Here is a 56,814-nt window from a genome sequence, read left to right on the forward strand (position 1 = left end):
TCCGCGGCGCTGCCGGCCAGCTGGTTGGCCTGACGCGCGGTGTCGGCGGACTGGCCGACGGCTCCGGTCAGCTGTTCCATGCTGGAGGCAGTCTCCTCCAGGTTCGACGCGGTCTGCTCGGTACGGGACGACAGGTCGGCATTGCCCACCGCGATCTGCGAGGACGCGCTGGACACCGACTCGACGCCGTCACGCACCTGGGACACCACGGTCTGCAGCTGGCCGACCATGCGCAGCAGCGCGGTCTGGAGCTGGGCCACCTCGTCGCGGCCGAACACGGTCAGCGTGCGCGTCAGGTCGCCCTCGGCCACGGCCTCGGCCAGCACCACCGACGCCTCCAGCGGACGCACGATCTTGCGGGTGATGACGAAGGCCAGCACCGCGCCGATCACCACCGCCGCCAGCGTCATGCCGGCCACGATCCAGCGGCTGCTGGCATAGATCTGGTCGCCCAGGTCATTGGCCGCAGCGGCGCCCTGGGTGTTGAGGTCGACCAGGTCGTTGAGCGCCTTGCCCACGTTCTCGTAGGCGGCCAGGTTGTCCACGGTCAGCATGCGCTTGGCGCCGGCATCGTCGCCGTCGCGGGCGGCGGCCATCATGCGGGCGCTTCTGGCGGCGTAATCCGCCCACAGCGCGCGGGTGTGCTTGAGCTTCTCGCCCTCGGCCGGAGAGGCCACCAGCTTTTCGTAGGCGTCCAGGCGCTTGTCGACGGCCTGGCGCAGCTCGTCGGTCTTGGCGACCTCGGCGGCGCGCTCGGCCGGCTCTGCCAGCAGCAGGCGGTACTCGCGGGTGCGGTAGCGGGTGACGTCCTGATTGGCGGCCTGCGCGGCGCGCGAGGACGGCATCCAGTTGTCGGCCATGTCGCTGGCGGTGTCGTTGACACGGCTCAACTGGATGGTGGCCATCACGCCCAGCAGCGCGGTGATGACGAGGACGGAACAGAAGGCCAAGGCGAGCTTGGCGCCGACGGACAGGCGATCGAGCATGACGGACTCTCGGGAGGTTGAGGACCCTGCGGAAAGGGGCCGGATAAGGGGCGGGAGTCGACATGCGACCGCCAAGCATGTTGCGGTGCATCAGAGCGGGCGGTAACCCGCGGGCATGCCGTTTGCTCAAATTGTCGTACTTGTACGGGAAATCCAGAGTCCGTCAGCGGCGAGGGTTCGTGAGTATTTAACGTGGTCCCCCGCATGAGTTAACGTACACAAACGGTAACTTCTAACATCATGAAACAAGTGCGAGATGACGATCTGGGTGGCGCACGTGGGGCGCCACGGCTTCGACGCGGTCCGACCGAGATGGCGGCGCTCAAACGCGAAATGCTGGAGCGCGCCCGCCGCATCTACCGCGAGGAGGGCGTCGAAGCCCTGAGCATGCGGCGCCTGGCGCAAGAGCTGGGCATCTCGACGATGGCCATCTACAGCTACTTCGAGAGCAAGAAGGCGTTGCTGGACGGGCTGTGGATCGAGGTGTTCGAGTCCCTGACGGATGAGTTGCTCGATGCATCCAAAGGCCAGCGCGGCGCGAGGCGCGTGCTGGAAGCGCATGTGCGCTGCTTCATGGACTTCTGGGAGCGGCATCCGGAGCAGTTCCGGATGATCTATATGTCTTCGACGCAGACGGCCTCGCTGGACGAGATCGGCCAATCGCAGATGCCGGTCTACAACCGGCTGTTGGGTCTGGTGCGCGAGCGCCTGGCCGCCTGCGCCCCCGCCGGTGTGGAGCCGGACGAGCGGCGCATCCGCTTGCTGTGCGACCTGATGTCGGTGCGGCAGATGGGCTATCTGATGATGGTCGTGGGTCTGCCGCGCTACCCGGTGCTGGACCGGGAGCTGCTGCGCGAACGCACCGTGCAGGGCGTGCTGCGCGACGTGGCCGAGGAATATGCCGGCGAGTCCGGCCCTGCTGCGCCCGAGGCCGCCCCCGGCTCGCCCGGCGCCGCGGTCGGCGGCTGAGCCCCTAGTCCGTCCGGACGCCCGGCCGCACGCTTTCAGCGAGATCGGGCGATTCGCGGAGCACCGCTCTGGTGCGCGCGCGACCAATCGGAGCAGAACCTCGGGCGCGCAGGGGCAGCCACGCACAGGCAAAAAAAAGCCCAGCTGAGAAGCTGGGCTTGAAGGGCACTTGGGAAGCCTGGCTTCCTTGGGTACCGAGGAGACAACCGGTCAGGGCAACCGAGACACCTCAGGCGGCGCGCTTGGCGGCGCGCGAGGCGGTCTGGGTCGCCTTCACCGCCGTGGTCGTCACGGCGTTGAAGTTCGATTCAGCGATTTCGGAGGCTTGCTTGGCAGCCTTGTGCAGGCTTTCGTACGCGTTGTTGGCCGCGGCCACCGCCGACTTCACCAAAGCAACAGCATTTTCCGTGCCAGCCGGGGCGTTCTTGGTCACGTTCTCGACCACCGAGCCCAGCTTGGACTGCGCGTCGGCGACTTGCGCCTCGGCCAGCTTGGTGAATTCCGAGGACGTCGACGCGGCGATGTCGTACAGGTGGCGGCTGTAAGCCACGGCCTTCTCGGCCGACGGTTGCAGCAGCGAGGCCTGCAGGGCCAGCAGCTCCTGGGCGTCCTTGACGGCCAGGGCGGACTGCGCGGTTTCGGCGGCTTCGCCCAGCGCGGTCTTGGCGACTTGCAGGTTCAGTTCGACCAGTTTCTCGACGCCTTCGAAGGCCTTGCTGGTCAAGCCGAACAGGGCTTCCAGTTGGCTCTTTTGGGCGGCGATCAGTTGTTCAGCGGTCAGCATGCGGAATCTCCTTGAGAGTTGATATCAGCCAGGAAGCGGCAGGCTGAGAGCCGGGCTGCGAACTTTGTTGCGGTGCAGCATGGATCGAAGTATAGGACCGTCGAATCGGATTGCAAGCGCTTTTTGTTGCGATGCAGCAAAAACGCGAAAGCCCGTGGTGACGGGCTCCAAAGAGGCGGCGCTGTATGGTCGCGACCATGCTCGCGTTCCATTACGACCACCTGAGCCTGGCACTGCCGCCGGGGCATCGGTTCCCGCAATCCAAGTACCAGATGCTGCGCGAGCGCGTCGAGCGCCACCCCGGCCTGCTGCGCCTGCGCGTGGCCGAGCCCGCCGACCCGGCGGCGCTGGCGCTGGTTCACACGCCGGACTACATCGATGCGGTGCTGCATGGAACGCTCAGCCCCGCCGCCCAGCGCGAGATCGGCTTCCCTTGGGCGCCGGGCCTGCCGCGTCGCTCGCTGTGCTCGGTCGGCGCGACCATCGCGGCCGCCCGGGCCGCACTGGAGGAGGGCGTCGCCGCCAGCCTGGCGGGCGGCACGCACCACGCCTATGCGGACAAGGGCAGCGGCTTCTGCGTCTTCAACGACGTCGCGGTGGCCGCGCGGCTGATGCAGGCGCAGTGGCATCGTGCGCATCCGGGGGCGCCCGGGCTGCGGGTGCTGGTCGTCGACCTGGACGTCCATCAGGGCAACGGGACGGCCAGCATCTTCCAGGGCGACGACAGCGTGTTCACGCTCTCCCTCCACGGGGAGAAGAACTTCCCCTTCCGCAAGGAGGCCAGCGATCTGGACGTCGGGCTGCCGGATGCCTGCGGGGACGGGGTCTACCTCGACGCGCTGGGGACGGCCCTCGCCGAGGTCTGGCGCCGCATGGCCGATCGACCGCCGCAACTGGCCTTCTATCTCGCGGGCGCGGATCCGCATGAGGGGGATCGTCTCGGCCGCCTGAAGCTGAGCGCCGACGCCCTGCTGCAGCGCGATCGGCGGGTGCTGGAGGCGCTCTTCGAGCGGCGCATTCCGGTGGCGATCAGCATGGCCGGCGGCTATGGCGAGGACCTGAGCGTCACGGTCGACGTGCAGGAGCGGACCTTGGAGGCGGCGGCGCAGGCCTGGGAGCGTTGGCGACTGCGCACATCCGGCTGAACGGCACTGACGCGCTTTCCATTTCAGGAGGCGCTCATGGCGATGCCCCCCAACGTGTATGGCATGCAGTTCATGCCGATTGACGAGCAGGTCGTGAACACGCACGAATGCTGTGCGCCGCCGGCCATCGATTCTCGGCAATGGAAGGCGCCGCTCGGCGCCTTTCCCGAACCGATCGACATGGGCGACCTCAAATGCACCTGGACCGGTGAACGGGTGGTCATGCCCAAAGACCCGGCGATCCTCCAACTTCGCTTCGCACTGGCGAAGGGGAAGCGACTCGACGTTCATCTGCACCCGTATCCGCGGGTGGCGTTCGTGGTGAGCGGCAAAATACGAGTGGTCCAGTTGGCGACGCAGGATCAACCGGCCAAGACGAGGGAGTTCGAGGCCGGCGACACCATCGTGGAGACCATCAACCGATACCACTACGGGGAAGTGATCGGCAGCGAGGGGGCGGTGCTTCAGGTGTGGGACTACCTGCCGCCGCACCTGCCACGGAACAAGGACACCAACACCGTCTATCGCGACGCGAAGCCCATCTCCAAAGAGGGCGCGCGCGAGCCCGGGCAGTAGCCCGCGCGACAGCCCCCGGCCGGCGGCGATGGAAGAATCGCCGCCATGACCGACGCCCGCCCCGCCTCCAGCCCCGACGCCCGTCCCGCCGCCGAGCCCCGCGACGCCTTTGCCCGTTTCATCCCGGTGCCCACGCGCTGGATGGACAACGACCTCTACGGCCATCTCAACAACGTCGTCTACTACAGCCTCTTCGACACGGCGGTGAACCGCTATCTGATCGAGCAGGGCGCGCTGGACATCCACGCCGGCCAGGTCATTGGGCTGGTGGTCGAGACCCATTGCAACTTCTTCGCCTCGCTGGCCTTCCCGCAACAGGTCGAGGCCGGCCTGCGCGTCAGCAAGCGCGGACGCTCCAGCGTCCGTTACGAGATCGGCCTGTTCGCCGAGGGCGAGCCGCTGTGCGCCGCGCGCGGCCATTTCGTCCACGTCTATGTCGAGCGCGACTCGCGCCGCCCGGTCGATCAATTGCCCGAGGCGTATCTGAAGGCGCTGGCGCCGCTGGAGCGCTGAGGTCGCCTGCGACCGCCTGCGGTCGCCTGCGGTCGCTTGAGGTCGCTTGAGGTCGCCTGCGGTCGCTTGAGGTCGCGTGAAGCGGCGGGCGATCCTCGTCCGCGCCGAGCCGCCGTTGTGGATCCCCACAGCGCCGCGGGCTCGCGACTGCCTACAGTCGACGGTTCCTCAGCACTGCCCTGACCCGAAGGAGAACGAGATGAGCAAAGCGCGCGTCCTGGTGGCCCGCAAGACCTTCGACGACGTCGTCGACCGCTTGCGTCCCCACTTCGAGGTCGAGGCCAACGACAGCGACGACGGCTGGTCGCAGGACGAGCTCATCCGCCGCCTGCAGGGCAAGTCCGGCGTCTACATCGCCGGCGGCGACAAGATCGACGCCAAGCTGCTCGACGCCTGCCCCGATCTGAAGATCGTCAGCACCATGGCCGTGGGCTACAACAACATCGACGTGGCGGCCTGCACCGCGCGCGGCGTGATCGTGACCAACGCGCCCGACGTGCTGACCGAGACCACCGCCGATTTCGGCTTCGCGCTGATGATGGCCACCGCGCGCCGCATCACCGAGAGCGAACACTTCCTGCGCCGCGGCGAGTGGAAGCAGTGGGCGGTGACCATGTTCGCCGGCGCCGACATCCATGGCGCGACGCTGGGCGTGCTGGGCATGGGCCGCATCGGCGCGGCCATCGCCAAGCGCGGCCATCTGGGCTTCGGCATGCCGGTGCTGTATCACAACCGCTCGCGGCTGCCGGCCGACCAGGAAGCGCCGCTGGGCGCGAAATGGGTGGAGAAGGACGAGCTGCTGCGCCGCGCCGATCACCTCATCATCGTCGTCCCCTACAGCGCGTCCTCGCACCACCTGATCGGGCAGCGCGAGCTGCGCCTGATGAAGAAGACCGCGACGCTGACCAACATCGCGCGCGGCGGCGTGGTCGACGACGCGGCGTTGGCCGCCGAGCTCCAGGCCGGCACCATCGCGGCCGCGGGCCTGGACGTGTTCGAGGGCGAACCGACGGTGAACCCGGCGCTGCTCGCGTGCGAGAACGTGGTGCTCACGCCCCACATCGCCAGCGCGACCATCGCCACCCGCCGCGCCATGAGCAACCTGGCCGTGGACAACCTGATCGCCGCGCTGACCGGCGGCGTACCGCCCACCGTGCTCAATCCCGAGGTGCTCAAGCGCTGAGAGAATCGGACGCATGAATCTGCCCTTCTGGATGGTCGCGCTCATCGTCGGCGCGACCCTGATCTCCTTCTTCCTTCTCATAGTCACCGCGGTCTGCGTCATGGCGCTGCGGCGCGCGTCAGGCGGGGATCCCGCCGCGGCGCTCGCCCCGCTGATGCAGCAGTCCAATGAGCGCATCGAGCGCCTGGAGCGCTCGCTGCGCGACGAACTGGGGCGCGTCAACACCGGCCTGCGCGAAGAGGTCGGCCGCGGCAACGCCGGCCTGCGCCAGGAGACGCTGACGACGCTGACGCAGTTCCAGCAAGCGCTGCTGGCGCAGGGCGGCGACACGGCGCGCTCGCAGAACGAGCAGATCGACGCCTTCCGGCTGCAGCTGGCGCAGCTGCAGCAGGCGCTGGGTCAGCAGGCCACCTCGGCGCGCGAGGCGCAGGACGCCGCGGCCGCGCGCACGACCACCGTGCTGACCGAGCAGCTCCAGACCCTGGCCCAGCGCAACGAGGCCGGCCTGGCCGAGACCCGCCGTACGGTTGAAGCACGGCTGCAGTCCATCCAGCAGGACAACGAGAAGAAGCTCGAGCAGATGCGGGCGACCGTTGACGAGAAGCTGCACGCGACGCTGGAGCATCGGCTGGGCGAGAGCTTCAAGCAGGTGGCGGAGCGGCTGGAGCAGGTCTACCGCGGCCTGGGCGAGATGCAGACCCTGGCGCGGGACGTGGGCTCGCTGAACCGCGTGCTGACCAACGTGAAGACGCGCGGCATCTTCGGCGAGGTGCAACTGGCCGGGCTGCTGGAGCAGGTCTTCACGCCGGAGCAATACGCGTCCAACGTCGAGACGCTGCCGGGCAGCGGCGCGCGGGTGGAGTTCGCGCTCAAGCTGCCGGGCCAGCGCGACGATGGCAAGCCGATCTGGCTGCCGATCGACGCCAAGTTCCCGCGCGAGGATTACGAGCGCCTGCTCGAAGCGCAGGAGCGCGCGGACGCGCCGGCCGCCGAGCTGTCGGGCCGGGCGATCGAGACGCGCCTGAGGATGGAGGCCAAGACCATTCGCGAGAAGTACCTGGGCCCGCCGCACACGACCGACTTCGCGCTGCTGTTCCTGCCCACCGAGGGCCTCTATGCCGAGGCGCTGCGCCGTCCAGGGTTGACCGAGGCGCTGCAGCGCGAGCACAAGGTGATGCTGGTCGGACCGACGACGCTGCTGGCGACGCTGTCCAGCCTGCAGATGGGCTTCCGCACGCTGGCGCTGGAGAAGCGCTCGGCCGAGGTGTGGGACATCCTGGGTGCGGTGAAGACCGAGTTCGGCAAGTTCGGCGACGTGCTGGCCAAGACGAAGAAGAAGCTGGACGAAGCCAGCAACAACATCGAGATGGCCGAGCGCCGGACCCGGGTCATGACGCGACAGCTCAAAGCCGTCGAGGCCTTGCCCGAGGACCAGATCACGCGGGTGCTGCAGCTCGGCGCCGAGTCCGACGCGGACACCGATGAGGAGGGCGTCGCCGGATGAACGATCCCGACGCGGACAGGACGGCATCGGCGACCGCGTCTGCGGGCGACGACGCTGGTCGTGTGTCTGCGTTGACCGCCGCCGATGCGGCACCCGTCGCCGCACCCCAGGCCGCTGCGGGCAGCGGGCCGCCGTCCCCCGGTTTTGCGTCTGTCATCGCCACCCTGGTGGCCGTGCATGCCTGCATGGCGACGACGCGTGTGGCGGCGACGTTGTGGGTCCTGCATCAGGGCTACGGCGGCTGGATCGTCGGCGTGCTGCTCAGCCTGTTCGCGGTCGCCCCCTTGGGCCTGTCCCTCTGGGCGGGCCGGCTGGCCGACCGCTTCGGTTTCCATCGGCCGGTGGGCATCGGCGTGGCGATGGCCTTGGGCGGTGCGGTGATCGCGCTGGGTGCGCAATGGCTGGGCAGCATCGCGCTGATGGCTGTCGGCTGCCTGCTTTGCGGCGGTGCCGTGGCGGTGGCCGTGGTGGCCATCCAGCGGGAGGCGGGGTTGATGGCGGCGGATGCCGCCGCGCTCAAACGCGTGTTCAGCTGGGTCGCGCTCGGCCCCGCGCTGTCCAATGCGCTCGCGCCGGTGATCGCCGGCATCGTCATCGATACGGCGGGTTTCAGCGCCGCGCTGGTGCTGGCGACGCTGTTGCCGATCGCGGCTTGGGGCGTCGCGCGGCAGGTGCCGCGCCGGGCGATCGCGTTGACCGAGTCCAAGAGCAAGCCGCGTCCCGCCTGGGACCTGCTGCGCGATCGCGGCCTGCGTCATCTGCTCATCGTCAACGTCGCGATGTCCTCTTGCTGGGACGCCCATAGCTTCGTCGTGCCCGTGGTCGGACATGCGAAAGGGCTGTCGGCGTCGAGCATCGGATTGGTGCTGGGCAGCTTCGCGGCGGCCGCGACACTGGTCCGCCTGGCCATCGTGCGGTGGGCCCATCACATCGACGAGATTCGCGCGCTGCGCATCGCCATCACGGTGGCGACGGCGGTGCTCATCGTCTATGCGTGGCTGCCGGGAACGCTGGGTTTGATGATCGGCTCGGCGGTGCTCGGGACGGCGCTTGGGGCCGTTCAGCCGATGGTGCTCGCCACCCTGCATCAGGTGACGCCGCCCGATCGACACGGTCAAGCGCTGGGACTGCGCATGCTTGCCTCGAATGGCGCCACCGTCGCGATGCCGCTGGGCTTCGGCGCGCTTGCGACGGCGAGCGTGGCGGCGGCACCGCTGTGGCTGATGGCCTCCATCCTCATCGGGGCTCAGTTCGCGGCGAGACAGATTCCGAGACCGAGACCTTAAGACCCTCTCCCCAGCCCTCTCCCGCAAGCGGGCGAGGGGGCTCATGCCGCGACCGAGGGCTGTCGGTCAGGGCGCGCGGTGCTGGATGACTCCCTCTCCCGCTTGCGGGAGAGGGCGGGGGAGAGGGTCTTTCGTAGCAGACCTCGGTCACTCCCCCGCCGCCTGCGCCATCTGCCGCCGCGCCTCCTTGTGCTTCATCGCCACGTACTCCTCCAGCGTCTGCTCATGCAGCTGCCTGGCATACCGCTCCGTCGCCGCGAACCAATCCCTCAGCCGCTTGTCCAGCCGCTGCGCCTCCGGCGCCGGCAGCGTATCCAGATACGACTCGATGGCCAGGAAGTAGCGCATCGTGTTCCGCTCCGCGATCCCCTGAATCCCTCCGACATATCGCGGCGCGCCGTCCTCATCCCTGCCCACCACCGTGAACCCGACCTTGTCCCGCCCGCTGGTCGCCAGATAAGCGCTCGTCGCCACACGCGCCGCGAAGTTGTTGGCATACGCATACCGCAGCCGAATGAAGCTGCGCCGCCCCTCCAACGGGATCGCCTCCAGGGTCATCCTGTAATCGCTCGTCCCCATCGGCCCCTTCGCGGCGCTCATCTCCACGAGCAGATAGTCCTTGCGCTCCGCCAGCACCTGGAACTTGAAGTCCAGCGCATACGCATCCTCGATGGGCTGATCGAACTTGCGCCCCACCGCCATGTGCAGCGTGAGCGGCTTGGCCTCGTCGTCCACCACGCAGCGCTTCACGTTGGCCGGCAAGGTCAGCAGCTCGCACCAGGCATCGGCGTCGCGCAGCGCGCCCGCCAGAGTCGCGAACTCATGATGGACGACCGCATGCATTTCCCCGGTCGGGTGCTGGGTGTCGTCGACCGAGCTCAACAGGATCGGCTTCTGGAACGGACTGCGCGCCAGCTGCGGCGCCATCTGCTCATAGTGGGCCTTGAGGTCGCCCGCCTGCTGATCCGCCGACACCTCGGTGGCCACGAGCAGCAGTCCCAGCAACAGGGCCGCATGGGCGATCCAGAACATCACGCCGTGATGCGGCGCGCGTCCATGAGCATGAGCATGAGGACCGATATGAAACATCGGCGGGCGTTGCGAGAAGTGGCGCATGACGTTCTCCGGCAAACCTGGCTTCCAGCCTACGAGCCCCGGCGGGCACGCCGCGTCGGCTCCGGACGCGCGGGCGTGTCGGACAAGGCCGCATCCTCGCCAGACACCCCACGCCTTGTCGACCGCCATGCCAAGTCCCGACCATCGTCAGGGGCTTGCGTCAGGCGGTCGTGAGTTCAATGTGAACAAGACGGCAAGAAGCCATCCCCGTGCGGCCGTGCGACAGCGCGTGCCCACCAGCCCGCGATCCGCCGGCGACCCGCAGGCGACATAGCCGCGGGGCCCCGCCATGGCAATCACATCGAAGGGTGGACTGGCCGGCGATGTTGCCGAGCCGCTTCACGCCGCCGATGGCATTTCCGCGACGCTCCGGCGCGCTTGCACAATCGCCGCCAAGCCGCGCGTTCGCGGTACAGGAACGATCAATGAGGAACGTGTTCTCGAAGTCGACGCTCTCGATGCTCCCGCTGACGCTGGCGTTGACCACCCTCTGGACCGGCACGCAGGCCGACCCGCGCGACGCGACTGCCAGCCCGCCCGCCAAGTCGACGAAGGCACCCGCGGCCGCCGGCGCCAAGTCCGGCGGCCCGGTCGCGGCACCGATATTTGTGCGCGAGATCGGCGGGATCTCCGAGTACCGGCTGGCCAACGGCCTGCAGCTGCTGCTCTTCCCCGACGAGGCGCAGAGCACCACCACGGTCAACATCACCTACCGCGTCGGCAGCCGTCACGAGTCGCCCGGCGAGTACGGCATGGCCCATCTGCTGGAACACCTGATGTTCAAGGGCACGCCGGCGCACAAGGACATCTCCGACGCCTTCGCGCGGCGCGGCATGCGCTTCAACGGCACGACCACCTCGGACCGCACCAACTACTTCGCCAACTTCAACGCGGACGCGTCCACGCTGGACTTCGCGCTGACGCTGGAGGCGGACCGCATGGTCAACAGCTTCATCGCCAAGTCCGACTTGGACAAGGAGATGACGGTGGTCCGCAACGAGTACGAGCGCGGGGAGAACCAGCCCTTCGCCGTGCTCAACAAGCGCGTCATCGGCGCGGCCTACGACTGGCACAACTACGGCCACGACACCATCGGTCCCAAGAGCGACATCGAGAACGTCCCCATCGAGCGCCTGCAAGCCTTCTACAAGCGCTACTACCGGCCCGACAACGCGACGCTGATGGTGGCCGGCCGCTTCGATCCGAAGGCGGTGCTGGCGCGGGTCAATCAGCTCTTCGGCCCGATCAAGACGCCGTCCGCGCCCATCCCGCGCCCCTACACCGTCGAGCCGCCGCAGGACGGCGAGCGCACCGTGGTGGTCCGCCGCGTCGGCGGCCAGCCGGCGCTGATGGCCTACTACCACGTGCCCGCGATCACGCATCCGGACTCCGCGCCGTTGCTGGTGCTGGGGATGATGCTGTCGCTGCAGCCCAGCGGTCAGCTCTACAAGGAACTGGTCGAACCCAAGCTGGTGCTGGCCGCCGGCCTGCAGGGGCTGGGCGATGCCGACCCGGGCGGCGTGCGCGCCTTCGCGGTGATCCCGCCGGGGGGCGATGCGGCGGCGATCGAGAAGAAGCTGCTCGACATCGTCGAGGGCCGCACCGACGCCAAGTTCGACGAGTCCGAGCTCAAGCGCGTGCGCGATATGGCGCTGGTGTCTTACCGCGAGCAGATGAAGCAGCCCGAGGCGCTGATCCAGCAGATCTCGAACCTGGGCGCGACCGACTGGCGGCTGCTGTTCCAGCTGATGGAGGACATCCCCAAGGTGACGCTGGCGGACGTGGAGCGGGTGCGCAAGGCCTATCTGCGCCCGGCCAACCGGACCCTGGGCCGCTACTTCCCGACCGATCAGGTCGAGCGCGTCGAGATCCCGGCGGCCCCTCCACTTGAGCAGCGGCTGGCCGACCTGAAGGGCCCGCCCAAGGTGGAGGAGGGCGAGCGCTTCGACCCGACGCCTGAACGCCTGGCCGAGCGCACCGCGGTCAAGCGGCTGCCGTCCGGGATCGAACTGCTGACGCTGGCCAAGCGGACGCGCGGCAACACCGTGGATCTGCGCATGCAGCTGCGCTGGGGCGAGCGCAACGAGACCTTCAAACACCACGGTACCGACCTGATCGCGGCGCTGATGGGCGAGGGCAGCCCGTCGGTGTCCAAGCAGGCGCTGCAGGACAAGCTGATCGCGCTGCGCGCCGACCTGAACGTCCAGAGCGAGGACCAGGGCGCGCTGCTGACCATCAGCACCGAGAAGGATCAGCTGATCGAGGTCCTGGCCCTGGCGGCCGATCTGATGCTGCACCCGCTGCTGCCGGAGGACGCGTTCGATCGCATGAAGCGCGCGTCGATCGCGGGGCTGGAGGGCTCGCGCCAGGAACTGGAGGTGCTGCGGCAGGCCGCGACGCGCGATCACTACAACCGCGCTCGCGGCGTGAAGCTGGGCGATCCGGACTTCGTGATGTCGATCGATGAGCAACTCGCGTCGGTGAAGGCGACCACGCTGGACGATCTCAAGCGATTCCACGCGGCTTACTGGTCGGCCAACGACGCGCGGGTGTCGGCGGTCGGCGCGATTCCGGAGGGACTGGACGCGGCGGTGGAGAAGCTTTTCGGCGCCTGGAAGAAGCCGGCGGCGCCGAAGTTCATCCAGCCGGAAGCCAAGGCGGACGTGATCCCGGCGGCGCGCTTCGATGCGATCGCGCGGGACAAGACCAGCGCGGCGATGAAGATGCGCGTCGACTTCGCGCTCAATGACCGCGACCCGGACTACATCCCGCTCAGCCTGGCGGTGCACATCCTGGGCGGAGGCGCGCTGGAGAACCGGCTCTCGGTGCGGATCCGCCAGCAAGCGGGGCTGAGCTACGGCGTGGGCGCGTCCTTGTCGGCGGCGCACTTCGGTGACGAAGCGGGGCTGACCATCGCCGGGACTTTCGCGCCGCAGAACCGCGAGCAGATGTTGACGCTGGTGCGGGAAGAGCTCGAGCGCCTGACCCGCGACGGCGTCACCGCATCCGAGCTCGAGCGTGCCAAGAAAGACGTGCTGGAGGGGCGCCGCCAGGCGCGCGCCTCGGACGGCGTGCTGGCGAGCGCGCTGATCACGCAGGCGGACCAGGGCGAGACCTGGGCGCAGTCGGCGCAACGCGATGCGGCGGTCCAGGCGGCCACGGTCGAGCAGGTCAATCAGGCCTGGCGCAAGCACATCAAGCTCGACGGCTTCGTGGTGTCGACGGTGGGGGACTTCAAGGACAAGCCCTGACCCCGACATTTGGGCCGAGGGGAGCTCGGCCGCGCTCGCTCAACGAAAGGCGGCCGATCCCTCCCGGGAGGGGCCGATGCCTTTGCTCGGCAGGGCGATCTCCCTGCGGTTCCGGGTCTTGATCGCCTGATCGGCCGGCTCGCGACTGGCATACGATGCTCGCGGCCCCGGCATGCGTCGGGCGGGAGCTCGATGTGATGTGGGGAAAGCGCCAGAACCGGACCGACGCGCCGCGAGGCTTGCGTTGGCCCTCGCGCTGGGCCTGGATCCAGCTGCTCGGGCTGCTTCTGGTGACCGCGGCAGTCGTCGGGCTGTGGATGACACGGCTGCAGGCTGGGCCGCTCGGGGCCATTGACGGTCTGGCGGCCGACGCGCAAATGCGTTGGCGCGGTGCGATCGCCCCGGGCTCGACCTATCCCATCGTGGTGGTGGCCTTCGACGACACGAGCGCCCAACGCTTCGGCGCCGCGTCGCCGAGCCGGGAGCAACTCGCCGCACTCGTCGAGCGCCTGCGCGCCGCCGGGCCGCGTCTGATCGCCATCGATCAACCCTTGCTTGAGGCCCAGCCGGGCGATGACGCGCTCGCCGCGGCGATGCGCGGCGGCACGCGCGTGCTGCTGCCGCTCACCGCCACCGCGGCCACAGCGGCCAGCGAGGCGGGCGTAGCGGCCGCCGGTGCTCAAACGCGCTTGGCCGAGGCCTTCACCCACGCCGACGGCGTACCCCGCAGCGCGAAGCGCGTGGACGCGCTGCTCGCGCCGGCCGAGCCTTTGCGCTCGGCGGCCTTCTCGCTGGGCCATTGGATCGAGCTCCGCGATGCCGACGGATCGCCGCGACGGATCGCGCCCGTCGCCATCGCCGGCGGCCATGTCTATCCCTCGCTGGCCCTGCGCATTGCGGGCGACGCGATGCGGCAGCCGTGGTCGGAGGCCACGCTGCGCTGGAGCCGCGACGTGCGCTGGGGCTCGTTGGTCGTGCCGGTGGACCTGCTGACTCAGCAAACGGTCAACGCCTACGGGCCGGCGGGAACCTTCCCGACCATCCCCTTCGCCGACGTCGTCGATGGGCGAGTGCCCGAAGAGTCGCTGCACAACCGCATCGTCATCGTCGGGGCGACGACCACGTTCACGACATCGGGCACGACATCGGACTCGGCCACGAGAGCGGGCATGACAGCGCCCACGATCTCGGCCGCGACTACGCGCTCGGTGGCGAAGTTGCCCGCAATGGCGACGGGCGGGGGCGGCAGTTTTCGTCCGACGCCGTTCGGAGCGCTGTCGTCGCCGGAGCGTCTGGCGACTGTCGCCGACAACATCCTCACCGGCCGCGTCCCGTCGCGCCCGCTCTGGACGGGCACGGCCACGCTGGCCGCGCTGTGCGTGCTGCCGCTGCTGTGCGTGCTGCTGCTCGCGCGAGGACGTCTGTGGCGTGGCGTGCTGGGCGTCGCCGCGCTGACCGTCATCGGCCTGGCCGGCGCGCAATGGGCCTTCGAAGAGGAGCGTCTGCTGCTGCCCATCGCCTGGCCCTTGCTGGCGATCGCGGCATCGAGCGCCATGGCCTTGCTGCTGCGCGCGCTTGCCGCGCTGATGCGACGGCGTGCCGAGTCCCGCCGCCTGCGCGCGAACGAGGAACGGCTCTCCCTCGCCGCGCGCGGCGCCGATGACGGCCTCTGGGACTGGGACGTCGCGCGCGACCGTCTGGATGTCTCGGCCCGCTGGCGCGCGCTGATGGGACTGGAGGACGCGCCCATCGACGGCATCGCCGGCTTCTCGCAAACGCTGGAGGAGGGCGTCGGGTTGGCCTTCCAGGCCGCGCTCGACGCGCACCTCGCGGGGCGGTCGGCGCGTCTGCATCACGTGCTGCGCTTTTCGCAGGACGGCCGGCCGCGGGCGCTGCTGGTGCGCGGGCGTGCCGTCTTCCAGGACGATCGCGCGCTGCGCGTAGCCGGCACGCTGACCGACATCGCCGACGTCGACCGCTTCCACGGTCTCGACGCCCCGCAGGCGCGCGATGCGTTGCATGACCGCGCGACCGGGCTTCCGAATCGCGCGCTCTTTCTTGAGCTGCTGTCGCAGCGCCTCGCGACCCCCGTGCCGGGCGTTCCGGCCGCGGTGGCGATGCTTAGCCTGGACGGCTTCCGGGACTTCCTCGACCGCCACGGTCTCGCGGTCGGCGAGGCGGTGCTCGCCGAATGCGCGCAGCGCCTGGCGCCGCGCAACAGTCGGCCGGGCCGCGTGCTGGCCCGCGTCGATGTGGACCGCTTCGCCCTGCTGTTCGAGCTGCGCGTGGGCCCCGAGGGCACGCTGGTCGAGCGAGTTCCCGAATGGGCGCTCGCCCGCATCGAGGAGCCTGTCCCCTATGACCTCCTGACGGCGGAGGAGGGCGGCGCACCGAGCCGCACCGGCGCGCATCGGCTGACGGCCTGCGCGGGCTGGGCGCACACGGGCCAAGCCAACTTCAGTCCGCTGGATTTGATGAAGGCCGCGGAGAGCGCGCTGGCCCGGGCGCAGCTTGGCGGGCCGGGGCGGGTGCACTTGTTCGACGCGGTTGCCGCGCGCTTCCTGCCCATGCATCGCTGGCTGCAGGAGCGCATCGCGCCGGCGCTGGCGGCCAACGAGTTCGAGCTCCATTACCAGCCGCTGGTCCTTCTGTCCGACCGCACGCTGTTGGGCTTCGAGGCGCTGCTGCGCTGGAACCAGCCGGAACGCGGCGTGCTCATGCCCGACGCCGTGATTCCCGCTGCGGAGGAGAGCGGACACATGCCCGCGCTGGGCCGCTGGACGCTGATCGAGGCGGCGCTGCAGGCGAGGCGCTGGCGCGAGATCGGCTTCCGGGGCGAGGTGGCGATCAACGTCTCGGGCGCGGATTGGTTGGCGAGCGAGGACTTCGTTACCGCGGTGCGCGACGCGGCGCAAGCGCTCGGCGGCGGCGCGGAGGGACCGTCGCTGCGGCTGGAGCTGGCCGAGCGCGGCGTGACGCCACTGTCGCCGCGCGCCGAGTCCTTGCGCACGCTGACGGCGATGGGGGTCCAGGCGACGGTGGATGACTTCGGCGCGGGCGGCGCGTCGTTCACGGCGCTCAACCGTCTGCCGGCGGACTCGCTGAAGATCGATCGGGGTTTGGTCGCGCGCTTGGCCGACGACGAATCGGCCCGGGACGAGCTGCGAGGGATCGTGGCGCTGGCGCGTTCGCTGGGCTGGCGCACGCTGGCCGAGGGCGTCGAGGACGAATCGCAGGCGACGATGCTGGAGGACCTCGGCGTGATCGCGGCGCAGGGCAGCTGGTTCTCCAAGCCGCTGCCCGCCGATGAGGTGAAGCGCCTGATCCAGACCGTACCGTGGAAGAAGCCCTTGGCGAAGCCGAAGGGCTAGCTGGACAAGCGGCGATCAATGATCGCTAGCCACCCGACACCCCGTCCGCATGCCATGCAGCCGATTTGGTACTGGCTCCTATCGGTGGAAACCGCGCCTCACCTGACTCGGGTCAGGTGTTGCCCTCGCATGAACGCGTGGGGCGTCACTTCACCGTGATCGTCCCCACCACCACTTCGCTGCCCGTGCCCGTCAGCCGCAGCACGATGTCCTTGTCCACCTGATGCGAGGTCGCGAAGCCGGTGGACAGGCGCAGCATCAGCGTCGTCGACGGCGCGATGACCTGCTGGCGGTGGCCGAAGAAGTTGCCCCTCACCGTGTAGGTCCCCGGCTTGGCGAAGCGCAGCTCGAACTGCTCCGGCCCGTAGCCGCCGGTGAAGTCCTTCGACATCCGTCCGCCTTGACGCGTGTTCGGGTTGAGGAAGAAGGCGCGCTCGCCGTCGGGGTCGTCGACCCACAAGTCGATGTCGGTGTTGTCCGCGTCCCAGCTCAGCGTGACCCGCAGCGCCACCGGCAAGGGGCGACGCAAGCGCGCGTCGATCGCCGACAGGTCCAGCGGCTTGCCTCGCAGGCGCGATCGCTCGGCGATGGCGTTGAGCTCCTCCAGCGCGATCAGCTCGATGTCGGCGAAGCGGTTCTGCCAAGGCCGGTTCACGACCTCGGCCAGCAGGTCCACCGCGCGTTGCGGCTCACCGGCCTCGGCGAAGGTCAGGCCCAGATCGCGGTGGGACTGCGGCTCGTCCGGCGCCAGACGCAGGACTTCCTGCAACACCGGGATCGCGTCGCGCGGGCGCCCGGCCTGCTTCAGCCGGTAGGCCAGGATGCGCAGCAGCTGGCGATTGCCCAGATCCATCTCCGCCAGGTTGGAGAGCACGCGCACCGCCATCGCGGTCTGCTGGCGCTCGACCATCCGGTCCGCCACGTCCAGGAAGAAGGCCGAGCTGTTGGCGTAGGCCGGACGCTCGTCCAGATAGATCGCGTAGAGGTCCTTGTCGGCGGCGGACTTGAGCCGCTGGGCGTAGGGCTCGTCGGCGCGCCACGGGCGTAGCGCGATGTCGCCCGGGTTCGCGCGGACGGTGCGCTGGGCGTCGGCGCTGGCCGATGAACGGGCCGACCGCTGGCGCGACTCGGCCTCCATCGCTTCGAGGCGCTCTCGCTGCGCGGCGTCAGACACCGGCGCATTCATGATCGGGCGACGCGTCTCCTCCTGTGGCCGAGAGATCGGCGACGGCGCAACCGGCGCAGGCGTTGGCGCAGGTGCGGCTTCAGGCGCCGGAGCCGGCGGCGGGACGAACGGCGCGGGCTCGATGACCTTTGCCGGCGGGGGCGGGGGCTCGGCCGCTTGGCGGTTGTCCATCGCCGGGGCCGATCGCGCCGGGTGCCTGGAGGTCATGGCCTCGGGCGGCGGCGTGAAGGTCGGCTGGCTGCGCATCGAGGCGGCGATCGCCTCTTTCGCGGCTTCCAGATGCGCGCGCTTGGCCGCGGCGGCACGCGTGGTCGGCGTCTCCTTCCACCACGCCACCAGCGCTTCAAAGCGCTGCACCAGATCGGTCCGCGCCTGGGCGCGCTCGAGCTGTCTCAGGTTGTTGCGCCGCGCCATCTGGCGTTCCCATTCAGGACGCAGCTCGGCGGGCGGCTCGATCTCATGGCGGACGTAATCGGCCACCTCGTCCAGCACGATCAGCGAGGTCTCCCGCGTGGCGAGTCCGAACGCCATGCCGAGTCGCCGGACCGCCTGACGATTCGCGCCGCGGTCCGCGTCCAGCCGCGCCAGCCGGAAGCTCGCCCAACGATAGGCGGCCAGGCCCACCGGCTCGGCATCGCTGCGCGCCGCGCTCGCGGGCGCATCCGCGGCGTCCGCCGGCGCGCTCACGCGCAGCGGGACCTCGATCACACGGGGCGAACCGTCGGCGCTGGACAGCGTGAGCTTCATCCGCGCCTGCGCCTGCGTCATTACCCCCGCGATCAGCAATCGGCCGCCTTGGGGATAGACCGAGTTCATCTCCCAGTCGCCGGCGCCGAAGCCGACGACGTCCAGCACACGCGGCTCTTCCTCGGCCAGCAGCCGCAGCGCTGTCGCGGTCGATGTCGACAGCAGGTCCGCGTAGCCGCCGCCCTGGGCTTCCGCCGCGCGACGCAGCGTCGCTTCCGAGGCGCCCGCCGACGCCGAGAACGCGAACAGCGGCTTGTCGCCAGCCGGCAGCGTGCCGGCGCCCCAGGTGCCGACGCCGTCTGAGAACAGCAGCGTCACGTCACAGCCCTGCGGCGCGCCCATCGCGCCCAGCGCGGTCGCGCCGTCATAGGGCAATTGCTCCAGCCGGCGTCGCAGCGGGCGCCAGTCGCCGCCCCGGATGACGAAGCGCTCGACCGCCTCGGCCTCGTTGCGCACGACCTTCAATCGAAGTTCGACCTGGCCCAGCGTGCGCAGCCACTCGTCCAGCAGCGCGAACTCGCGATCGTGGTCACGACCGGCGCCGGAGGCGGAGGCGTCCCACACCAGGCCGACCACGCGCGGCGTCGGGCGCGGCCAAGGGGCGATGTCCACGGGAACTTCCGCCAGCAGATAGGTCTTGTCCTTGAAGCGCTCGGTGCTGATCGCCGGCGCCGACAGACGCGTGGGCAGCTCGATGCGAAGCTCGCCCGCCGCGGCCGCGGCATCGCGTCGCAGGCTCAGACGCGAGCCGTCCGGCGTCGCCGAGGCCGCCAGCGGCTCGGCGCCCCAGGAGGCCGACAGCTGCGACGGCGCCAGCCCGTCGACACGCAGGTCCAGCGCGAGCCGCTCGACTGCGCCGGAGAACTGCAGCGGCAGGCGCCAGACCGGCGCGGTGCCGGTCGCGGCCTCGATGGATTCGCGGATCTCCAGCACCACGCGGCGCGTGCCGCCGGGGAGTAGCGGATAGACCTGCAGCTTGTAGAAGTTGCCCTCGGTCACCTCCAGCAGCGCGGGGTCGACCCGGGCGCGGATGGTGTCCTCGTAGACCTGCCGGCCCTTGGCCTTCTCGACCGGGACGGCGCGGCGCAGCACGCCGTTGATGTCCAGGGAAAAACCGGTCACCGCCTGGCCCGCGTTGAGCGGGAACTGCAGCTCCCCGGACAGCACGCGGGCGTTGGGGTTGAAGACGGTCAGCTCGATGCGCGACACCGCGCTGCTGCCGCTCAGGCGGGTCTGCACGTCGACTTGACGGAGCCGGATGGGGAGGGTCGCCTCGGCGGCGCGGAAGCTGATCCAGCGCGGGGCGGGGTCGACCGGCGGCGGCTTGACCGGCGGCGGCGAGGGTGGGCGGGGGAGGGGATCGACCTTGGGCGGCCGGATGAGGGGCCGGTCCATCGGCACGTCCGACATCGGGCGCTCGGGCGGCGGCGGCGCGACCGGCGAGAGCGCCAGCGTCGTGGCCGCGGCCAGCAGCAGGGGAATCGCGGTCAGCGCGCGGCGCAGCGCGGCGCGGACAGGCGGGCGTTGGAACGGTCGATCACATGGCATCCGATGTCTCCCTCAGGGGGCGACGATCCGATGCCGCCGTTCCCGGGGCGCATGTTGCCAGTGATACGGACGCTTGAGGGCTCGCTGTCGGCGGGGACCCTCTCCCCAGCCCTCTCCCGCAAGCGGGCGAGGGAGTCACTCCTGCAGCGACCGAGACCGAGACTGTCAGCAACGACGCTCGGTGCCGTATTGCTCCCTCGCCCGCTTGCGGGAGAGGGCGGGGGAGAGGGTCTTCGGGAACCGTCGCAACGCTCGACGCGTTATGACTCCCTCGCCCGCTTGCGGGAGAGGGACTGACTCGGGCCGTGGCACCGAGCAGCTTGCCGACTCCCTCAGTCCTGCGCGTTCACTCGAGCTGAGCCGCCTTGTGCAGCGCGCGCAGCACCGCGTGGTTGACCTCGTCGGCGCCCAGCATCAGCGAGTCCAGCGACGCGCGCACGTCGAAGACGGATTCGTTCTCGATTGCCTGGACCAGGTCCAGGTAGCCCTTGTACGGCCCAGTCTTGTCCACCAGCGCCTGGCGCACCCGCTCGGGCACCGGGATGGACTGGAGCAGCTTCTCGAACGGCTGCTTCAGCATGTGGTCCAGCAGCGAGAACAGGCCGCAGATGAACATCTCGTCCCGCACTTCGGAGTCGTCCATGCTCTTGGACAGCTCTTCCATGATCAGCCCGCGGCGCAGCGCGCCGAACATCACCGGCCGCATCGCGTGATCCTTGCTCGCCGTGGCCAGCAGCAGCGCCAGCCAGCGGCGCAGGCGCGCATAGCCCAGCAGCATGATCGCGTGACGGAAGGAGGACACCTCCACCGACAGGCCGAAGGCCGCCGAATTCATGTAGCGCAGCAGCTTGAAGGCCAGGCTGGGATCGCGCTTGAGCGTCTGCTCCAGGCGCTCCACGTCCTCGCCCTGATCGACGCGCGACATCAGCTCGACGATCACCTGCAGGTCGGCCTGCGCATCGTTGCGCGCGGCCGGGGCCGCGGGGGGCTCGAACTCGCCATGCACCGTCCAGCCCAGCACGCCAGCCGCGCCCGCGTCGAAGGATTGCTTGAACTCGTCCGCGTTGCGCGCGCCCGCCACCAGCACCGACTTGCCCGCCGGGAGCGGGCCCGCGCCCAGCTCCTGCAGGTCCAGCACCAGTTGCTTGAAGCCGGCCGCGTCCGTGCGCCCCTTGATCAGCGCGCCGCGGGTCTGCGCCTGCGCGGCGACCTCCGCGTCCGACAGCAGGAACGCGGGCACCTCGATCTTGACGTTGCCCGGGAGCGTCGCCGCCAGCAGACCCTTGAGCAGCCCTTCATGGGCGACGTTCAGGATCACCGCCTTGGCGGGGAAGGCCTCGGCGATCGCCGCGAGCAGCTCGCCCGCGTCGGGCGAAGTCTCGGGGCGAAGCGCGAACGCCGTGACGCGGGTGGCCTCGATGTCGAGGGACTTGGAAACCAGGGGCGCGTACCCCAGGGCCAGTTGGCCCAACACGGCGTGGGTCGAATTCATGCGGAGAGCGGCGTCAGGTGTTGAGGTACTGGAACAGCGACATGCGCTGCACCATCGAGTAGGTCTTCAGCGCCGCATCGTAGCCCGTCTGCTGGTTCTGGAAGTCGGAAATGCCCTGCGTCATGTCCAGGTCCTCTGCGGCAGATTGCTCAGCCTGGTTGTAAACCTTCAGCGTCTGCAGCCGCGACTCCGAACCGTCCAGGTTGTTCATCTGCTCGCCCACCTGGCTGCGCACGTTGCTCAGGTTGCCCATCACCGCATCGATGTCGCGCAGGTTGACCAGGTTGTCCTGAGTCACCTCGGTGCCGGTGCGGCCGGTCTTCTTCAGCGACTCGATGGTCCGGTCCAGCACGTCGAAGACCTTGAGGCTGGCCGTCGCCGGCTTGACGGTGAAGGTGTCCCCGTCCACCGGCGCGCCCGCCACCGTCATCGCCATGCCGGCGAACTTGACCGTGTTGCCCGCCGTGTAGTTGTCGCTGGCCACCGGCACGTGACCTTGCGTCTCGTCGAAGACGGTGTAGGTCTGCGAGGGCGCGTTGCCGCTGATCACGATGCTGTAACTGTTGCCCGTCACCTGGGCCGGGTCGGTCACACGGCCGGAGTCGATGTAGCCCGCCGGCGACTTGCCGGTGATCGCGTTCTGGCCCGCGCCGGTCTCGAAGGTGCCGTTGCCGCTGCGCGCCTGTTCCCAGGCCAGGCGGCCGTCCACGCTCATCGGGTAGTTCTCGATGTTGCCGGTGGTGACCGCGCCGCCCACGCCCTCGAAGCCCACGCCGCCGCCGATGCGGGCACCCGAGGCGTCGCGCTGCACCGGGCTGTCCAGGAAGGGCGTGCCCGTCGTCCCCTGGCCGCCGAACAGATAGCCGCCCGCGCCGTCGGTGCGGTTGGCGATGGCCAGCAGCTGGTTGCGCAGGCCCTCGACCTTGTTGGCCAGGCCCTTGCGCTCGTCGTCGCTGTAGCTGGCGTTGCCGGCGGCGACCAGCGATTCGCGGATCTGCTGCATCAGCTCATTGGCGTCGCCCAACGCGCTTTCCGCCAGCGTCATGCTGTTGCGGCTGGCGTCCAGCGCGCGCTGGCTGGCGTCGACCTGGCCGATGGAGGTACGCGCCCGCTCGGCCCGCGCCGCGGCGGTGGGATCGTCGCTGGCCTTGCTCACGCGCTTGCCGGTGGTCAGGCGCTCCTGCGCGTCCTGCATGGCCTCCTGGCGGCGTTGCAGGGTCGCGATGCTCGCGTCGAACATGTTGGCGGTGGAGAGTCGCATGGCTCGCTCCTGGGAGTCGGGTCGATTCGGGTCGGTTCGGGGTCGGATCAGGTCGGGCGGATCGCGGCGCGTCAGCGGCCGGCGATGCTCAACAGCTGGTCGAAGAGGTTCTGCGCGGTCTGCAGCACCTTGGCCGCGGCCTGGTAGCCCTGCTGGTACTGCATCAGCTTGGCGGCTTCCTCGTCCAGGTTGACGCCGGCCTGGCTGGAGCGCGTGGTCTCGGCGTCGCTGGCCACCGAGGTGGACACGCCGGCCAGGTAGTCCGCGCCCTGCACCCGCGAGCCGATGTCGGCGATCGCCGCGGCATAGGCCTCGGTCACCGTCTGGCCGCGCGACAGCGTGCCGTCGGCCTGCAGCTGCTTGCCGACGAAGGGCGTGGTTTGCAACGCCAGGAAGGCCTTGGCGTTGCCGTTGTTGGTCGAGACCACCTGGTCCGAGACCTGCATGTTGATCTTGTCGCCCTCGCGCGGCGCGCCGTTGATGCGCAGCTCGAAGCCCAGGTCCACGCCATGGGCCGGATCGTTGCCGATCGCGGTGCCGGCCTTCCAGGTGCCGCTGTAGCTGGTGTTGTCCGACAGCGTGATCGTGTAGTTGATGGTGTTGTCGGCATTGACCGCGCCGAACTGCACCGTCGCCGGCTGCTTGGACTTGTCGAACTTGTCGTTGACCGCGTACAGCGTGTCGACCGTGGCCGTGCCCTTGTTGTTGACGTCGGTCGTGCCGATAACGGGCGAGGCGGCGGCGATGCCGTTGGGATCGTCCAGCGCGCGCTTGAAGCTGGCGGCCGCGTTGGCCACCGGCTCCAACAGAAAGCTGTCGCCCTGCTGCATCGTGCCGGTCTGCGTCAGGCTGACACCGTAGGCCGCCTTGATCTGGTCGTTGGTCATCAGCGTGGGCTGCCCGCTGGGGCGCACCGCGATCTGATAACTGTCGGGCGTGCCGGTGGGGTCGGGCGTCACCGTGAAGGACAGCGCCGGCACCTTGCTCCCATCCACCACGGTGGCGGTCAGACGCGCGTCGCCGCGGTTGGTGACGGCCGGCAGCACCGTCGGATCGGCCACGGTGAAGAGCGCGCCCCCCATCTGCGACTTCAGGTCGATGCCCAGCTTCTGCTGCTCGTTGACCTTGGAGGCCATGGCCTGCGCCATCTGGCCCAGCAGGTTGCGCGCGTCCTGCAGATGCGTGTTCTGGTAGCGCAGCAGCGCGGTCAGCGAGCCGCCGGTCAGCGTGCTGTCGTCCAGCACCCGGTTGCCGCCGGCGTCGCTGATAGACAGCTGCGCGCGCGCGCCGTCGTAGGGGTCGGCGGTGACGGCCAGCTGTTGCGCCTCGCCGCCCAGCACCAGGCGCTGGCCGCCGCCGATGAACACGCCGACGGTGCCGTCGCGCGCGTTGTCCACCGTGGTCACCTGCACGTACTGGCTGAGCTGCGAGATCAGCTGATCGCGCTTGTCCAGCAGGTCGTTGGGCGTGTGGCTGGAGCCCGAGGCCCGCGCGATCTGGTCATTGGCCGCGGCGATCTGCTTGGCCAGCTCGTTGACCTGCTTGACGTTGGCGCTCAGGTCGCTGACCACGCCGGCCTGCAGGTCGGCCAGCTGCTGGCCGGCGCTCTGGAAGCGGGAGGCCAGTTCCTGCGCCTTGCCCAGCACCACCTGGCGCGCGGACGGATCGGCGGGGCGGCTGGCCACGTCGACCAGCGCGTTCAGGAAGTCGTTGCTCGCCTGGCCCAGGCCGTCGGCGCCGGTGGGGAAGATCTTCTCCAGCTGGCCCAGCTGCGACTGCATGGTCGTGTCCATGAAGGCCTGCGACTTGGCGGCCGCGGCCTCGCGGGTCAGGAACTCGTTGTGCGAGCGCGTGATGGTCTGGACGTTGACGCCCTTGCCGAAGTAGCCCGCGCCGGTGAACTGGCCGTCGGGCGTCGTCAGCACCACGTCCTGGCGCGAGTAGCCCGGCGTGTTGGCGTTGGCGATGTTCTGGCCGATGGTCTGCAGGGCCGCCTGGTTGGCGAACATGGCACGCATGCCCAGCGACAGCAGCGGAGAGGTCCCCATGACGTGCTCCTCGTTCCTTCCTGATGGACCTCAGCAGGCGGCCGCGATCACGCCAGCGCGCGCTGCACGCGCATCGTGGTGTTGATCGTGCGCGCCAGCTTGGTCGCGTATTCGGGGTCGGTGGCGTAGCCGGCCTTCTGCAGGCCCTTGGCGAAGCCCTCGGCGCTGCCGGTGTTGGCCTTGGCGACGACGTCGCGGTAGCGGTCGTTGTTGCCGATCAGCTTGGCGTAGTCCTTGAAGGCCTCTTCATAGCTGCCGTAGGCCCGGAACTTGGCGGTGACCTTGGTGGCCTTGCCGTCGACGTACTCGGTGGTCTGCACCTCGGCGACCTTGCCGGTCCAGTTCGCGCCGGCCTTGATGCCGAAGACGTTGAAGCTGGACGTGCCGTCCTTGTTCAGGATCTCGCGCTTGCCCCAGCCGGACTCGTGCGCGGCCTGCGCGATCATGAAGCTGGCCGGGATGCCGGTGGACGCCTGCGCCGACTTGGCGGCGGCGTCGTGCTTGAGGATGAAGTCCTGCACATGCGGCTGCACGTTCTTGACCGCCAGCTGCGGCAGCTGCGTCGTGGCGGCGGCGTTCTTGGCGCTGGGCAGCTCGCCGTCCTTCACGCCGAGCTGGCGTTGCAGATGGCGTTCGATGGCCTGCGACAGCCCGCCGGGCAGACCGGTCATCTTGGCGGCGTACTGCTGGTCCAGCATCTCGGAGCCCATCTGCGTCGCCGAGTTGTCCATCATCCCGCTGCTCATGGTGGCCTGGCGCATGCTCTTCATCACTTCCTGCATGAACAGGGCTTCGAACTGCTTGGCCGTTTCCTTGACCGCCAGCTTGGGATCGCGCGAGGCGGTGCCCTTGAGCTGCTCGATCGAGCGGGTGTCGGCGCTCAGGCCGTTGGCGCCCATGCCGAGCGCGGTGCTGAGGGGAGTAGAGAGCGCCATGTCAGATCACCTCGAGCTCGGCGTTCAGCGCGCCGGCGCTCTTCATCGCCTGGAGGATGGCCAGCAGGTCCTGCGGCGTCGCGCCCAGCGTGTTGAGCGCCTTGACGACGTCGTTCAGGCGCGCGCCGGCGGGCAGCTGAATCAGCGAGCCGGGCTCCTGCTTGATCGAGATGTCGGTCTTCTCGGTCACCGTGGTCTGGCCGCCGGACAGCGCATTGGGCTGGCTCACCTGCGGCGTGCTGGAGATGGTCACCGCCAGGTTCCCGTGCGCGACCGCGCAGGGCTGCAGCGTGACCGCCTGGTTCATGACGACCGAGCCGGTGCGCGCATTGATGACGATGCGCGCGGCGGGGATCTCGTTGTCGATGGCCAGGTTCTCCATGTCGGCCAGGAAGCTGACGCGGGCGTCCGGCGACAGCGGCGCGCGCACGCGCACCACGCGGCCGTCGACGGCGGCGGCCGTGCCTTCGCCCTTGGCCTTGTTGATGGCCTTGGCGACCGCGCGGGCCATGCCGAAGTCCGACGAGTTCAGGTCGAGCTGGAGGTATTCGTTCTGCTGCAGCGGCGTGGGGACGCTGCGTTCCACCAGCGCGCCGCCGGGGATGCGGCCGGCGCTCAGGTGGTTGATCTGGACCTTGGAGCCGCCGGCCGAGGCGCCAGCGCCGCCCACGACCATGTTGCCCTGGGCGATGGCGTAGACCTGGCCGTCGGCGCCGCGCAGCGGGGTGGCGATCAGCGTGCCGCCGCGCAGGCTCTTGGCGTTGCCCATGGAGGACACCGTCACGTCCAGCGGCTGGCCGGGTTGGGCGAAGGGGGGGAGGCTGGCGGTGATCATGACCGCCGCGACGTTGCGCGGCTGCATGGTCACGCCGGGCGGGAGCAGCACGCCGAACTGCTGGAGCATGGCGGTCATGCTCTGGCCCGTGAAGGGGGCCTGCGTGGTCTGGTCGCCGGTGCCGTCCAGGCCCACGACCAGGCCGTAGCCGGTCAGCGGGTTGGAACGCACGCCCTGCACGGCCGCGACTTCCTTGATGCGTGTCGCCTGGGCCGGCGTCGCGATCGACAGCAGGGCCATCAGCGCGAGCAGGCCGGAAGCCAGCAGGCGGGGGGAACGATGGAAGAAGCGGGGGAAGGTGGAGGGGTACATCTCGGTCACACGGTTGCCAGACTCGTGTGACCGATTGTGGGGAAACTTAAATGGGCGAAAGGTTCAAGAAGAAGCGGGATAGCCAGCCAATTCCATGCGCATCGGCGACCGCGCCGCGACCGCGCTGTTCCACCCGGACGTTGGCGACCTGGGTCGAGGCGACCGTGTTCCCCTGACGGATGGATTGCGGGTCGACCTGGCCGTAGAAGCGCAGCACGTCGACGTTGTTATTCACCCCGACCTGCTTCTCGCCCGAGATCAGCAGGTGGCCGTTGGGCAGCACGCCGGTGACCACCGCGGTGATCGTGCCGGAGAAGTCGTTGGTGTTCTCGTTCGTGCCCTTGCCGGTGCTCTTGTTGGACGAGGACCCTGCCAAGTCGGCCCGGCCCGCGCCGAAGGAGTTGGCCGCGATGCCGGGGATGGCCGTCACGCCGGCCGCGACCGCGCCGGTCTTGTCCAGCGCGGAGCTGGACTTCTGCGAGGCGCTGACCTTCTCGGTGATCTGCACGGTGACGATGTCGCCGACCAGGCGGGCGCGATGGTCCTCGAACAGCGGGCGGTAGTTGGCGTTCTGGTAAATCGCGCCGTTGTTGGCCGCGGCCGGGATGGGCTCGGGCATCTTGACCACCGGGGCGGGCTGCATGTCCACGCGCGGCTGCGGGTACATGGTGCCGCAGGCGGTCAGGGCGAGCGCGGCGGAGGCCGCCAGGCTCAGGCGGAGAGCGGACAGGAACGAAGGCATGACTACTCCTTTGCCGATCAGATCTGCGAGAGCTTCTGCAGCATCTGGTCGGTGGTCTGGATCGCCTTGGAATTCATTTCGTAGGCGCGCTGGGTCTGGATCATCTGCACCAGTTCCTCGACCACGTTCACGTTCGAGGTTTCGACGAAGCCCTGCTGCACCGAGCCCAGGCTGTTCGTGCCCGGCGCGCCGGTCTGCGGCGTGCCCGAGGCGACCGTCTCGGCGTACAGGTTGCCGCCCAGCGACTCCAGCCCCGGCGGGTTGATGAAGTTGGCCAGTTGCAACTGACCCAGCGTCGTCGGCGTGGCGCTGGCGGCGGTGGTCACGCTGACCGTGCCGTCCGCGCCGATGGTCAGGGACTTGGCGTCGGCCGGCACGATGATGCCGGGCAGCACCGTGTTGCCGTTGTTGGTCACGACCTGGCCGTTGGCATCCAGCTGGAAGCTGCCGTCCCGGGTGTAGGCGGTGGTGCCGTCGGGCATCTGGATCTGGAAGAAGCCGTTGCCCTTGACCGCCACGTCCAGGTAGTTGGACGTCTGCGTCAGGCTGCCCTGCGAGTGGCTGCGCGAGGTGGCCACCGCGCGGGCGCCCAGGCCGACCTGCATGCCGGTGGGCAGCGTGGTCTGCTCGGTGTTGTTGGCGCCGGGCTGACGCAGCGTCTGGTACATCAGGTCCTCGAAGACGGCGTGGGACTTCTTGTAGCCGTTGGTCGAGACGTTGGCCAGGTTGTGCGAGATGACGTCCAGCTGGGTTTGCTGGGCTTCCATGCCGGTCTTGGCGGTCCAGAGCGAGCGAAGCATCGGGGACTCCTGAATGCTGATCTATGCGGGGGCGGATGCGTCCGGAAGCGGACGGATCAGCTGTCGGACAGCAGCTTGGAGGCTGCCTGGCCGTGGGTCTGGGCGATCGAGAGCAGCTTCATCTGCTGCTCGAACTGGCGGGCGGCGGCGATCATGCCGACCATGGTCTCGACCGGGCTGACGTTGGAGCCTTCCAGGGCCCCGGACTGCAGCCGTGCGGCCGGGTCGGCCGGCAGCGGGTCGCCGCCGGCGGCCACGAACAGGCCGTCGTCGCGACGCGTGAAACGGCCGTCCTCGGTCACCAGCTTGATCCTGCCGATGTTCACCGGGCGCTGGCCGTCGGCCTTGGCCACGACGGTGCCGTCGTCTCCGATAGAGATCGTCGAGTTGGGCGGAACGGTGATCGGGCCGCCGTCGCCCAACACCTGCAGGCCGTTGCGCATGCGCAGCACGCCGTCCTGGTCCACGTCCATGGAGCCGGCGCGGGTGTAGGCCTCGGTGCCGTCGATGGCCTGCACGGCCATCCACGACTTGCCCTTCATCGCCACGTCCAGATTGCGGTCCGTCTGCTGGATGGGGCCGGCGGACAGGTCGTGGCCGGTGGTCGTCTCCAGCGCGAAGGCGCGGGTCGTGGCGCCGTCGCCGCGGATGGGCACCGCGCGGAAGGCCTGCAACTCGGCCCGGAAGCCGTTGCTGTTGGCGTTGGCCAGGTTGTTGGACAGCACGTCCTGGCGTGACATCGCCGCCTGGGCGCCGCTCATCGACAGGTAAATCATGCGGTCCATGGAGATTCCTCAGCAGGGGACGGAAGGGATGCGATCGACGGGAATGACGGGTTTCAGGGCTCAGCCGGCGGTGCCGGCGTCAGCGCAGGTTGACCAGCGTCTGCAGGACCTGATCTTGCGTCTTGATGGTCTGGGCATTCGCTTGATAAACACGCTGCGCGGTGACCATATTCACCAGTTCGGAGGTCAGGTCCACGTTGGATTCCTCCAGCGCGCCCGGCGTCAGCGAGCCCAGGTTGCCGTCGCCCGGCACGCCCACCACGGGGGCGCCCGAGGAATTGGTCGCCGCCCACAGGTTGCCGCCCAGCGGCTGCAGGCCTTGCGGATTGCGGAAGGTCGCCAGCTCGACCTGGCCGGCAGGCTTGGATTCGCCGTTGGAGTAACGGGCGGTGACGATGCCGTTGTCCTCGATCTTGATGCCCACCAGCTGGCCCGGCGCGTAGCCGTCCTGCGTCAGGTCGGTCACGGCGAAGTTGGAGCCGTTCTCGGTGGCCGAGCGCAGGTCCAGCTTGATGCCCTGCACTGACGGATCGGACGGGTCGGCCGGCGGCGCGGGGATGGGCAGCGTCGGCGCGCCTTGCGCGTTGGTGCCGGCGGGAATCTTCAGGTTGAGGAACTCGCTGGGGCCGGGCGAGACCGGCTTGCCGCCCGTGGGCAGGAAGGTCATCTGCGTGAACGGGGTCAGCGGGTTGCCGTTGGCCTTGCCGTCGTCGGTGTCGATCGGGTTGCCGTTGGCGTCGAACTGCACCGCCGAGCCGTTGGCCGTCATGTAGACGTTCCAGACGGTGTTGCCGTTGGCGTCGTCGTTGTTGGCGCGCTGGTAGTACATGGTCAGCGCGATGGGCTGGCCCTTGGCGTCGTACACCGTCATCGAGGTCGCGTTGTTGTACGTCGACGGGTCGTTCAGCGTGATGCCGGTCTTGTCGATCTTGGCGGAGTTGGGGTCGGCCGGATCGGTCAAGTCATAGGCGGCGGTGGGCGCGGCGCGGGAGTCCAGGTTGAACTCCATGTTGATGTTGCCGGTGGTCTTGGGGTCGATGCCGCCGGTGGGCAGCTTCAGCGCTTGCGCCAGGCCGGGCTGGATCACGCCGTTGGCGTCCGCGGGGTAGCCCTGCAGCTTGAGTTGGGAGTTGTTGACGATGTAGCCGTCCTTGTCGACCTTGAACTGGCCGTTGCGGGTGTACGTCGTCGGGTTCTTGCCGTCGCTGACCTGGAAGAAGCCGTTGCCGTTGACGGCCAGGTCCATCGGGTTCTCGGTGACGGTGATGTTGCCCTGCGTGAACTGCTGGGCCACGGCCTGCAGCTGCACGCCGATGCCGACCTGGTTCGTGCCGGCCCCGTTGAGCGCCGAGGCGTACATGTCGCCGAACTCGGCACGCGAGGACTTGGCGCCGTAGGTCTGCGCGTTGGCGATGTTGTTGCCGATGACCTCCAGGTTCTTGCTGGAGGCGTTCAGTCCGGAGAGGCCTTGTTGGAAGCTCATGGTCGATCCTTGGGCGTGTCAGGCGGGTTGTCTGGCGTGGGGGCAGGGCGGCTGAACGTCAGCCGAGCGCGCGGACCTTGTCGTAATCGACCAGTCCGGATTTCTTGAGTTCGAGCTGCAGCGTGGAGCCCGAGGTGCTGACGGCCTTGACGGTGTCATGCATCAGCGTGGTCGCGGTGACCGGGTTGCTGTTCTTGGTCGCGGTGACGCGGAAGGTCAGGTTGGCGGTCTCGGCGGCCTTGGAGGCGTCCCAGGTGTAGCTCTGGCTGCCGGCCTTCATCGCGCCCAGGTCCTGGGTCGAGATCACCGCGCCGGCGCCGTTCAGGACTTCCAGCTTCACCGTGTCGGCCGGATCGGACAGATCGAAGTCCATCTGCGCCTTGCCGTCCGCGACGGCGACCTTGTTGCCGGGGATGGTGACCTCGCGGCCCACGAGGCTGACGCTTTGCAGCGCCTGCATCTGCTGGAACTGGCCGGCCAGGCTCTGGATGCTGTTGTTGAGCGTGCCCACGCCGGTCACCGTCTGGATCTGCGCGAGCTGGGTCGTGACCTGCGCGTTGTCCATCGGGTTCATCGGATCCTGGTTCTGCATCTGCGCGACCAGCAGCTTCAGGAAGCGGTCCTGGGTGTCGGCGGCGCCGCTGCTCTGGGCGGCGGTGCTCGTCGTCTTGTTGGTGCTGCTGTTGACGTTCAGCGCGGTGTAGTCCATGACGGGCCTTCCTGTTCCTGTGCGGGTGCCTGATCAGGCGGGCCTCAGCCCTGGCCCATCTGCAGGGTCTTGAGCAGCAGCGACTTGGCGGTGCCCATGACCTCGAGGTTGTTCTGGTACGAGCGGGAGGCGGAGATCATGTTGACCATCTCCTCCACGCTGTTGACATTGCTGTAGGTGACGTAGCCGTCGGCGTCGGCCAGCTGGTGGCTGGGGTCGTGCACGCGGCGGCCGGGGGTCTGGTTCTCCTGCACGCCGACGACCTGCACGCCCACGTCCGTCTGATCCATGCCGTTCTGGGCCATGACGCTCTGGAACACCACCTGGCGCGACTTGTAGGCCTGGCCGTCCGGGCCGGCGACGGTGTCCGCGTTGGCCATGTTGCTGGCCACGGCATTCAGGCGCTGGCTCTGCGCGCTGACCGCGCTGCCGGAGATGTGGAAGATGCTGAACATCGACATGAGGGGCTCCTTCTTTCAGCGCTCGCTCAGGACGCGTTCGGCGACTTCATCGCATCCATCATGGTGCGGATGGAGCCGTTGAGGAATCGCAGCGAGGCCTCGTACTTCACCGTGTTGTCGGCGAAGCTGGCGCGCTCGCGGTCCATGTCCACGGTGTTGCTGTCCATGCTGGTCATGGCGCTGAGGCTGCTCTGCAGCGCGTTTTGCGTGCGCTGCGTCAGGGTCTGGTTGCTGTCGGCCGGGGTGGCCGGGGAGGTCGCCTGGCGCAGGGCCTTGGCGAAATCCATGTCCTTGGATTGATAGCCGGGCGTGTCCGCGTTGGCGATATTGCTGGCGAGCAGACGCTGACGCTCGGCCCGCAGGGTCAGCGCCTGGGCCTGGAAGTTCATCGCGTCGGTCAGTTTGTTCAGCATGTGAATCTCCTTCGGGGACGGCGGCCGTCGTCACGGGACGCCCGGTCGGCGGGTCGCGCTCGGGCCGGGCGGAACACGCTCGGCTTTTCACGTTCGGGCATTGTGGGGACCGGGTCGGAAAACTTGAGCGCGATAAGACGGGTGATCCCGGCGCATTTCCAAGCCATCGGCGCGGGGCCAAGCCCTACAGTTCCGTCCCATGTCCAGAAGCTGCCCCCACACCCATGCGCAAGCGCTGCCCGCCCTGTTGGCGGGGGCGCTGCTGTCGGTCTGGCTGTTGTTCGGCGGTCTGGACGAGGCCGCCGCTCAGACCGTGCCCGCCCAGGCGGTGACGGCGCCGGTGAGCCCGCTGCTCAACAGCGACTCCTCGGGCCTGGCCGCGCTGGACGCCTCTCTTGAACAGCGTCTGCAGGTGCTGGCCATGGCTGGCGCCAAGCAGGTGGCGCCGAATCAGGCGCGGGTGGAAGTGGAGCTTGGCCGTCTGGATCCGCGCCTGCGTCTGGCCCCGTGCGCCCAGATCCAGCCCTATCTCCCGGCCGGCCAGCGCATGTGGGGCAAGACGCGGCTGGGGCTGCGCTGCCTTTCCGGCGCGACCAAATGGAATGTGACGCTGCCGCTGACCATCAAGGTCTACGGAAAGGCCTTTGTTGCGGCTTCCGACCTTCCCGCGGGGACGGTTCTGGCACAAGATCAGCTGCGTCTGGCCGAAGTCGATATTGCAGGCGAGGCCGGCGCCGTCTATACCCAAGCGGACGGCTGGGTGGGGCGGCATCTGGCCAAGCCCCTGGCCGCGGGGGAAACCCTGAGGTCGGCGGATCTGAAATTGCGCCAATGGGTGCAGCCGGGCGACCGGGTGCAGGTCATGGCCACCGGCAGCGGCTACGCCGTGGCTGGAGAAGGACAGGCGATGGGCGTCGGGCTGGAAGGCCAGGACGTCCGAGTGCGCTTCGACAACGGGCGCATGGTCACCGGGCGTACCATCGGTGAACGTCGGGTGGAGGTGTTACTGTGACGCCCCTGACCCGACCCGTTGTCGGATTTGTGAACCTCTTCCCTAAAGTCGGCTGCAAGCGGGCCGATATACCGGGTATTGGAAGGGGTCCGTCCGTGATCGGACCCGTGGAGATATCCCATGAAAATCGGTAACAGCCCAGAACTGAACGCGTACACCAAGCTGAGCAACGAGCGGACGGGTACCGCCGACGCCAGCAAGGCCAAGGCGGGCAAGGCCGGCGGCGCCGATGCGGGTTCGCAAGTGGAACTGTCCAGCACGGCCAGCAGCCTGATTGCAGGCAGCGGGTCGGAGGACGGCAGCTTCGACGCCGAGAAGGTGTCGCGCATTGCCAAGGCCATCGAGGAAGGCAAGTTCACCATCAACGCGGACGCGATCGCTGACAAGCTGATCGCCAACGCCAGCGAGATGGTGAGCCGGGCCCAACCGTCGCATTGATGGGCCGCTGAGAAAACCTGACGTCAGCGCCTGAAGACAACGAATTTTTCGTCGCCGCCATGACCGCCACCGCCGTGAACACGACCGCCGTCGACCTGGAGCAGCCGCTGCAGGACGTGGAAAGCTGCCTCAACCTGCTGGGCGAGGCGCTGCATCGACGCGACTCGGCGGCCATCGAGTTGCATGCCGCCTCGCTGCACTTGGCGCTGGCGCAGGCGATTGAGCAGTTCACCGCCGCCGCCCGCAACGGCACCGTTCCCGCCAGCCTGCGCACCCGGCTGATGCAAGCCGGCGGCCGCGTGGCCGCTCAGCGCGAGTCGCTGGCCCGGGCCACCGCTGCGCTGGATCGCGCCATTGACGTGCTGATGCCGGGCGAGCCCACCGGGCTGTACGGCGCTTCCGGCAAGAACGAGCGCAAGTCGGCCTTCGGCGGCTCCATCCAGGCCTGAGCCAGAAACACGCAGGAAGCTTCCGACCCGCTCGAGAAACCGCTCCCTGAATGAAGAAAGCCACGCGTTGCGTGGCTTTTCTGCTTTTTTGCGTCCGAAGCGGCGCCGGGTCGGCGCCGAGGCCGCTCAGGTCGGTGTGCGCGTCGCCTTGCGACGCAGGCAGTCCAGGTAGGCGTGACCATCCGGCGGCAGGCCGCTGCGCTGGGACGACCAGATCATCTCGCCCAGACACTCCATCGCCTCGTGATGGGCCTCATGCAGCGACTGGCGGCGAGCGGCCAGCAGGTCCAGCGCCTGGCGCACGCCGGTGGGCTGGTCGATCTGGTGCTGCTCGATCAGGCTCAGGTGCATGGACAGGTGCAGGAAGGGATTCGTGCGCCCGTCCTCGACGGTGTAGACCGCTGCCAGCGCCGCGTCTTCGTCGGCCAGCTCCTCGTGGTACTCCGGGTGCTGTTCGATCCAGTCCGCGGCGATGGCTTCCATCGGTGTCAGGGGCAGGCGGTCGCGCTGCTTGCGGTAGGTCTGGCAGAAGAAACGCCGGACCTCGAGTTGGGAAGGGGCAAACATAAGGGCGCGATTGTCGCCGGACGCGCCAGGCCTTGTCCGCTGGAGGTGTTCCAGCGCCTGCCGTCCGGGAGAGGGGATGCGTCGGGGTTGTCATGTACCCCAGGGGAGGGCGTCGACTGAACGGGCTTCGTCATTTTGTGGAGCCTTGACATGCCCCGCCTCTCTCTCATTGCCCTGTCCATGCTGGCAGCGATGTCCGTGCAGACCGCTGCGCTCGCGCAGACCCATGTGGACAGTCCGGCGCTCAGGGCATCGCTCCTTACTGGCGATCTGAGGTCAATCGCGACCGATCTGCGTTGCACGCTCCCGGTGTTGGCTGAATCCGCCGAGGGCCCCGCCGCACCAGCGCTGAAAGGACCACGCGATGCCTCTGAATGGATGGCCTTGTCACAACAGCTCCAGACAGTCTTGATCGAGGGAGCGATGGCGCTTGAGCAGTTGCGTGATCACGGAGACGAGAACGCGGGTCGGGCGGTGTCCGACGAACTCGACTTCTCGATCCAAACCTTCTGGACCCTCAGCGATCAGATCGCTGCCGATCGAGGGGTCGCGCCAGCCGGCCGCACATTCGCCCTTCCACCCGTCAAGGGGACGACACTGTCGGAGTTCCAGCGAGAGCTGGGACGCTTGGCGGCGCAGTTGATCCCGGTTTTCCAAGCTGAGGGGATTGCCATGGATGCACCGGCCCCGGCGCGATCGGCCGATGAGCCTGAAGCGGTGTGGCGGATCCGGCGCATGATGGCGTGCGTCGCCGAACGCTTGGCGGAGACGAGCTCGATCCATCTGTGGGCATCGAGGGACGCGTCACCCGTGGCGCGCTTGCCGGAGACTGTCGAGTCCCGGAGCGCTTACATCAGGACGCTGCAGTCCCATGCCTGGCTCCTGAAGGACGCAAGCGCGTCGCTGTTCCAGGTCCGCAAGCGATTTGAAGAGGCATCGTCGCCGGTCCGAACGGGTCTGGCGCGAATGCAAGGGCTGGTCGTGTGGACGGCGGTGCTCACCGATCGCTTGTTCGAGGTGGCCGCGCCCAGCGCAAGACCCGAGGACGGGCAGCCCATTCGCCTGGCCTATCAGACCGCAGGGATTGCAACGCTGTTCGATGACATCGCCCGTCTCGCGCCGCGTATCCAAAAGCTGGCCTCGGCGGCTGTGCCGCCCGAGCCGAAGCCTTGAATCCCTGTCAGGCCTTGTCCGGCTGGGGATGCTCGGGTGAGGCGCCCAGCGGCGCCGCGCCCGGCGGCATCGACGGCTCCTGCCAAGGCCGCGTGCCTTGACCGTCGGCCAGCGCGCGTCGCTCGGCGGCCAGACGCTCCTCCAACTGCTCCCGGCCACGCTTGGACATCGCGATCAGCGTGTCCAGGTCGCCGCGGTGCGGGCGCATCTCCTCGGTCTGCTCGACCGTGTGGCGGCGGAAACGCCACGCCATCTGGCGCGCCGCGTGCGGCGTCCAGCCGATCTGCTCGAGCACGCTGCGCGCGCTCATCAGCGCGGAGTCCAGCGTCTCGCGCTCGATGAGCTCCACGCCCAGCTCGCGCAGCGCGTAGTAATGCTGGACGTTGCGCGCCCGGGCCACGATGGTCAGGTGTGGGAAGTGCTGGCGCGCGATCTCGGCGATCTTGACGCTGTGGTTGAAGTCGTCGACCGCCAGCACCAGCACGTGGGCCGTCTCGGCGCCGGCGATGCGCAGCAGCTCCAGCCGCGTCGCGTCACCCCAGAACACCCGCCAGCCGAAGCGCCGCAGCGATTCCACCGTGTCGGCGTCGTGGTCCAGCACCGTCGCCGGGATGCCGTTGGCGAACAGCATGCGGCCGATGATCTGCCCGTAGCGTCCGAAGCCGGCAATGATGATCTTGGAGTCCTGCGGCTCGGTGAGCTCGTGCGGGGACTTGCGCTCGATCTGGCCGGCGCGGCGCTGGGCCCAGGCGAGCAGCGCGGGCGTCAGCGCCAGCGACAACGCCACCGCCGCCACCAGCACCGAACGCTGCGCCGAGTCGATCAGCGTGGCCTGCTCGGCCAGCTGGAAGACCACGAAGCCGAACTCGCCGCCCTGCGCCAGCAGGATGACGAAGACCGCGCGCTCCGGTCGCGGCAGGCCCATCAACCGGCCCAGGATCGCCAGCACCAAGCCTTTGCACAGCCACAGCGCGCCGAGCAGGCCCAGCACCGCGAAAGGCTGGTGCCACAGCACCGTCAGGTCCAGGCCCATGCCCACGGCGATGAAGAACATGCCCAGCAGCAGGCCCTTGAAGGGCTCCAGATCGGCCTCCAGCGCGCGGCGGTACTCGCTCTCGGCGAGCAGCACGCCGGCGGCGAAGGCGCCCAGCGCCATCGACAGCCCGACCTTCTGCATCAGCATCGCCGCCGCCAGCACCAGCAGCAGCGAGGCGGCGGTGAAGATCTCCGGCGTGCCGCTGCGCGCGATCCAGCGCAGCAGCGGACGTAGCAGCAGCCGGCCGCCCAGCACGATGGCCACCAGCGCCGCGATCGCCAGCCAGATGCGCGTGCCCGAGTGGCCCGCCGCGGGCCGGCCCTGGCTCGCCAGGATGGGCACCAGCGCCAGCACCGGGATCGCCGCAATGTCCTGCAGCAGCGCCACGCTGATGACGCTCTGACCGGCGCGGGTGCCGCCCAGGTTCTTCTCGCTCAGCACCGCCAGCGCCACCGCCGTCGACGACATCGCCAGACCCAGCGCCGCGATGACCGCCGCATGCCAGTCCGTGTCGATCAGGAAGGCCGGCGCCAGCAGCAGCGCCGCGCAGCCCAGCATCTGCGCCGAGCCCCAGCCGAAGATGGGCCGCCGCAGCGCCCACAGGCGCTTGGGCTCCAGCTCCAGGCCGACCAGGAACATCATGAGCACCACGCCGAACTCGCCGACCTCCAGCACCGTCGCCGGCTCGCTGATCAGCCCCAGCACCTGCGGCCCCAGCAGCACGCCCGCGACCAGGTAGCCCAGGATGGACCCCAGCTTCAGCCCGCGCGCCAGCGGCACCGCGAGCACCGCCGCGGCCAGCAGCACCAGCGGCGTGAACAACCAGTTGCCATGTACGGCATGCGTCGTCGCTTCCATCGTCGCTTGCATCAGACCGGCACTCCTTCCTGGTTGGCGGGGCGCTCGTCGTCGGGCACGGACTCCTGCGCGGGCTCGGGCTGGCGCTCGCACCATTCGGGCAGTTCGCGCAGGCCCTCGAGGAAGACACGCGCATGGGCCTGGACCTGCTCGGCCGAGGCCTTCTGCGCCCCGTGCAGCACCAGCGGCGGCAGGAAGCGCATGCCGCACAGCGCCGCGGTCTGGGCATAAGGGAGCAGGAAATCACCGACCGGATGACGGTTGTAGCCCTCGGCACTGTAGGAATGCGCGCTGCCGCCGGTGGAGCTCACCAGCCACAGGTCCTTCCCATGCAACGCATGGCCGGCCTGGCCGTAGGCGAAGCCCACGCTCAGCACCTCGTCCACCCACAGCTTCATCAGCGCGGGCATGCCGTACCAGTGCATCGGGTGCAGCCAGACCAACATCTCGGCGTCGCGCAGGGCGTCCTGCTCGGCTTGCGTGTCGATGGAGTAATCGGGATAGAGCGCATACAGGTCGCGGACCCGCACGTTGGGCAGGCCGTGCGCGGCCGACAGCAGCGCGCGGGTGATGCGGGAATGGGCGAGGTCCGGGTGCGCGGCCAGGATCAGGATGGACGGGGAGCTCATGGCGGCGGATTTTGCGGTATCGCCTAAGATCCCGCGCACCTCATCGAGGAGAGGAGAGGCCATGCCGGTGATCCTGGTCGCCAACCCCAAGGGCGGGGTCGGCAAGAGCACGCTCGCGAGCAACATCGCGGGCTTCCTGGCGCATCGCGGCCATGCCGTGATGCTGGGCGACATCGATCGCCAGCAGTCCTCGGCGCGCTGGCTGGGCCAGCGGCCCGCGACACTGCCGGCGATCCGCGGCTGGGCGCTGGAATCGACCGAGCAACTGCGCACGCCCAAGGGCGTCTCGCATGCCGTGCTGGACACGCCGGCGGGGCTGCACGGGAAGAAGCTGGCCCAGGCGCTGAAAGTCGCGGACCGCGTGGTGGTGCCGCTGCAGCCCTCGCTCTTTGACATCCAGGCGACATACGACTTCGTGCGCGGGCTGCAAGATGCGGCGCAGGATCGACGCGCCCCCGCCATCGGCCTGGTGGCGATGCGGGTGCGCGAGGGGACCCTGTCGCAGCAGCAACTGCACCAGTTCATCGAGCAGCTCGGGCTGCCGCTGCTGGCCGAGTTGCGCGACACCCAGAACTACGTCCAGCTCGCCGCGCGCGGGCTGACGCTCTGGGACATCGCCCCCGGGCGCGTGGCGCGCGATCTGGAGCAATGGCAACAACTTTGCGCCTGGCTGGAGCGAGCGGATACCGCATGACGCGACGCATGACCCCGGGCGCCTGAACGACAGGAGACCGGCATGCGCGTGTTCGAGAAGCTGGAGGATCTCGAGGCCCTGGTGGGGCAGGAGATCGGGGTGTCTGACTGGATCGCGGTGGCGCAGCCCCGCATCCAGGCCTTTGCCGACGCCACCGAAGACCAGCAATGGATCCACACCGAGCCCGAGCGCGCTGCCGCCGGGCCCTTCGGCACGACGATCGCGCATGGCTTCCTGACGCTGAGCCTGCTGCCGCGCTTCTATCAGACGGCCTTCCGCGTGGAGGAGGTCCGCATGGGCCTGAACTACGGCCTGGACCGGGTGCGCTTCCCGGCGCCGGTGCCGGTGGACAGCCGGTTGCGCGGGCGCTTCGTGCTCAAGAAGCTGGAGGCCATCGAGGGCGGCGTGCAGATGATGGTGGAGGTCACCGTGGAGCGCGAGGGCGGCGGCAAGCCGGTCTGCGTGGCGGAGTCGCTGACCCGCCAGATGCGCTGATGGCTTGGCATGGCGCGGCACCTCCTGCGCCAGCGACGCCAGGGGGATGTCGTGCTCGTCGGCGTGTCCCTGATTCCCCCTTCATGCCCGCTTCGGAGGGACGGCATCGAAACGCCGCTGTGCGATTCGCGCGACGACACACTCGGGCGGCAATCGCGCGATGGTGTCGTTTCCATCACTTGCTTCACCGGTTTTAGCCCCTGAAACACTCGGTAGAGGCCCGTCACCCGGGGATACCCGCGCGTGCGACGTTCCGTTGTAAAGATCGCTAATAGAACTTTCCGACGCTTGCGATGCCACCGTAAGGGGGAGTGCCGGTGCTGGATCGCACGCCTATGATCGGCGCCTCTCTGACGCTTGTCGCGGGGAGCACAGGAGGAAGGGTCCGACGACGGGCCCTCCCGGAAACGGAACGAACGAAGGAGACACACGCGTGCGGGTTTTGCTGATCGATGATCACCCCTTGATCCTGGCCGCGCTGCAGACCGTCATTCAGGGTCTGGGCGACGACGTGCAGGTGCTGGGTGCCGACAGCGCGGCTCAGGCGCGTGACACGCTGAAGTCGCGTCAGGATTTCGATCTGGTGCTGCTGGATCTGAATCTGGGCGACGCCAGCGGGTTCGACGTGCTGGAAGAGTTCCGCGCTCAATATCCGTCGCTGCCGGTGGTGGTCATCTCGGCCTCCGACCGCGCCAGCGACGTCATCCGGGCGATCGACCAGGGCGCCATGGGCTTCATCCCCAAGCGCACCAGCAATGAAGTGCTGGCGCAGGCGCTGAAGCTGGTGATGTCGGGCGGCATCTACGTGCCGCCGATGTCGCTGGGCTCCGAGTCCCCGACGGAGCCGGAGCCAGTTCCGCTGGCCGACGGCCCGGGCCACTCGGTCGGCACCAAGCTGCAGCAGGTGCATGCGCTGGCCAGCCAGGCCGGCTATCAGACCACCGCCGGCCTCGAGAGCCTGCAGCTGACCCCGCGCCAGACCGATGTGCTGGCGCTGCTGCTTCAGGGCAAGCCCAACAAGATCATCGCCCGCGAGCTGGGCGTGTCGGTCGAGACCATCAAGGACCACGTCGCCGCCGTGCTCAAGGCGCTGGGCGTGAGCTCCCGGACCCAGGCGGTGCTGGCGGTCGGCCAGATGGTGCAGCGGCAGCCGAGTACGGTGTTCACGACCTTCCGCTGAACGCTCCACGGCCTTCTCGAAGGCTCAAACAAAACGACCTCCCATGCGGAGGTCGTTCTGCTTTGAGAAGGACCTCGGCGCGCGTTCAGCTCGGCGAGTAAGCCAGTCGCACGTAAATGGGCGCGAAGGCCTCGGCCTGCGTGATCTCCAGCAGCCGCTCGCGCGCGAGCTCCAGCATCGCGATGAAGGACACGACCAGCACCTGCGGTCCGCGGTCCAGCTCGAAGAGATCCTCGAACTCGACGAAGCGCTGCCCTTGCAACTTGCGTAGCAGATGGCTCATGTACTCGCGCACCGAGAGCTGCTCGCGCGAGATCTTGTGGTGCTGATTGAGCTTGGCCCGCCGCATCAGATCGGCCCAGGCGGCCCGCAGATCCTCGACGTTGACGTCGGGCAGCCGCGGGGCGAGCGACTGCTCGATGTGGATCTGCACCCGCAGGAAGTCGCGGCCCAGCACCGGCATCTGGTCCAGCCGCACGGCGGCCTGCTTCATCTGCTCGTACTCGAGCAGGCGCCGCACCAGCTCCGCGCGCGGATCCTCGGGCTCCTCGCCCTCCGCGACCTTCTTGGGCGGGAGCAGCATCCGCGACTTGATCTCGATGAGCATCGCCGCCATCAGCAAGTATTCGCTGGCCAGCTCCAGGTTGTGCTTGCGCAGTTGCTCGACGTAGCTCAGGTACTGACGCGTGACGTCGGCCAGCGGGATGTCCAGGATATTGAAGTTCTGCTTGCGGATCAGATACAGCAGCAGGTCCAGCGGCCCCTGGAACGCGTCCAGAAAGACCTCCAGCGCATCCGGCGGGATGTACAGGTCCTGAGGGAGCGCGAACAGCGGCTCCCCGTACAGCCGCGCGACCGCGACGTGGTCGACGATCTCGGGCGTGGAAGCGCCGCCGCCCTGATCCGCCGGGTCGTCCGGCAGCGTCAGGGCGGTGTCTGGCTTGTCGTCGGCGTTGCTCATCGCGCCGCGGCGACCGGCATCGTCACTCGGACTTCGTCTGGTAGACGTAAGCCTGTTGCGAGACGCGCGCCTCGTTGTAGTCGGCTTGGGCCTTGCGGTCCTGCTCGCGGTCCCACAGCAGGGCGCGGCCGGCGCGCTGCTCGGCTTCCAGCGTCGGCTTCTTGGCCTTCAGCTCGTCGATGAAGTTGGTGATCTCGGACTTGTAGGGCTTCCAGAACAGCGGCATGGTCGTCTCGTGATGTCGTGAAGACAAATTCGTTCAAAAACTGGGGGCGATTCTATGAGGTCGCCCCCAATGCGGGGTCAGGGGCGGGCTCAGCGCACGCGCATCCCCGGCTGCGCGCCGGGGAAGGGCTCCAGCACGAAGATGCCGGGATTGGCCTTCTCGTCCGCGTGGCTGGCGGCCAGCACCATGCCCTCGGACACGCCGAACTTCATCTTGCGCGGCGCCAGGTTAGCCACCATCACCGTGAGCTTGCCTTCCAGCTGCTCGGGTTGATAAGCGCTGCGGATGCCGCTGAAGACGTTGCGCAGCCGGCCCTCGCCGACGTCCAGCGTCAGGCGCAGCAGCTTGTCGGAGCCGTCCACCAGCTCAGCCTTCACGATCTTGGCGATGCGCAGGTCGACCTTGCTGAAGTCGTCGATCTTGATCTCGGGGGCGAGATCCTCGCCGCCGGGGATGACCTTGGGCGGGGCGGGCGGCTCGAACAGCGCGTCCAGCAGCTTGGGGTCGACGCGTTGCAGCAGATGCTCGTAGCCGCCGATCTTGTGGGCGCCGAGCGCGCGGTCCGCGTCGTCGAAGCTCATCGGGGCGACCTGCAGGAAGGACTCGACCTTGGCCACGAGCGCGGGGAGCACCGGCTTCAGGTAGATCGACAGCAGTCGGAAGGCCTCGATGCAGACGGTGCAGACGTCCTGCAGCACCTGATCCTTGCCCTCGAGCTTGGCCAGCTCCCAGGGCTTGTTCTGGTCGACGTACTCGTTGACACGGTCGGCCAGCAGCATGATCTCGCGCAGCGCCTTGCCGAACTCGCGGGTCTCGTAGAGCTCGACGATGGTCGCCTTGTGGGCGCGCAGACCGTCCAGCAGCGCGCGGCCCTCGACGCCCACATCCGAGGACAGTTGGCCGTCGAAGCGCTTGGACAGGAAGCCCGCCGCGCGGCTGGCGATGTTGATGTACTTGCCGACCAGGTCCGAGTTGACGCGGGCGACGAAGTCGTCCGGATTGAAGTCGACGTCCTCGACCTTGCTGTTGAGCTTGGCGGCCAGGTAGTAGCGCAGCCACTCGGGGTTCATGCCCAGGGCCAGGTACTTCATCGGGTCCAGGCCGGTGCCGCGGCTCTTGGACATCTTCTCGCCGCCGTTGACCGTCAGGAAGCCGTGCACGAAGACGTGGTTGGGCGTCTTGCGGCCGCTGAACTTCAGCATCGCCGGCCAGAACAGGGTGTGGAAGTAGGTGATGTCCTTGCCGATGAAATGGATCTGCTCGGTGGACTCGTCCTTCACGAACGCGTCGAAGTCGCGGCCGGTCTTGCCGAAGTAGTTCTTCAGCGACGCGAGATAGCCGATGGGCGCGTCCAGCCAGACGTAGAAGTACTTGCCCGGCGCGTCGGGGATCTCGATGCCGAAGTAGGGGGCGTCACGGCTGATGTCCCAGTCGCCCAGGCCGCCGTTGCCGTCCTCGTCCTTGGTGAACCACTCCTTGATCTTGTTGAGCACCTCGGGCTGCAGCCGGCCGGGCGTCTGCGTCCATTGCTCGAGGAACTCCACGCAGCGTGGATCCGACAGCTTGAAGAAGTAATGCTCGGAGCTCTTCATCACCGGCGTCGCGCCGGTCAGCACCGAGAACGGATTCTTCAGTTCGGTGGGCGTGTAGACCGCGCCGCAGACCTCGCAGGAATCGCCGTACTGGTCCTTGGCGCCGCACTTCGGGCACTCGCCCTTGATGAAGCGGTCGGGCAGGAACATCGACTTCTGCGGATCGAAGAACTGCTCGATGGTCTTCACCGAGATCAGCTCGTTGGCGCGCAGCGCACGGTAGATCTCCTTGGACAGCTCGTGGTTCTCGGCGCCGTCGGTCGAGTGCCAGTTGTCGAAGCTGATGTGGAAGCCGTCCAGATACGGCTTGCGGCCCGAGGCGATGTCGGCCACGAACTGCTGCGGGGTCTTCCCGGCCTTCTCGGCCGCGATCATGATCGGCGCGCCGTGGGCGTCGTCGGCGCAGACGAAATGCACTTCGCTGCCCATCATTCGCTGGAAGCGCACCCAGATGTCGGCCTGGGTGTACTCCATGATGTGGCCAATGTGGAAATTCGCATTGGCGTACGGGAGGGCGGTGGTGACGAAGAGCTTGCGTGTCATGGCGCGATAAGAGCCTGGCGAAAGGCTGCCGGTGCGTGCAGCGGTCCCGCGAAGCCGGGCGCCCGCGAGGCAATCCCGGCAACGGGGAAGGAACCGGCGATTTTAGGCGTCAGACGGACGCGCCGTTGGCGTTCTGCGCCCGGGCCGGGGCGGCGCTCGCCGGGACCTGCAGCCGCGCCGCGTAGCGCTGGGCCAGCCAGGAGCACAGGATCAGCTGCAACTGGTGATAGAACATGATGGGCAGCACGATCACGCCCACCGCCGGATGCGCGCCGAACAGCAGCTTGGCCATGGGCACGCCCGAGGCGAGCGTCTTCTTGGAGCCGCAGAACACCGCGGCGATCTCGTCCTCCACCGACAGGCCCATCGCCCGCGCGGCCAGGCGGCTCAGCACGATGACGGCGCCCAGGAAGAGCGCGGCGCCCAGCGCGGCCTTGATCAGCAGCTCGGCCCCATGGTCCCGCCACAGCCCGGAAGCCACCGAGTCGCTGAAGGCCGACAGCACCAGCAGCACGATGACCCAGCGGTCGATCAGCGCGACACGCGCCTTGTGCTTCGCGTGAAAGCCCGCCAGCAGCGGCCGCAGCAGCTGACCCGCGATCAGCGGGAGCAGCAGCAGCTCGGTCAGCTTCCAGACTGCTTCGCCGAAGGGCAGGGTGGCGCCGCTGGCGCCGGACATCAGCGCCACCAGGGCCGGCGTCAGCACGATGCCCAGCAGGCTGGAGGCGCTGGCGTTGAAGATCGCGGCGGGCACGTTGCCCTTGGCCAGCACCGTCATCGCGACGGAGGAGGAGATCGTCGACGGCAGCGCGCACAGGTAGGCGAAGCCCAGGGCCAGGTCTTGCGGCAACCAGCGCCCGAACAGTTTCATGAAGCCCCACCAGAGCAGCGGGAACAGCACGAAGGTGCTGAGTTGCACGAGCAGATGCACGCGCCACTTGAGCGCCCCATCGCGCAGCGCTGCGGCGGACAGTCCCAGGCCGGTGAGGAAGAACACCAGCGCCACGCCCCAGTTGCTCACCGCCTGCAGCTGCAGCAGGCCGCCGCTGCGGCCCAGGTCCGGCCAGATGCTGGCCAGACAGACCGCGCCGACCAGCGCCAGCAGAAACCATTCCTTGCGGATCCGGGAGAGCACGCCCATCGCATCACCTTTGCTGCGTGGCCGGTCGGGGCAGGCGCGCCGCCCGGCTGGGAGAGCCGCCCCGCAGGCCGATCAAATGCGGGACTCTAGCGGGATCGGCACTTGCCCGGTTGTCATCAGGCCTGCCGGGAGGCGATTGACGCTGGTCCGCGAACGCTGTCCGCCCCCGGATGTCCGATTCGTGACGCTCGATGGTGCATTCATGACGGCAATCGCCCCGATGGACTTCGAGCCGCACACCGGACCGCGACTGGACTTGTAACGGCTCCACCCCCTGTCGCCGGTCGCCGACACCCTCCGCGGGGTGGGAAAACGCCGGCCCAAGCTCGTCCGGCGGTTCAAGGTCGGACGCTAAAGCCTTGATTTCAAAGACCCGAGGAAGCCATCCACAGATGCTGTGGATAACTATGTGGGAAACCTGCCCACCGGCGCGCTAAGCCCTTGATTGACCGACCCCTGAAGTTCCGTGCCACTTTTCCGGGCAGAGAAAATCTCTCTATATGAATCAACGACTTGCAGCGCTTGCGGGAAAACGAGCAGCTGCGTCGCAGCACGGCGGGGCGGGAAGGGGCGAGAGCGGCTCGATGGGGATAAGTCAAGCCCCGGCTCCGCGATTTTTAGGTTGACAACGCGGTGCTGACCCTGGAAGAAGCGACCCGGCGGTACTGCGCGGCCTCCCCCGGGCGGGTGAGCTGTCCCCCGCTCCTGTGGACAAGCATGTGCGTCTCCTGGCGACGAGCGTTGCAAGTGCTTGTCACGACCGGTATTTCGGTGGTGTGCCCGAATTTGTGGCAGTGGCGCGACCGACACATGACAGCCTTCGTCACGCCATCACCAGGAAGGCCCCTAAAAGGTGGGCTCGCGGGGACCGCTAAAATCCGCGCCTTTGCAATCGCATTCCCCATTTCTTTCATGACGCAGGCAGCGGCAGGCAGCAAGACTCCCGACCTTTTTGAATTGAAGAGCGCCTCGCTGAGCCTGCTCTCGTGCGTCCTGAAGACGGCCGACGCGGCCGCGCTGGATCGCGAGTTGTCGGCCAAGCTGGGCGAGACGCCCGACGCGTTTCACCACGACCCGTTGCTGATCGATCTCGGTCAGCTTCCGGCGGCGGAGGCCGATGTGCTCATGGAGGTGACGGGCGTCGCTTCAGCAGAGAGCGAAGCGACCGCACGCGCGCAGGGCGAGTTGAGCCTGGACCCCGCGCCGGCCGCTTCCGCGAATGCGGCCACCGAGCCCGCCGCCCGCGTCGATCTGGCCGCGCTGCTCCCGCTGCTGCGCCGTCACCGGCTGCAACCGGTGGGCGTGATCGGCGCGAACGCCGCCGAGCTGGCGCAGGCCGCCGCGCTCGGTCTGGCCGAGGCGCCCGACGAACCGGCGCGCGCCGAGCCGCGCGTCGAGAAGGTCGTCCAGCAGGTCGTCAAGGAAGTGATCGTCGAACGCCCGGTCGAAGTGCCGGTGGTGGCGGAGGCCAAGACGGTCTACGTCGACAAGCCGCTGCGCTCGGGTCAGCAGGTCTACGCCAAGGGCGCGGACCTGGTGGTGCTGGCGGCGGTCAACCACGGCGCCGAGGTGCTGGCCGACGGCAACATCCATGTCTATGCGCCGCTGCGCGGCAAGGCCATCGCCGGCGCGCGGGGCAACACGTCGGCGCGCATCTTCGCGCAGGTGCTGGAGGCGGAGTTGATCGCCATCGCCGGCATCTACCGCACCAGTGAGAACCCGCTGCCGGACAACGTCCGGGGCAAGGCCGCGCAGATCCGCCTGGACGGCGAGAAGCTGCTGATGGAGCCGCTGGGCGCTTGAGGCCGGCGGACCATCCCCACCAGACACATTGAAAGAAGGACTTCGACCCATGACCAAGATCGTTGTGGTGACCTCCGGTAAAGGCGGCGTGGGCAAGACCACGACCAGCGCCAGCTTTGCCACCGGCCTCGCGATGCGCGGCTACAAGACGGCCGTCATCGACTTCGACGTCGGCCTGCGCAACCTCGACCTGATCATGGGTTGCGAGCGCCGCGTCGTGTACGACCTGATCAACGTCATCAACGACGAGGTCAAGCTGGGCCAGGCGCTGATCAAGGACAAGCAGCTGGACAAGCTCTTCATCCTGGCCGCCTCGCAGACGCGCGACAAGGACGCGCTCAAGCAGGAGGGCGTCGAGCGCGTGCTGGAAGAGCTCAAGACCATGGAGTTCGACTACATCGTCTGCGACTCGCCGGCCGGCATCGAGACCGGCGCGCTGATGGCCATGCATTACGCCGACGAGGCGCTGGTGGTGACCAACCCGGAAGTCTCGTCGGTGCGCGACAGCGATCGCATCCTGGGTATGCTCAACAGCAAGACCAAGCGCGCGATCGAAGGCACGGAGCCCGTCAAGGAGCACTTGCTGATCACGCGCTACAACCCCAACCGGGTCGAGGGCGGCCAGATGTTGTCGCTGGAAGACATCCACGAGATCCTGCGCACGCCGCTGATCGGCGTGATCCCCGAGAGCGAGAGCGTGCTGCAGGCCTCCAACCAAGGTCTGCCGGCGATCCACCTCAAGGGCACGGATGTTGCCGAGGCCTATGCCGACGTCGTCGCCCGCTTCCTGGGCGAGGACAAGCCGATGCGTTTCGTCGAGGCCGTCAAGCCGGGCTTCTTCAAGCGCCTGTTCAGCCGCTGATAGAAAGAGGGAGACCCCATGGGATTCATGTCCTTCTTCCTGGGCGAGAAGAAAAGCACCGCGAGCGTCGCCAAGGAGCGGCTGCAGCTGATCCTCGCCCATGAACGCAATGGCCGGAGCACCAGCCCGGACTACCTGCCGCAACTGCAGCGCGAGCTGCTGGCGGTGATCTCCAAATACGTGTCGATCAATCCGGACGACATCAAGGTGCACATGGAGCGGCAGGACGACCTCGAGGTGCTCGAGGTCAAGATCGAGCTGCCCGAGATCCGCAAGGCCTGACCCCAGGCAAGGAAAAACGCGGCCAGTTCATCACTGGCCGCGTTTTCATTTGAGCTCCCCCCGCTCGGGCGGAGCCTGCGATCAGAGCCGGAAGCTCGCCACCGCGTCGACCAGCTGCGCGGATTGGTCCCTGAGCGACTCGGCCGCCGCGGCCGATTCCTCGACCAGCGCGGCGTTCTGCTGCGTCATCTGATCGAGCTGCCGCACCGCCTGGCCGATCTCGCCCAGGGTCAGCGACTGCGCGGCGCTGGAGCTGGAGATCTCGCCGATGATGCGGGTCACGCGCTCGACGCTGGTGACGATCTCGCGCATCGTCTCGCCGGTCTCGCCGACCAGGCGCGTGCCGCCATCCACGCGCTCGACCGAGGCCGAGATCAGCGTCTTGATCTCCTTGGCCGCTTCCGCGCTGCGCTGCGCCAGCGAGCGCACTTCGCTCGCGACCACCGCGAAGCCGCGGCCCTGCTCGCCGGCGCGGGCCGCTTCCACCGCGGCGTTCAGCGCGAGGATGTTGGTCTGGAAGGCGATGCCGTCGATGACGCCGATGATGTCGACGATCTTGTTGGACGACTGCTGGATCTCGTTCATCGTCGAGACCACCTGACCCACCATCTCGCCGCCGCGTCCCGCGACCTGCGAGGCGGTCTGCGCCAGCGAGTCGGCCTCGCGCGCGGAGTCGGCGTTCAGCTTGACGCCCTCGGCCAGCGTGGCCATGGCGGCGCCGGTCTCTTCGAGGCTGCTGGCGGCCTGCTCGGTGCGGTTGGACAGATCGGCGTTTCCGGTGGCGATCTCGCTCGACGCGTGACGGACTTGATCGGCGGCGGTGCGCACGCCCGCGATCGTCGTGGCCAGCTTGGCCTGCATCTCGCGCAGCGAGCGGCGTAGCGCGGCCACTTCGTCGCCGCCGGTGTCGGCGTCCTCACCCGAATCGCGTCGGCTCAGGTCGCCGTCGGCGATGGCCTGGCTGAGCGCTTGAGCCTGCGACAGCGGCTCGGTCACCGAGCGCGTGATCACCAGCGCGATGCCCACGCCCAGCGCGATGGCCGCGACCATCAGCGCGATCACCAGCGTGCGGGTGCTGGCGGCCTCGGCCTGCGCCTCGTCGCGCGCGGTCTCGAGCAGCTCGCGGGTGTAGTCGGCGAAGCGGTCGATGGCGGCGAGGTACTCGTTCATCGCCGGGATCAGCTGCGAGGCGGCCAGCGGCTTGACGTCCTCGCCGGCGGCCTTGGCCTTGGTGACCGCGTCGCGGGCGTCCTGGTACTTCTTGCGGGCCGTGCCGATCTCGCCGATCAGCCGCTTGCCGTCGCCTTCCTTGATGTTGTCCTCGAGCTCCTTCTGGATGGCGTCGATGCGCGCGGACAGCTCCTTGGAGCGCGAGGTGAAGGCCTTCACGAAGCTCTCGTCCTCGACCACCAGCTGCACGATGCGGCGCTGGATGTTGCCTTCCGTCAGGCCGGCCCATTGGCGCGACAGCTCCAGCGTGCGCATGTCCACCGCGACCAGGCGCTCGATGCGCTGATGCAGCATGGACACGCGGATCACGCCCACCGCCGAGGCCACCGCCATCAGCACGATCACCAGCGCGAAGCCGGCCAGCACGCGGCTGCGCAGCCGCCATTGATTCAGATTCAGCATCTCGACGTCCTTCTTTGAACGGACCGAATGCTGCCTGCTTCGGGTTAATGCTGATCGAGGGAACAGGGGGGGAAGCCGTGAACTACGGCGCGGAAGGTGGGAATTACTCCCTCTCCCGCGGGGCGGGAGAGGGCGGGGGAGAGGGGGGGAGCGCGGCAGTACCCCCGACCGCCCCGGGCGGCACCGGCACGTCAAAGAAATTGATCGCCTGCGGCTGATCCAGCACCAGATCCGTGCGTGCGCAGGCCACGCAAGGCAGGATCCAGCCCTCGCCCTTTTCCTCGCGCAACAGGCCGGGCCAGTCGATCAGGTACTCGACGCGGCCCGACACCAACCGGGCGATGCAGGCGCGGCAGGTGCCGTTGCGGCAAGAGTGGGGCAGGCGCAGCCCGTGGTCCAGCGCCGCCAGCAGCAGCGACTGGTCGGCGGGCGCGTCGAAGCGCCAGCCCTGGGGCTGGAGCTCGACCATGAAGCCCAGGGAGGGCGAGTCGTCCGGGGAATCGCTGTCGTGACGCATGGCCGACATGATGCCTGTGCGCTAAGCTCCCCCGATGGCTTCGAACACCGCTGCGGCAGCCGCGCCGCTTTCCGCCCCGCTCGTTGACGCGCGGACCTTCTTCGACCGTCTGAATCACGAGTACATCGCGGTCCACAAGCGCAAGGAGGACCTGTTCTGGGCGACCTACATGGCCACCAGCGAGGACCACGAGGGCTTCGGCCGCGCGGAGACCGACTACAAGGCCTTCATCTCCGATCCGGCCCGCCTGGCCCACACGCGCGCCCACCTGGCGGCGGTCGACGCCGAGCCCGCGTCCTCGGAGCGCGACGCGCTCGCCCACGGCCTGCGCGGCTGGTTGGGCGTGTTCGAGGCCAACATCGTCGACAGCGACGAAGGCCGGCGGCTCATGGCCGAGCTGATCGAGGCCGAGCGCATCCTTTTTGCCAAGCGCAAGGATTTCACGCCCACGCACCTCAACGATCGTGGCGAGCGCGAAGCGGCCACGCTGACCATGCTGTCGACCAACCTGTCGACCAATCCGGACGAGGCGCGCCGCCGTAGCTCCTACGAGGCGCTGCACGGGTTGGAGCGCTGGGTGCTGGACAACGGTTTCCTGGAGATCGTCGCGTTGCGCAATCGGCTGGCGCGGGCGCTGGGCTTCAGCGATTACTTCGAGATGAAGCTGCGCAAGAACGAGCGCATGAGCAAGCAGCAGCTCTTCGACATCCTGGACGACTTTTGCGCCCGCACCGAGACCGCGCAGCGCCGCGCGCATGACGCGCTGGTGGCGAAGCACGGGGCTGATGCGCTCGAGCCCTGGAACCTGCGCTTCCACAGCGCCGGCGACGTGACGCGCCGCATGGATCCATATCTGCCGTTCGGGCCGGCGCTGCGGCGCTGGGTGCGCAGCTTCCGGCGACTGGGCATCCAGTACCGCGGCGCGACCCTGCGGCTGGATCTGCTGCAGCGGCCGGGCAAGTACCAGAACGGCTTCTGCCACGGCCCGCTTCCCACCTGGATCGACGAGCGCGGCCATTGGCATCCGGGCGAGATCAACTTCACCGCCGAGGCCAAGCCCGATCAGGTCGGCAGCGGCGCGCGGGCGATGCTGACGCTGTTTCACGAGGGCGGCCATGCGGCGCACTTCGCCAACGTGGCGCAGAACTCCCCGTGCTTCTCGCAGGAGTTCGCGCCGACCTCGATGGCCTATGCGGAGACGCAGTCCATGTTCTGCGACAGCCTGCTGGGCGACGCGGACTGGCTCAAGCGCTATGCGCGCAGCGTCGACGGCGAGGCCATCCCCGACGCGCTGATCCGGGACCGTATCGCCGCGACGCAGCCCATGCGCGCCTTCGACGAGCGCGCCATCGCGGTGGTGCCGTATTTCGAGGCAGCGCTCTATGCGATGTCCGATGCCGAGCGCACGCCCGAGGCGGTGCTGGCGCTGGCGCGCGCGACCGAGCGCCGCATCCAGGGCGTGGACCGCGCGCCGCGACCGATTCTGGCGATTCCGCATCTGCTGAATCAGGAGTCGGCGGCCTCGTACCAGGGCTATTTGCTGGCACACATGGCGGTCTATCAGACCCGGGCCTTCTTCCTGCGCCGCGACGGCTATCTGACCGACAACCCGGCGATCGGGCCGGCGCTGGCCGAGCATTACTGGGCGCCGGGCAACAGCATCGATCACGACGCGACGCTGCGGCGGTTGACGGGCGAGGGCTTCGGCGCGCGCTATCTGGCCGAGGCCTGCGACGAGACGGTGGAGCAATGCTGGGCCGCGGCGCAGGATCTGCTGGAGGCGTCCGCGCGGCGTGGCGAGCGCACCGACGACGGCCCGCCGCTGGATGCGCGGGTGATGGTCGTTCATGGGGAGGAGCTGCTGGCGGACAACGGCGGCAGCGCCAATGGCGACGCGGCTGAGGAGGCCATGTTCGAGCGCTTCGAGCGCTGGGTCGCCGAGCACTACGCGGCGCCGGTCCCGGGTTGAGCGCTGCGACGGCCCTCTCCCCGGCGCTCTCCCGCTCAGCGGGAGAGGGGGCGCGTAGGCCGAAAGTTGTTGAGGTTGTTCGATGAAGTATTTGCAGGGCTACGCGCCCGCGCTGATCGCGCAGGCGCAGCGGCTGCTCGACGACGGCGAGCTCGGCCCGTTGATCGCGCGCAAGTACCCCGAGGCGCACGAGGTCCGCAGCGACAAGGCGCTGTTCGACTACACACAGGACCTGAAGCAGCGCTTCATGCGCAACGCCGGCCCGCTGGCGCTGGTGCGCTACGACGCCAAGCTCAAGGTCATCCAGCACGCGCTGGGCACGAACACGCGCCAGACGGTGATCCAGGGCAACAGGCTCAAGACGCGGCGCGAGATCCGCGTCGCGACCTTGTTCCGGGAAGCGCCCGAGGCCTTCCTGCGCATGATCGTGGTGCATGAGCTCGCGCATCTCAAGGAGCTGGACCACGACAAGGCCTTCTATGCGCTGTGCCACCACATGGAGCCGTCCTATGGCCAGCTCGAGTTCGACTTGAGGCTGTGGCTGAGCGTGCGTGACGCCGAGGAGAAGCGGCTCAAGCGTGAAGGCGGCGCACCCACGAGCAGCGACGAGGGCGCTCGCCGATCCGACGCGTGATCGAAACAACCCGGGCGCTGAGCGCCCGATTCATGACCTTGCCACTTTTTTGAGCACGGTAGAGGATCTCTTTTGAGATCAAGGGCTTGCGCGATTCCTGCGCAGGCTGTGCACGCGCTTATCCACAGTCGGTGTGGACGATCCGCTATGCTGTCGGGCTTTCCCGCCGCCGCTTGTTCACAGGCCGCGCGCCACGAGCGCCGCCCGCCTGCGACGAGGCCCCTGACCACCTTGCCTCCGATGATTCTTCTGGCGCCCATGGAGGGCTTGCTGGACCACATGTTGCGCGACACGCTGACCCGTGTCGGCGGCGTGGACCGCTGCGTCTCCGAGTTCATCCGCGTCACCGACCAGCTGCTGCCGGCCCGCGTCTTCAAGCGCATCGTGCCGGAGCTGCTCCACGGGAGCCGCACCGCGGCCGGCGTGCCGGTGCGCGCGCAGTTGCTGGGCTCGGACCCGCAGTGCGTGGCCGAGAACGCCGCCCGCTTGGCCGAGCTTGGCCCCGAGGGCATCGACCTGAACTTCGGCTGCCCGGCCAAGACGGTGAACCGCCATCGCGGCGGCGCGGTGCTGCTGGACGAGCCGGAACTGGTGGGCGAGATCGTCGCCGCCGTGCGCCGCGCGGTGCCGTCTCAGGTGCCGGTGTCGGCCAAGATGCGGCTGGGCAACGAGGACCGCGACCGCATGCTCGATTGCGCCCGCGCCATCGCGGCAGGCGGCGCGACCGAGCTCGTCGTGCACGGCCGCACCAAGCGCGACGGCTACAAGCCGCCGGCCTTCTGGGATCAGATCGCGCGGGTGCGCGAGGCCGTCGGCATCGAGGTCGTCGCCAACGGCGAGGTCTGGACCGTCGAGGACGCGCTGCAATGCCTGCGCGAATCGGGCTGCAGGTCCTTGATGCTGGGACGCGGCATGGTCGCGAATCCGGGCTTGGCGCTTGCGGTGCGCGCGGCGCTGGGCCGGGACGGCGGGCAGAGCGCCGCGGCGCTGGCCTGGGCCGACGTGATCCCCTTGATGGAAAGCTTCTTCGCGCAGGTGCGCGGCAAGGTCGCGACGCGGCATCAGGCCGGCCGGCTCAAGCAGTGGCTGCATTACCTGCGCCGTCACTATCCCGAGGCCGAGGAGACCTACCAGCGCGTGCGCACCATCAATGCGCCCGACGTGCTGGCGATGACGCTGTTCGGCAAGGAAGAATCGAGTTCACAACAAGACAGCGACACGCTGATCGCCGCATGACCGCTTACCGATTGACGCCGCGCCTGGTGGCGCTCGCCGCCGCGCTGGCGCCCCTGTTTCCCATGGCCGCGACGGCGGCGCTGAAGTCGCCCAAGCCAACGCCGCTCGCCGCCGCGCCGGCCGCCGCTGCCAACGCCAACGCCAACGCCAACGCCGCCGGCGCGTCCGGCAACGTGACGTCGCTGTCGCTGGAGCGCGTCTTCGCGGATCCGCCGCTGCAGGGCCGGCTGACGCGTCAGGCGGAGATCTCGCCCGATGGCGCCTGGGTCAGCTACCTGCGCCCGTCGCAGTCCGACAGCGATCAGTTGGAACTGTGGGCGCAGCCCGTGTCCGGGGGCGCGCCGCGCAAACTGGTGTCGGCGGCCGAGGTCCTGGGCGGTCGCAGCCAGCAGCTGACCGAGGCCGAGCGCATGGCGCTGGAGCGCAAGCGCATCTCGCAAGGCGGCATCACCAGCTACCAGTGGTGCGGCCCCTCGGGCAAGACGCTGCTGTTCCCGCTGTCGGGCGATCTCTACCTGGTCCGTCTGACGGAGCAGGGCCCCAAGGCGCAGCGCCTGACCAGCGACGAGCAGGTGCCGGAGCAGGATCCCAGCTGCTCGCCCGACGGCAGCCAGGTGGCCTACGTCAAGGGCGGCGAGCTGTGGGTGCAGCCGCTGCAGGCCTCGGGCCGGCCGCGCGTGCTGACCAAGGGCGCGAGCGACACGATCTCCTGGGGTCTGGCCGAGTTCATCGCGGCCGAGGAGCTCGGCCGTCAGCGCGGCTACTGGTGGTCGCCGGACGGTCGTCAACTGCTGGTGCTGCGCGTCGACGAGAGCGAGGTGCCGATCAAGACGCGGGCGCAGATCTTTGCCGACCGCACAGCGATGACGCAGCAGCGCTATCCCGGCGCGGGCGAGAAGAACGCGCGCGTCAGCGCCTGGACGCTGCAGGTCGACGATGCCCGCGCCACGCCGCTGCCGCTGCCCGGCGATGCCGAATACGTCGCGCGCGCCGGCTGGTTCGGCGACGGCACGCCCTGGCTGCAGACGCTGACCCGCGATCAGCGCAAGCTGACCCTGACCGAGTACGCCAATGGCGTGAGCCGCACGGTGACCGAGGAGCGCGATGCCGCCTGGGTCGAGGTGCATGACGACCTGATGGAGCTGGACGGCCTGCAGCTGTCCGGCCAACCGGCGCTGCTGTGGTCCAGCGAGGCTTCGGGCCGCCGCCAGCTGCTGCTGATGGACCGCGCCACCGGCGCGCGCCGTCCGCTGACGAACGAGCCGGAGCCGGTCGCGCATCGCGTCTGCAGCGACGGCAAGACGGTGGTCTATGCGGCGGCGCGTGATCGCGGCCGCTCGCGGGAGCTCTTCGCCATCGACCTGGCCGGCAAGAGCCGCGAGCTCGACGGCGCCCAGCCGCGCCAATGGCGCGATGCGCGCGGCGACGGCGATTGCGCGCGGCTGCTGGTCACGCGCGGCGCCTGGGGCGAGCCGCCGACGCTGTCGCTGCAGGCGGTGAAGGCGGGTTCTCAGCCCGTGGCGCTGCCGGGCGATGCGCCGGAGGCGCTGCTGGCGCGCATCGTGCCGACGCCGCAGGTGGTGGACATCACCGCCGCTGACGGCCGCACGCCGCTGAACGCGCTGTACTTCGCGCCGCTGGACGGCAAGGCCGGTCCGCACGCGGTGATCACCATGGCCTACGGCGGCCCGGGCACCTCGACGACCAACTGGAACTGGAGTCGCGACACCGCGCTGATCGCCTACTGGCAGCGTCGCGGCTACGGCGTGTTCACGCTGGACACGCGCGGCATGCAGAACCGTGATCGCGCTTTCACCCGCGCGCATCACGAGGCCTTCGGCGTCGTCGACGTCGGCGATCTCTTCGCCGCGGTGCGTCAGCTGCCCAAGCAGGTCGCGGGCGTGGATCCCAAGCGGATCGGCTTCTTTGGCTGGTCCTACGGCGGCTTCCTGGCCGAGCGGGCGATGCTGGACGCGGACACCCCGCTGGCCGCCGCGGTGGCGGTTGCGCCGCCCACGGACTGGACGCTCTACGACACGGCCTATACCGAGCGCTATCTGGGCCTGCCGCAGGACGGCAAGGGCGGCCAGACGCTGGCCTACCGCCAGGCCAATCTGGTGGCGCGCGCGGCGCAGCTGGAGAAGCCGCTGCTGATCGTGCACGGCACGGCCGACGACAACGTGCTGTTCGAGCACACGCTGCGCCTGACCGAGGCGCTTCAGAACGTCTCCAAGCCCTTCGATCTGATGATCTATCCGGGCAAGGCGCACGGCATCGCCGGCCGCGGCGCGAAGCTGCACCTGTACCGCACCATCGACGCGTTCTTCGCGCGTGAACTGAGGCCCTGAACGCCATGGCACTGGTCTATTCCACGGAGGGCGGACGCGTCTGCCCGAAATGCCGTCAGGCGCAGGCGGACTGCCGCTGCGCGGCGCTGGCCGCGT

49 protein-coding genes (2 of these 49 only partly in view) are annotated in these 56,814 nt (G+C 68.7%); 24 read left to right on the forward strand and 25 right to left on the reverse strand.

Annotated elements, in window-relative coordinates; genetic code table 11:
* Nucleotides 1-986 carry the 5' portion of a methyl-accepting chemotaxis protein gene (locus tag ABDW59_RS03720; protein ID WP_343628122.1) on the reverse strand. It extends 553 nt beyond the left edge of the window, so the window shows 986 of its 1,539 coding nt (coding positions 1-986); it begins with the start codon at nt 984-986; the stop codon falls past the left edge of the window.
* Between the two features lie 240 nt (nt 987-1,226).
* Here ABDW59_RS03720 and ABDW59_RS03725 point away from each other — a divergent pair, with 240 nt between their 5' ends.
* Entirely contained in the window at nt 1,227-1,955 is a 729-nt protein-coding gene (locus tag ABDW59_RS03725) for a TetR/AcrR family transcriptional regulator (RefSeq protein ID WP_343628123.1), read from the forward strand.
* Nucleotides 1,956-2,184: 229 nt separating this feature from the next.
* Here ABDW59_RS03725 and phaP read toward each other — a convergent pair whose 3' ends face one another.
* On the reverse strand, nt 2,185-2,739 hold the full coding sequence (gene phaP / locus ABDW59_RS03730) for a TIGR01841 family phasin (protein ID WP_067062074.1): 555 nt from the start codon (nt 2,737-2,739) through the stop codon (nt 2,185-2,187).
* Nucleotides 2,740-2,936: 197 nt separating this feature from the next.
* Here phaP and ABDW59_RS03735 point away from each other — a divergent pair, with 197 nt between their 5' ends.
* The 6 genes from ABDW59_RS03735 to ABDW59_RS03760 all read left to right on the forward strand — a co-directional run bounded on the left by ABDW59_RS03735 (nt 2,937) and on the right by ABDW59_RS03760 (nt 8,946).
* The gene (locus ABDW59_RS03735) at nt 2,937-3,884 is read left to right on the forward strand and encodes a histone deacetylase (RefSeq protein ID WP_343628124.1); all 948 of its coding nucleotides are present in this window, start codon (nt 2,937-2,939) and stop codon (nt 3,882-3,884) included.
* 36 nt (nt 3,885-3,920) lie between these two features.
* A complete protein-coding gene (locus ABDW59_RS03740) occupies nt 3,921-4,460 on the forward strand; it encodes a hypothetical protein (protein WP_343628125.1) in 540 nt (179 codons plus the stop codon).
* A gap of 45 nt (nt 4,461-4,505) precedes the next feature.
* Nucleotides 4,506-4,973, forward strand: coding sequence for a thioesterase family protein (locus ABDW59_RS03745; protein WP_343628126.1), 468 nt, complete (start codon nt 4,506-4,508; stop codon nt 4,971-4,973).
* A gap of 199 nt (nt 4,974-5,172) precedes the next feature.
* The gene (locus tag ABDW59_RS03750; RefSeq protein WP_343628127.1) at nt 5,173-6,156 is read left to right on the forward strand and encodes a D-glycerate dehydrogenase; all 984 of its coding nucleotides are present in this window, start codon (nt 5,173-5,175) and stop codon (nt 6,154-6,156) included.
* Nucleotides 6,157-6,169: 13 nt separating this feature from the next.
* The gene (gene rmuC / locus ABDW59_RS03755) at nt 6,170-7,660 is read left to right on the forward strand and encodes a DNA recombination protein RmuC (RefSeq protein ID WP_343628128.1); all 1,491 of its coding nucleotides are present in this window, start codon (nt 6,170-6,172) and stop codon (nt 7,658-7,660) included.
* Between the two features lie 185 nt (nt 7,661-7,845).
* On the forward strand, nt 7,846-8,946 hold the full coding sequence (locus tag ABDW59_RS03760; protein ID WP_343628129.1) for an MFS transporter: 1,101 nt from the start codon (nt 7,846-7,848) through the stop codon (nt 8,944-8,946).
* 147 nt (nt 8,947-9,093) lie between these two features.
* Here ABDW59_RS03760 and ABDW59_RS03765 read toward each other — a convergent pair whose 3' ends face one another.
* The gene (locus tag ABDW59_RS03765; protein ID WP_343628130.1) at nt 9,094-9,978 is read right to left on the reverse strand and encodes a hypothetical protein; all 885 of its coding nucleotides are present in this window, start codon (nt 9,976-9,978) and stop codon (nt 9,094-9,096) included.
* Between the two features lie 509 nt (nt 9,979-10,487).
* On the opposite strand from ABDW59_RS03765, the gene ABDW59_RS03770 reads away from it, so the two are divergent.
* Nucleotides 10,488-13,313: a pitrilysin family protein gene (locus ABDW59_RS03770; RefSeq protein WP_343628131.1), complete on the forward strand. Its 2,826-nt coding sequence runs from the start codon at nt 10,488-10,490 to the stop codon at nt 13,311-13,313.
* A gap of 197 nt (nt 13,314-13,510) precedes the next feature.
* Entirely contained in the window at nt 13,511-16,684 is a 3,174-nt protein-coding gene (locus ABDW59_RS03775; protein WP_343628132.1) for an EAL domain-containing protein, read from the forward strand.
* A gap of 145 nt (nt 16,685-16,829) precedes the next feature.
* Here ABDW59_RS03775 and ABDW59_RS03780 read toward each other — a convergent pair whose 3' ends face one another.
* The 13 genes from ABDW59_RS03780 to flgB form a co-directional block, all read right to left on the reverse strand.
* On the reverse strand, nt 16,830-20,165 hold the full coding sequence (locus ABDW59_RS03780) for a VIT domain-containing protein (protein WP_343628133.1): 3,336 nt from the start codon (nt 20,163-20,165) through the stop codon (nt 16,830-16,832).
* A gap of 346 nt (nt 20,166-20,511) precedes the next feature.
* Nucleotides 20,512-21,657 (reverse strand): HDOD domain-containing protein, encoded by a 1,146-nt coding sequence (locus ABDW59_RS03785; protein WP_343628134.1) that lies wholly within the window; start codon nt 21,655-21,657, stop codon nt 20,512-20,514.
* Nucleotides 21,658-21,670: 13 nt separating this feature from the next.
* Nucleotides 21,671-22,918 carry a flagellar hook-associated protein FlgL gene (gene flgL / locus ABDW59_RS03790; RefSeq protein ID WP_343628135.1) on the reverse strand — a complete coding sequence of 416 codons (1,248 nt, stop codon included), beginning with the start codon at nt 22,916-22,918 and terminating at the stop codon, nt 21,671-21,673.
* Between the two features lie 71 nt (nt 22,919-22,989).
* Nucleotides 22,990-24,966 carry a flagellar hook-associated protein FlgK gene (gene flgK / locus ABDW59_RS03795; protein ID WP_343628136.1) on the reverse strand — a complete coding sequence of 659 codons (1,977 nt, stop codon included), beginning with the start codon at nt 24,964-24,966 and terminating at the stop codon, nt 22,990-22,992.
* A 47-nt stretch (nt 24,967-25,013) separates the two neighbouring features.
* A complete protein-coding gene (flgJ, locus tag ABDW59_RS03800) occupies nt 25,014-25,901 on the reverse strand; it encodes a flagellar assembly peptidoglycan hydrolase FlgJ (RefSeq protein WP_343628137.1) in 888 nt (295 codons plus the stop codon).
* Nucleotide 25,902: 1 nt separating this feature from the next.
* Complete coding sequence (locus ABDW59_RS03805) at nt 25,903-27,048, reverse strand: flagellar basal body P-ring protein FlgI (RefSeq protein WP_343628138.1); 1,146 nt, start codon at nt 27,046-27,048, stop codon at nt 25,903-25,905.
* Nucleotides 27,049-27,094: 46 nt separating this feature from the next.
* On the reverse strand, nt 27,095-27,790 hold the full coding sequence (locus tag ABDW59_RS03810; protein WP_343628139.1) for a flagellar basal body L-ring protein FlgH: 696 nt from the start codon (nt 27,788-27,790) through the stop codon (nt 27,095-27,097).
* Between the two features lie 17 nt (nt 27,791-27,807).
* Nucleotides 27,808-28,590 carry a flagellar basal-body rod protein FlgG gene (gene flgG / locus ABDW59_RS03815; RefSeq protein ID WP_343628140.1) on the reverse strand — a complete coding sequence of 261 codons (783 nt, stop codon included), beginning with the start codon at nt 28,588-28,590 and terminating at the stop codon, nt 27,808-27,810.
* 56 nt (nt 28,591-28,646) lie between these two features.
* Nucleotides 28,647-29,375 (reverse strand): flagellar basal-body rod protein FlgF, encoded by a 729-nt coding sequence (gene flgF, locus ABDW59_RS03820; protein WP_343628141.1) that lies wholly within the window; start codon nt 29,373-29,375, stop codon nt 28,647-28,649.
* A gap of 79 nt (nt 29,376-29,454) precedes the next feature.
* The gene (gene flgE / locus ABDW59_RS03825; protein WP_343628142.1) at nt 29,455-30,858 is read right to left on the reverse strand and encodes a flagellar hook protein FlgE; all 1,404 of its coding nucleotides are present in this window, start codon (nt 30,856-30,858) and stop codon (nt 29,455-29,457) included.
* Nucleotides 30,859-30,916: 58 nt separating this feature from the next.
* The gene (locus ABDW59_RS03830; RefSeq protein ID WP_343628143.1) at nt 30,917-31,567 is read right to left on the reverse strand and encodes a flagellar hook capping FlgD N-terminal domain-containing protein; all 651 of its coding nucleotides are present in this window, start codon (nt 31,565-31,567) and stop codon (nt 30,917-30,919) included.
* Nucleotides 31,568-31,611: 44 nt separating this feature from the next.
* On the reverse strand, nt 31,612-32,028 hold the full coding sequence (gene flgC / locus ABDW59_RS03835; protein ID WP_343628144.1) for a flagellar basal body rod protein FlgC: 417 nt from the start codon (nt 32,026-32,028) through the stop codon (nt 31,612-31,614).
* A 26-nt stretch (nt 32,029-32,054) separates the two neighbouring features.
* Nucleotides 32,055-32,441, reverse strand: coding sequence for a flagellar basal body rod protein FlgB (gene flgB, locus ABDW59_RS03840; RefSeq protein WP_343628145.1), 387 nt, complete (start codon nt 32,439-32,441; stop codon nt 32,055-32,057).
* Between the two features lie 199 nt (nt 32,442-32,640).
* Between flgB and flgA the strand changes: the two genes are divergently transcribed.
* From flgA to ABDW59_RS03855, 3 genes are all read left to right on the forward strand, one after another.
* A complete protein-coding gene (gene flgA / locus ABDW59_RS03845; RefSeq protein WP_343628146.1) occupies nt 32,641-33,453 on the forward strand; it encodes a flagellar basal body P-ring formation chaperone FlgA in 813 nt (270 codons plus the stop codon).
* Nucleotides 33,454-33,573: 120 nt separating this feature from the next.
* Nucleotides 33,574-33,891: a flagellar biosynthesis anti-sigma factor FlgM gene (gene flgM / locus ABDW59_RS03850; protein ID WP_343628148.1), complete on the forward strand. Its 318-nt coding sequence runs from the start codon at nt 33,574-33,576 to the stop codon at nt 33,889-33,891.
* 59 nt (nt 33,892-33,950) lie between these two features.
* Entirely contained in the window at nt 33,951-34,340 is a 390-nt protein-coding gene (locus ABDW59_RS03855; RefSeq protein WP_343628149.1) for a hypothetical protein, read from the forward strand.
* Between the two features lie 126 nt (nt 34,341-34,466).
* On the opposite strand, the gene ABDW59_RS03860 is transcribed toward ABDW59_RS03855, so the two are convergent.
* Nucleotides 34,467-34,907: a DUF1841 family protein gene (locus ABDW59_RS03860; protein ID WP_067068127.1), complete on the reverse strand. Its 441-nt coding sequence runs from the start codon at nt 34,905-34,907 to the stop codon at nt 34,467-34,469.
* 150 nt (nt 34,908-35,057) lie between these two features.
* Here ABDW59_RS03860 and ABDW59_RS03865 point away from each other — a divergent pair, with 150 nt between their 5' ends.
* A complete protein-coding gene (locus ABDW59_RS03865; protein ID WP_343628150.1) occupies nt 35,058-36,080 on the forward strand; it encodes a hypothetical protein in 1,023 nt (340 codons plus the stop codon).
* A 7-nt stretch (nt 36,081-36,087) separates the two neighbouring features.
* Here ABDW59_RS03865 and kefC read toward each other — a convergent pair whose 3' ends face one another.
* Nucleotides 36,088-37,986 (reverse strand): glutathione-regulated potassium-efflux system protein KefC, encoded by a 1,899-nt coding sequence (gene kefC / locus ABDW59_RS03870; RefSeq protein ID WP_343628151.1) that lies wholly within the window; start codon nt 37,984-37,986, stop codon nt 36,088-36,090.
* Nucleotides 37,986-38,603 carry an NAD(P)H-dependent oxidoreductase gene (locus ABDW59_RS03875; protein ID WP_343628153.1) on the reverse strand — a complete coding sequence of 206 codons (618 nt, stop codon included), beginning with the start codon at nt 38,601-38,603 and terminating at the stop codon, nt 37,986-37,988. The genes kefC and ABDW59_RS03875 overlap by 1 nt, the downstream gene beginning before the upstream one ends.
* A 61-nt stretch (nt 38,604-38,664) precedes the next feature.
* Between ABDW59_RS03875 and ABDW59_RS03880 the strand changes: the two genes are divergently transcribed.
* From ABDW59_RS03880 to ABDW59_RS03890, 3 genes are all read left to right on the forward strand, one after another.
* Nucleotides 38,665-39,297: a ParA family protein gene (locus ABDW59_RS03880; protein WP_343628154.1), complete on the forward strand. Its 633-nt coding sequence runs from the start codon at nt 38,665-38,667 to the stop codon at nt 39,295-39,297.
* Between the two features lie 42 nt (nt 39,298-39,339).
* Nucleotides 39,340-39,792, forward strand: coding sequence for a MaoC family dehydratase (locus tag ABDW59_RS03885; protein WP_343628155.1), 453 nt, complete (start codon nt 39,340-39,342; stop codon nt 39,790-39,792).
* A 433-nt stretch (nt 39,793-40,225) separates the two neighbouring features.
* The gene (locus ABDW59_RS03890) at nt 40,226-40,972 is read left to right on the forward strand and encodes a response regulator transcription factor (protein ID WP_343628157.1); all 747 of its coding nucleotides are present in this window, start codon (nt 40,226-40,228) and stop codon (nt 40,970-40,972) included.
* 85 nt (nt 40,973-41,057) lie between these two features.
* Here ABDW59_RS03890 and ABDW59_RS03895 read toward each other — a convergent pair whose 3' ends face one another.
* From ABDW59_RS03895 to ABDW59_RS03910, 4 genes are all read right to left on the reverse strand, one after another.
* On the reverse strand, nt 41,058-41,933 hold the full coding sequence (locus ABDW59_RS03895) for a ScpA family protein (RefSeq protein ID WP_343628159.1): 876 nt from the start codon (nt 41,931-41,933) through the stop codon (nt 41,058-41,060).
* A 22-nt stretch (nt 41,934-41,955) separates the two neighbouring features.
* Nucleotides 41,956-42,159, reverse strand: a complete 204-nt coding sequence (locus ABDW59_RS03900; RefSeq protein ID WP_343628161.1) for a DUF3460 family protein — start codon at nt 42,157-42,159, stop codon at nt 41,956-41,958.
* 89 nt (nt 42,160-42,248) lie between these two features.
* Nucleotides 42,249-44,294, reverse strand: coding sequence for a methionine--tRNA ligase (gene metG, locus ABDW59_RS03905; RefSeq protein WP_343628163.1), 2,046 nt, complete (start codon nt 44,292-44,294; stop codon nt 42,249-42,251).
* Nucleotides 44,295-44,403: 109 nt separating this feature from the next.
* On the reverse strand, nt 44,404-45,435 hold the full coding sequence (locus ABDW59_RS03910) for a bile acid:sodium symporter family protein (RefSeq protein WP_343628165.1): 1,032 nt from the start codon (nt 45,433-45,435) through the stop codon (nt 44,404-44,406).
* 912 nt (nt 45,436-46,347) lie between these two features.
* Here ABDW59_RS03910 and minC point away from each other — a divergent pair.
* Genes minC through minE form a run of 3 tightly spaced genes read left to right on the forward strand, consistent with a single transcriptional unit; the run spans nt 46,348 to nt 48,382 of the window.
* Entirely contained in the window at nt 46,348-47,238 is an 891-nt protein-coding gene (gene minC / locus ABDW59_RS03915; protein WP_343628166.1) for a septum site-determining protein MinC, read from the forward strand.
* Nucleotides 47,239-47,287: 49 nt separating this feature from the next.
* The gene (gene minD, locus ABDW59_RS03920) at nt 47,288-48,100 is read left to right on the forward strand and encodes a septum site-determining protein MinD (protein WP_343628167.1); all 813 of its coding nucleotides are present in this window, start codon (nt 47,288-47,290) and stop codon (nt 48,098-48,100) included.
* An 18-nt stretch (nt 48,101-48,118) separates the two neighbouring features.
* The gene (minE, locus tag ABDW59_RS03925; protein WP_067068013.1) at nt 48,119-48,382 is read left to right on the forward strand and encodes a cell division topological specificity factor MinE; all 264 of its coding nucleotides are present in this window, start codon (nt 48,119-48,121) and stop codon (nt 48,380-48,382) included.
* Between the two features lie 81 nt (nt 48,383-48,463).
* Here minE and ABDW59_RS03930 read toward each other — a convergent pair whose 3' ends face one another.
* Together ABDW59_RS03930 and ABDW59_RS03935 are read right to left on the reverse strand one after the other, a co-directional pair.
* Nucleotides 48,464-50,014: a methyl-accepting chemotaxis protein gene (locus tag ABDW59_RS03930; protein WP_343628168.1), complete on the reverse strand. Its 1,551-nt coding sequence runs from the start codon at nt 50,012-50,014 to the stop codon at nt 48,464-48,466.
* 103 nt (nt 50,015-50,117) lie between these two features.
* Entirely contained in the window at nt 50,118-50,483 is a 366-nt protein-coding gene (locus ABDW59_RS03935; RefSeq protein ID WP_343628249.1) for a 2Fe-2S iron-sulfur cluster-binding protein, read from the reverse strand.
* Nucleotides 50,484-50,565: 82 nt separating this feature from the next.
* Here ABDW59_RS03935 and ABDW59_RS03940 point away from each other — a divergent pair, with 82 nt between their 5' ends.
* From ABDW59_RS03940 to ABDW59_RS03960, 5 genes are all read left to right on the forward strand, one after another.
* Nucleotides 50,566-52,500, forward strand: a complete 1,935-nt coding sequence (locus ABDW59_RS03940; protein ID WP_343628169.1) for a M3 family metallopeptidase — start codon at nt 50,566-50,568, stop codon at nt 52,498-52,500.
* 82 nt (nt 52,501-52,582) lie between these two features.
* On the forward strand, nt 52,583-53,134 hold the full coding sequence (locus ABDW59_RS03945; RefSeq protein ID WP_343628170.1) for a YgjP-like metallopeptidase domain-containing protein: 552 nt from the start codon (nt 52,583-52,585) through the stop codon (nt 53,132-53,134).
* Between the two features lie 240 nt (nt 53,135-53,374).
* The gene (locus ABDW59_RS03950; protein WP_343628171.1) at nt 53,375-54,370 is read left to right on the forward strand and encodes a tRNA-dihydrouridine synthase; all 996 of its coding nucleotides are present in this window, start codon (nt 53,375-53,377) and stop codon (nt 54,368-54,370) included.
* Nucleotides 54,367-56,718, forward strand: a complete 2,352-nt coding sequence (locus tag ABDW59_RS03955; protein WP_343628173.1) for an alpha/beta fold hydrolase — start codon at nt 54,367-54,369, stop codon at nt 56,716-56,718. The genes ABDW59_RS03950 and ABDW59_RS03955 overlap by 4 nt, the downstream gene beginning before the upstream one ends.
* 5 nt (nt 56,719-56,723) lie before the next feature.
* Nucleotides 56,724-56,814, forward strand: the beginning of a protein-coding gene (locus tag ABDW59_RS03960; protein ID WP_343628174.1) for a translation initiation factor Sui1. Its footprint extends 254 nt past the window's final position; the window shows 91 of its 345 coding nt (coding positions 1-91); it begins with the start codon at nt 56,724-56,726; its stop codon lies off the right edge, out of view.

The sequence above is a fragment of the Roseateles sp. genome, from assembly GCF_039595295.1.
Taxonomy (GTDB): domain Bacteria; phylum Pseudomonadota; class Gammaproteobacteria; order Burkholderiales; family Burkholderiaceae_C; genus Roseateles.

Coding starts and splice junctions, on each gene's coding strand:
- ABDW59_RS03725 (WP_343628123.1), top strand. CDS start 1,227: ATGAAACAAGTGCGAGATGACGATCTGGGTGGCGCACGTGGGGCGCCA.
- phaP (WP_067062074.1), bottom strand. CDS start 2,739: ATGCTGACCGCTGAACAACTGATCGCCGCCCAAAAGAGCCAACTGGAA.
- ABDW59_RS03735 (WP_343628124.1), top strand. CDS start 2,937: ATGCTCGCGTTCCATTACGACCACCTGAGCCTGGCACTGCCGCCGGGG.
- ABDW59_RS03740 (WP_343628125.1), top strand. CDS start 3,921: ATGGCGATGCCCCCCAACGTGTATGGCATGCAGTTCATGCCGATTGAC.
- ABDW59_RS03745 (WP_343628126.1), top strand. CDS start 4,506: ATGACCGACGCCCGCCCCGCCTCCAGCCCCGACGCCCGTCCCGCCGCC.
- ABDW59_RS03750 (WP_343628127.1), top strand. CDS start 5,173: ATGAGCAAAGCGCGCGTCCTGGTGGCCCGCAAGACCTTCGACGACGTC.
- rmuC (WP_343628128.1), top strand. CDS start 6,170: ATGAATCTGCCCTTCTGGATGGTCGCGCTCATCGTCGGCGCGACCCTG.
- ABDW59_RS03760 (WP_343628129.1), top strand. CDS start 7,846: ATGGCGACGACGCGTGTGGCGGCGACGTTGTGGGTCCTGCATCAGGGC.
- ABDW59_RS03765 (WP_343628130.1), bottom strand. CDS start 9,978: ATGTTCTGGATCGCCCATGCGGCCCTGTTGCTGGGACTGCTGCTCGTG.
- ABDW59_RS03770 (WP_343628131.1), top strand. CDS start 10,488: ATGAGGAACGTGTTCTCGAAGTCGACGCTCTCGATGCTCCCGCTGACG.
- ABDW59_RS03775 (WP_343628132.1), top strand. CDS start 13,511: ATGTGGGGAAAGCGCCAGAACCGGACCGACGCGCCGCGAGGCTTGCGT.
- ABDW59_RS03780 (WP_343628133.1), bottom strand. CDS start 20,165: ATGCCATGTGATCGACCGTTCCAACGCCCGCCTGTCCGCGCCGCGCTG.
- ABDW59_RS03785 (WP_343628134.1), bottom strand. CDS start 21,657: ATGAATTCGACCCACGCCGTGTTGGGCCAACTGGCCCTGGGGTACGCG.
- flgL (WP_343628135.1), bottom strand. CDS start 22,918: ATGCGACTCTCCACCGCCAACATGTTCGACGCGAGCATCGCGACCCTG.
- flgK (WP_343628136.1), bottom strand. CDS start 24,966: ATGGGGACCTCTCCGCTGCTGTCGCTGGGCATGCGTGCCATGTTCGCC.
- flgJ (WP_343628137.1), bottom strand. CDS start 25,901: ATGGCGCTCTCTACTCCCCTCAGCACCGCGCTCGGCATGGGCGCCAAC.
- ABDW59_RS03805 (WP_343628138.1), bottom strand. CDS start 27,048: ATGTACCCCTCCACCTTCCCCCGCTTCTTCCATCGTTCCCCCCGCCTG.
- ABDW59_RS03810 (WP_343628139.1), bottom strand. CDS start 27,790: ATGCCTTCGTTCCTGTCCGCTCTCCGCCTGAGCCTGGCGGCCTCCGCC.
- flgG (WP_343628140.1), bottom strand. CDS start 28,590: ATGCTTCGCTCGCTCTGGACCGCCAAGACCGGCATGGAAGCCCAGCAA.
- flgF (WP_343628141.1), bottom strand. CDS start 29,375: ATGGACCGCATGATTTACCTGTCGATGAGCGGCGCCCAGGCGGCGATG.
- flgE (WP_343628142.1), bottom strand. CDS start 30,858: ATGAGCTTCCAACAAGGCCTCTCCGGACTGAACGCCTCCAGCAAGAAC.
- ABDW59_RS03830 (WP_343628143.1), bottom strand. CDS start 31,567: ATGGACTACACCGCGCTGAACGTCAACAGCAGCACCAACAAGACGACG.
- flgC (WP_343628144.1), bottom strand. CDS start 32,028: ATGTCGATGTTCAGCATCTTCCACATCTCCGGCAGCGCGGTCAGCGCG.
- flgB (WP_343628145.1), bottom strand. CDS start 32,441: ATGCTGAACAAACTGACCGACGCGATGAACTTCCAGGCCCAGGCGCTG.
- flgA (WP_343628146.1), top strand. CDS start 32,641: ATGTCCAGAAGCTGCCCCCACACCCATGCGCAAGCGCTGCCCGCCCTG.
- flgM (WP_343628148.1), top strand. CDS start 33,574: ATGAAAATCGGTAACAGCCCAGAACTGAACGCGTACACCAAGCTGAGC.
- ABDW59_RS03855 (WP_343628149.1), top strand. CDS start 33,951: ATGACCGCCACCGCCGTGAACACGACCGCCGTCGACCTGGAGCAGCCG.
- ABDW59_RS03860 (WP_067068127.1), bottom strand. CDS start 34,907: ATGTTTGCCCCTTCCCAACTCGAGGTCCGGCGTTTCTTCTGCCAGACC.
- ABDW59_RS03865 (WP_343628150.1), top strand. CDS start 35,058: ATGCCCCGCCTCTCTCTCATTGCCCTGTCCATGCTGGCAGCGATGTCC.
- kefC (WP_343628151.1), bottom strand. CDS start 37,986: ATGCAAGCGACGATGGAAGCGACGACGCATGCCGTACATGGCAACTGG.
- ABDW59_RS03875 (WP_343628153.1), bottom strand. CDS start 38,603: ATGAGCTCCCCGTCCATCCTGATCCTGGCCGCGCACCCGGACCTCGCC.
- ABDW59_RS03880 (WP_343628154.1), top strand. CDS start 38,665: ATGCCGGTGATCCTGGTCGCCAACCCCAAGGGCGGGGTCGGCAAGAGC.
- ABDW59_RS03885 (WP_343628155.1), top strand. CDS start 39,340: ATGCGCGTGTTCGAGAAGCTGGAGGATCTCGAGGCCCTGGTGGGGCAG.
- ABDW59_RS03895 (WP_343628159.1), bottom strand. CDS start 41,933: ATGAGCAACGCCGACGACAAGCCAGACACCGCCCTGACGCTGCCGGAC.
- ABDW59_RS03900 (WP_343628161.1), bottom strand. CDS start 42,159: ATGCCGCTGTTCTGGAAGCCCTACAAGTCCGAGATCACCAACTTCATC.
- metG (WP_343628163.1), bottom strand. CDS start 44,294: ATGACACGCAAGCTCTTCGTCACCACCGCCCTCCCGTACGCCAATGCG.
- ABDW59_RS03910 (WP_343628165.1), bottom strand. CDS start 45,435: ATGGGCGTGCTCTCCCGGATCCGCAAGGAATGGTTTCTGCTGGCGCTG.
- minC (WP_343628166.1), top strand. CDS start 46,348: ATGACGCAGGCAGCGGCAGGCAGCAAGACTCCCGACCTTTTTGAATTG.
- minD (WP_343628167.1), top strand. CDS start 47,288: ATGACCAAGATCGTTGTGGTGACCTCCGGTAAAGGCGGCGTGGGCAAG.
- minE (WP_067068013.1), top strand. CDS start 48,119: ATGGGATTCATGTCCTTCTTCCTGGGCGAGAAGAAAAGCACCGCGAGC.
- ABDW59_RS03930 (WP_343628168.1), bottom strand. CDS start 50,014: ATGCTGAATCTGAATCAATGGCGGCTGCGCAGCCGCGTGCTGGCCGGC.
- ABDW59_RS03935 (WP_343628249.1), bottom strand. CDS start 50,483: ATGGTCGAGCTCCAGCCCCAGGGCTGGCGCTTCGACGCGCCCGCCGAC.
- ABDW59_RS03940 (WP_343628169.1), top strand. CDS start 50,566: ATGGCTTCGAACACCGCTGCGGCAGCCGCGCCGCTTTCCGCCCCGCTC.
- ABDW59_RS03945 (WP_343628170.1), top strand. CDS start 52,583: ATGAAGTATTTGCAGGGCTACGCGCCCGCGCTGATCGCGCAGGCGCAG.
- ABDW59_RS03950 (WP_343628171.1), top strand. CDS start 53,375: ATGATTCTTCTGGCGCCCATGGAGGGCTTGCTGGACCACATGTTGCGC.
- ABDW59_RS03955 (WP_343628173.1), top strand. CDS start 54,367: ATGACCGCTTACCGATTGACGCCGCGCCTGGTGGCGCTCGCCGCCGCG.